49 protein-coding genes, 1 tRNA gene and 1 pseudogene (1 of these 51 cut by a window edge) are annotated in these 56,092 nt (G+C 73.7%); 19 read left to right on the forward strand and 32 right to left on the reverse strand.

Annotated elements, in window-relative coordinates:
* Positions 1-37 precede the first annotated feature (37 nt).
* The 3 genes from PKC53_RS01935 to PKC53_RS01945 all read right to left on the reverse strand — a co-directional run bounded on the left by PKC53_RS01935 (position 38) and on the right by PKC53_RS01945 (position 4,565).
* On the reverse strand, positions 38-1,810 hold the full coding sequence (locus PKC53_RS01935) for a diguanylate cyclase (protein WP_324425743.1): 1,773 nt from the start codon (positions 1,808-1,810) through the stop codon (positions 38-40).
* Positions 1,811-1,923: 113 nt separating this feature from the next.
* Positions 1,924-4,173: an EAL domain-containing protein gene (locus PKC53_RS01940; protein WP_324425745.1), complete on the reverse strand. Its 2,250-nt coding sequence runs from the start codon at positions 4,171-4,173 to the stop codon at positions 1,924-1,926.
* Positions 4,170-4,565, reverse strand: a complete 396-nt coding sequence (locus tag PKC53_RS01945) for an Hpt domain-containing protein (protein WP_324425747.1) — start codon at positions 4,563-4,565, stop codon at positions 4,170-4,172. Before PKC53_RS01945 ends, PKC53_RS01940 begins: the two co-directional genes overlap by 4 nt.
* Positions 4,566-4,981: 416 nt before the next feature.
* On the opposite strand from PKC53_RS01945, the gene PKC53_RS01950 reads away from it, so the two are divergent.
* Positions 4,982-6,481: an ATP-binding protein gene (locus tag PKC53_RS01950; protein ID WP_324425749.1), complete on the forward strand. Its 1,500-nt coding sequence runs from the start codon at positions 4,982-4,984 to the stop codon at positions 6,479-6,481.
* A gap of 128 nt (positions 6,482-6,609) precedes the next feature.
* On the opposite strand, the gene PKC53_RS01955 is transcribed toward PKC53_RS01950, so the two are convergent.
* The 9 genes from PKC53_RS01955 to flgG all read right to left on the reverse strand — a co-directional run bounded on the left by PKC53_RS01955 (position 6,610) and on the right by flgG (position 17,785).
* Positions 6,610-7,212: a response regulator gene (locus PKC53_RS01955; RefSeq protein ID WP_324425751.1), complete on the reverse strand. Its 603-nt coding sequence runs from the start codon at positions 7,210-7,212 to the stop codon at positions 6,610-6,612.
* Positions 7,213-7,225: 13 nt separating this feature from the next.
* The gene (locus PKC53_RS01960) at positions 7,226-9,670 is read right to left on the reverse strand and encodes a PAS domain-containing protein (protein WP_324425753.1); all 2,445 of its coding nucleotides are present in this window, start codon (positions 9,668-9,670) and stop codon (positions 7,226-7,228) included.
* Positions 9,671-9,822: 152 nt separating this feature from the next.
* On the reverse strand, positions 9,823-11,028 hold the full coding sequence (locus PKC53_RS01965; RefSeq protein WP_324425755.1) for an HDOD domain-containing protein: 1,206 nt from the start codon (positions 11,026-11,028) through the stop codon (positions 9,823-9,825).
* 11 nt (positions 11,029-11,039) lie between these two features.
* Positions 11,040-12,236: a flagellar hook-associated protein FlgL gene (gene flgL / locus PKC53_RS01970; RefSeq protein WP_324425757.1), complete on the reverse strand. Its 1,197-nt coding sequence runs from the start codon at positions 12,234-12,236 to the stop codon at positions 11,040-11,042.
* Between the two features lie 15 nt (positions 12,237-12,251).
* Entirely contained in the window at positions 12,252-14,210 is a 1,959-nt protein-coding gene (gene flgK / locus PKC53_RS01975; RefSeq protein ID WP_324425759.1) for a flagellar hook-associated protein FlgK, read from the reverse strand.
* A 13-nt stretch (positions 14,211-14,223) separates the two neighbouring features.
* Positions 14,224-15,138, reverse strand: coding sequence for a flagellar assembly peptidoglycan hydrolase FlgJ (flgJ, locus tag PKC53_RS01980; RefSeq protein ID WP_324425761.1), 915 nt, complete (start codon positions 15,136-15,138; stop codon positions 14,224-14,226).
* A gap of 3 nt (positions 15,139-15,141) precedes the next feature.
* Entirely contained in the window at positions 15,142-16,296 is a 1,155-nt protein-coding gene (locus PKC53_RS01985; RefSeq protein ID WP_324425763.1) for a flagellar basal body P-ring protein FlgI, read from the reverse strand.
* 23 nt (positions 16,297-16,319) lie between these two features.
* Positions 16,320-16,997 carry a flagellar basal body L-ring protein FlgH gene (locus tag PKC53_RS01990; protein WP_324425765.1) on the reverse strand — a complete coding sequence of 226 codons (678 nt, stop codon included), beginning with the start codon at positions 16,995-16,997 and terminating at the stop codon, positions 16,320-16,322.
* A gap of 5 nt (positions 16,998-17,002) precedes the next feature.
* A complete protein-coding gene (gene flgG, locus PKC53_RS01995) occupies positions 17,003-17,785 on the reverse strand; it encodes a flagellar basal-body rod protein FlgG (protein ID WP_324425767.1) in 783 nt (260 codons plus the stop codon).
* A 220-nt stretch (positions 17,786-18,005) separates the two neighbouring features.
* Here flgG and PKC53_RS02000 point away from each other — a divergent pair, with 220 nt between their 5' ends.
* Complete coding sequence (locus PKC53_RS02000) at positions 18,006-18,662, forward strand: class I SAM-dependent methyltransferase (RefSeq protein ID WP_324425769.1); 657 nt, start codon at positions 18,006-18,008, stop codon at positions 18,660-18,662.
* A gap of 49 nt (positions 18,663-18,711) precedes the next feature.
* Positions 18,712-19,338 carry a GrpB family protein gene (locus tag PKC53_RS02005; protein ID WP_324425771.1) on the forward strand — a complete coding sequence of 209 codons (627 nt, stop codon included), beginning with the start codon at positions 18,712-18,714 and terminating at the stop codon, positions 19,336-19,338.
* Position 19,339: 1 nt separating this feature from the next.
* On the opposite strand, the gene PKC53_RS02010 is transcribed toward PKC53_RS02005, so the two are convergent.
* The 6 genes from PKC53_RS02010 to dcd form a co-directional block, all read right to left on the reverse strand.
* A complete protein-coding gene (locus tag PKC53_RS02010) occupies positions 19,340-19,987 on the reverse strand; it encodes an HAD family hydrolase (protein WP_324425774.1) in 648 nt (215 codons plus the stop codon).
* Between the two features lie 179 nt (positions 19,988-20,166).
* Positions 20,167-20,754, reverse strand: a complete 588-nt coding sequence (locus PKC53_RS02015; protein WP_324425776.1) for a hypothetical protein — start codon at positions 20,752-20,754, stop codon at positions 20,167-20,169.
* Between the two features lie 24 nt (positions 20,755-20,778).
* Positions 20,779-20,967, reverse strand: a complete 189-nt coding sequence (locus tag PKC53_RS02020; RefSeq protein WP_324425778.1) for a hypothetical protein — start codon at positions 20,965-20,967, stop codon at positions 20,779-20,781.
* A gap of 124 nt (positions 20,968-21,091) precedes the next feature.
* Complete coding sequence (locus PKC53_RS02025) at positions 21,092-21,484, reverse strand: DUF1801 domain-containing protein (RefSeq protein ID WP_324425780.1); 393 nt, start codon at positions 21,482-21,484, stop codon at positions 21,092-21,094.
* A gap of 37 nt (positions 21,485-21,521) precedes the next feature.
* The gene (locus tag PKC53_RS02030; protein ID WP_324425782.1) at positions 21,522-22,394 is read right to left on the reverse strand and encodes a neutral zinc metallopeptidase; all 873 of its coding nucleotides are present in this window, start codon (positions 22,392-22,394) and stop codon (positions 21,522-21,524) included.
* Positions 22,395-22,521: 127 nt separating this feature from the next.
* Positions 22,522-23,091: a dCTP deaminase gene (gene dcd, locus PKC53_RS02035; protein WP_324425784.1), complete on the reverse strand. Its 570-nt coding sequence runs from the start codon at positions 23,089-23,091 to the stop codon at positions 22,522-22,524.
* A 103-nt stretch (positions 23,092-23,194) separates the two neighbouring features.
* Here dcd and PKC53_RS02040 point away from each other — a divergent pair, with 103 nt between their 5' ends.
* Positions 23,195-23,740: an Mpo1-like protein gene (locus PKC53_RS02040; RefSeq protein ID WP_324425786.1), complete on the forward strand. Its 546-nt coding sequence runs from the start codon at positions 23,195-23,197 to the stop codon at positions 23,738-23,740.
* A gap of 54 nt (positions 23,741-23,794) precedes the next feature.
* Here the strand turns inward: PKC53_RS02040 and PKC53_RS02045 are convergent, their stop codons facing one another.
* Genes PKC53_RS02045 through PKC53_RS02075 form a run of 7 tightly spaced genes read right to left on the reverse strand, consistent with a single transcriptional unit; the run spans position 23,795 to position 30,265 of the window.
* Entirely contained in the window at positions 23,795-24,688 is an 894-nt protein-coding gene (locus tag PKC53_RS02045; RefSeq protein WP_324425788.1) for a formate dehydrogenase accessory sulfurtransferase FdhD, read from the reverse strand.
* Between the two features lie 6 nt (positions 24,689-24,694).
* Positions 24,695-24,988 (reverse strand): hypothetical protein, encoded by a 294-nt coding sequence (locus PKC53_RS02050; RefSeq protein WP_324425790.1) that lies wholly within the window; start codon positions 24,986-24,988, stop codon positions 24,695-24,697.
* Between the two features lie 25 nt (positions 24,989-25,013).
* Positions 25,014-26,141 carry a formate dehydrogenase subunit gamma gene (locus PKC53_RS02055; protein WP_324425792.1) on the reverse strand — a complete coding sequence of 376 codons (1,128 nt, stop codon included), beginning with the start codon at positions 26,139-26,141 and terminating at the stop codon, positions 25,014-25,016.
* 23 nt (positions 26,142-26,164) lie between these two features.
* Positions 26,165-26,404 (reverse strand): hypothetical protein, encoded by a 240-nt coding sequence (locus PKC53_RS02060; protein ID WP_324425794.1) that lies wholly within the window; start codon positions 26,402-26,404, stop codon positions 26,165-26,167.
* Positions 26,401-27,024: a formate dehydrogenase FDH3 subunit beta gene (gene fdh3B, locus PKC53_RS02065; protein WP_324425796.1), complete on the reverse strand. Its 624-nt coding sequence runs from the start codon at positions 27,022-27,024 to the stop codon at positions 26,401-26,403. The genes PKC53_RS02060 and fdh3B overlap by 4 nt, the downstream gene beginning before the upstream one ends.
* Positions 27,025-27,036: 12 nt before the next feature.
* The gene (locus PKC53_RS02070) at positions 27,037-30,000 is read right to left on the reverse strand and encodes a formate dehydrogenase subunit alpha (RefSeq protein ID WP_324425798.1); all 2,964 of its coding nucleotides are present in this window, start codon (positions 29,998-30,000) and stop codon (positions 27,037-27,039) included.
* A 58-nt stretch (positions 30,001-30,058) separates the two neighbouring features.
* Positions 30,059-30,265 (reverse strand): formate dehydrogenase, encoded by a 207-nt coding sequence (locus tag PKC53_RS02075; protein WP_324425800.1) that lies wholly within the window; start codon positions 30,263-30,265, stop codon positions 30,059-30,061.
* Positions 30,266-30,462: 197 nt separating this feature from the next.
* Here PKC53_RS02075 and selB point away from each other — a divergent pair, with 197 nt between their 5' ends.
* The 3 genes from selB (at position 30,463) to selA (ending at position 33,912) form a co-directional block, all read left to right on the forward strand.
* Positions 30,463-32,385, forward strand: coding sequence for a selenocysteine-specific translation elongation factor (selB, locus tag PKC53_RS02080; protein WP_324425802.1), 1,923 nt, complete (start codon positions 30,463-30,465; stop codon positions 32,383-32,385).
* Between the two features lie 8 nt (positions 32,386-32,393).
* A tRNA-OTHER gene (locus PKC53_RS02085) sits at positions 32,394-32,490 on the forward strand.
* Positions 32,491-32,505: 15 nt separating this feature from the next.
* Complete coding sequence (selA, locus tag PKC53_RS02090) at positions 32,506-33,912, forward strand: L-seryl-tRNA(Sec) selenium transferase (protein ID WP_324425804.1); 1,407 nt, start codon at positions 32,506-32,508, stop codon at positions 33,910-33,912.
* On the opposite strand, the gene PKC53_RS02095 is transcribed toward selA, so the two are convergent.
* On the reverse strand, positions 33,883-34,677 hold the full coding sequence (locus tag PKC53_RS02095) for a DUF3305 domain-containing protein (protein ID WP_324425806.1): 795 nt from the start codon (positions 34,675-34,677) through the stop codon (positions 33,883-33,885). The two genes, selA and PKC53_RS02095, sit on opposite strands and share 30 nt — an antisense overlap.
* Before the next feature lie 281 nt (positions 34,678-34,958).
* On the opposite strand from PKC53_RS02095, the gene PKC53_RS02100 reads away from it, so the two are divergent.
* The 6 genes from PKC53_RS02100 to PKC53_RS02125 all read left to right on the forward strand — a co-directional run bounded on the left by PKC53_RS02100 (position 34,959) and on the right by PKC53_RS02125 (position 42,613).
* Entirely contained in the window at positions 34,959-35,594 is a 636-nt protein-coding gene (locus tag PKC53_RS02100) for a DUF3306 domain-containing protein (protein WP_324425808.1), read from the forward strand.
* A complete protein-coding gene (locus PKC53_RS02105) occupies positions 35,491-37,725 on the forward strand; it encodes a 4Fe-4S dicluster domain-containing protein (protein ID WP_324425810.1) in 2,235 nt (744 codons plus the stop codon). The genes PKC53_RS02100 and PKC53_RS02105 overlap by 104 nt, the downstream gene beginning before the upstream one ends.
* Positions 37,726-37,770: 45 nt before the next feature.
* Complete coding sequence (locus tag PKC53_RS02110) at positions 37,771-38,409, forward strand: molecular chaperone TorD family protein (protein ID WP_324425812.1); 639 nt, start codon at positions 37,771-37,773, stop codon at positions 38,407-38,409.
* Positions 38,406-39,017 carry a molybdenum cofactor guanylyltransferase MobA gene (mobA, locus tag PKC53_RS02115; RefSeq protein WP_324425814.1) on the forward strand — a complete coding sequence of 204 codons (612 nt, stop codon included), beginning with the start codon at positions 38,406-38,408 and terminating at the stop codon, positions 39,015-39,017. Before PKC53_RS02110 ends, mobA begins: the two co-directional genes overlap by 4 nt.
* Before the next feature lie 34 nt (positions 39,018-39,051).
* On the forward strand, positions 39,052-40,407 hold the full coding sequence (locus tag PKC53_RS02120) for a sigma-54 dependent transcriptional regulator (RefSeq protein WP_324425816.1): 1,356 nt from the start codon (positions 39,052-39,054) through the stop codon (positions 40,405-40,407).
* Between the two features lie 187 nt (positions 40,408-40,594).
* The gene (locus PKC53_RS02125) at positions 40,595-42,613 is read left to right on the forward strand and encodes a cache domain-containing protein (protein ID WP_324425818.1); all 2,019 of its coding nucleotides are present in this window, start codon (positions 40,595-40,597) and stop codon (positions 42,611-42,613) included.
* A 13-nt stretch (positions 42,614-42,626) separates the two neighbouring features.
* On the opposite strand, the gene apbC is transcribed toward PKC53_RS02125, so the two are convergent.
* Positions 42,627-43,721, reverse strand: coding sequence for an iron-sulfur cluster carrier protein ApbC (apbC, locus tag PKC53_RS02130; protein ID WP_324425820.1), 1,095 nt, complete (start codon positions 43,719-43,721; stop codon positions 42,627-42,629).
* Positions 43,722-43,878: 157 nt separating this feature from the next.
* Here apbC and metG point away from each other — a divergent pair, with 157 nt between their 5' ends.
* Together metG and PKC53_RS02140 are read left to right on the forward strand one after the other, a co-directional pair.
* Positions 43,879-45,939 carry a methionine--tRNA ligase gene (gene metG, locus PKC53_RS02135; protein ID WP_324425822.1) on the forward strand — a complete coding sequence of 687 codons (2,061 nt, stop codon included), beginning with the start codon at positions 43,879-43,881 and terminating at the stop codon, positions 45,937-45,939.
* A 126-nt stretch (positions 45,940-46,065) separates the two neighbouring features.
* Entirely contained in the window at positions 46,066-47,817 is a 1,752-nt protein-coding gene (locus PKC53_RS02140; RefSeq protein WP_324425823.1) for a SulP family inorganic anion transporter, read from the forward strand.
* On the opposite strand, the gene PKC53_RS02145 is transcribed toward PKC53_RS02140, so the two are convergent.
* Both PKC53_RS02145 and bamE read right to left on the reverse strand, forming a co-directional pair.
* Positions 47,818-49,314, reverse strand: coding sequence for a CYTH and CHAD domain-containing protein (locus PKC53_RS02145; protein WP_324425825.1), 1,497 nt, complete (start codon positions 49,312-49,314; stop codon positions 47,818-47,820).
* A 37-nt stretch (positions 49,315-49,351) separates the two neighbouring features.
* On the reverse strand, positions 49,352-49,867 hold the full coding sequence (bamE, locus tag PKC53_RS02150) for an outer membrane protein assembly factor BamE (protein ID WP_324425827.1): 516 nt from the start codon (positions 49,865-49,867) through the stop codon (positions 49,352-49,354).
* A 53-nt stretch (positions 49,868-49,920) separates the two neighbouring features.
* Here bamE and PKC53_RS02155 point away from each other — a divergent pair, with 53 nt between their 5' ends.
* Both PKC53_RS02155 and PKC53_RS02160 read left to right on the forward strand, forming a co-directional pair.
* Positions 49,921-50,124, forward strand: a complete 204-nt coding sequence (locus PKC53_RS02155; protein ID WP_324425829.1) for a DUF3460 family protein — start codon at positions 49,921-49,923, stop codon at positions 50,122-50,124.
* Positions 50,121-50,981 carry a ScpA family protein gene (locus PKC53_RS02160; protein ID WP_324425831.1) on the forward strand — a complete coding sequence of 287 codons (861 nt, stop codon included), beginning with the start codon at positions 50,121-50,123 and terminating at the stop codon, positions 50,979-50,981. Before PKC53_RS02155 ends, PKC53_RS02160 begins: the two co-directional genes overlap by 4 nt.
* A 17-nt stretch (positions 50,982-50,998) precedes the next feature.
* Here PKC53_RS02160 and PKC53_RS02165 read toward each other — a convergent pair.
* Positions 50,999-51,798 (reverse strand): annotated as a pseudogene (locus PKC53_RS02165) (GNAT family N-acyltransferase).
* A 103-nt stretch (positions 51,799-51,901) separates the two neighbouring features.
* Entirely contained in the window at positions 51,902-52,342 is a 441-nt protein-coding gene (locus PKC53_RS02170; protein WP_324425834.1) for a hypothetical protein, read from the reverse strand.
* Positions 52,343-52,651: 309 nt separating this feature from the next.
* On the opposite strand from PKC53_RS02170, the gene chrA reads away from it, so the two are divergent.
* Positions 52,652-53,881 carry a chromate efflux transporter gene (gene chrA / locus PKC53_RS02175; protein WP_324425836.1) on the forward strand — a complete coding sequence of 410 codons (1,230 nt, stop codon included), beginning with the start codon at positions 52,652-52,654 and terminating at the stop codon, positions 53,879-53,881.
* Positions 53,882-53,972: 91 nt separating this feature from the next.
* Positions 53,973-54,839, forward strand: a complete 867-nt coding sequence (locus tag PKC53_RS02180) for an energy transducer TonB (RefSeq protein ID WP_324425838.1) — start codon at positions 53,973-53,975, stop codon at positions 54,837-54,839.
* An 89-nt stretch (positions 54,840-54,928) separates the two neighbouring features.
* On the opposite strand, the gene PKC53_RS02185 is transcribed toward PKC53_RS02180, so the two are convergent.
* Positions 54,929-56,092 carry the 3' portion of a hybrid sensor histidine kinase/response regulator gene (locus tag PKC53_RS02185; protein ID WP_324425840.1) on the reverse strand. The gene runs 660 nt beyond the window's last position, so only the last 1,164 of its 1,824 coding nucleotides appear in the window; its start codon lies beyond the right edge, outside the window; the stop codon is at positions 54,929-54,931.

Raw genomic sequence — 56,092 nt, forward strand, 5'->3', positions numbered from 1 at the left:
CATCCAGGCCGGCGCGCCGGGCCGGGGCGCCGCGGGGTCAGGCCGTGCAAGTGCGGTTCTTGCCGGTGCGCTTGGCCTCGTAGAGCGCCTCGTCGGCGCGCTCGAGCGCCGCGTCGATCGGCTCGCCCGGCACCCAGGCGGTGACGCCGGCCGAGAAGGTCACGAACACCTCGCGACCTTCGTGCAGGAACAGGCTGGCCGTGAGCGCGCGCTGCAGCCGCGTCAGCACCTGCTGTGCCTCGCCGACGGCGGTCCCCGGCAGCAGCACGACGAACTCCTCGCCACCCCAGCGCCCGAGCGTGTCGGCCGGGCGCAGCGCGTCGCGCACGCGCGCGGCCAGCGACTTCAGCGCCACGTCGCCGGCCGCGTGCCCCAGCGTGTCGTTGAGCTTCTTGAAGTTGTCGATGTCCAGCAACCCGATCGCCAGCGGCGCGGGCGCACCGTCGGCGTCGGCGCGCTGCGCGCGCGAGCGCTCGACGTCGAAGGCGCGCAGCAGCCCGCGGCGGTTCGCCACCTCGGTCAGCGCGTCGGTCGACACTTCGTCGGACAGGCGGCGCAGCTCGTCTTCGAGGGCGCGCACGCGCTGCTCGAGCTCGAGCGCGCGTGCGTGCTCGCCGGCCAGCCGCTCGCGCGCCGCGTGCACGCCGTCGCGCACCTCGCGGTTGTCGGCCAGCATCTGCTGCACCAGGCCGGCGAGCTGGTCGATCGAGTCGGCCTCGCGGATGCGCGCCTCGTACTGCCCGAGCCGTTCGCCGTAGCCGCCGGTGCGCGCGTCGACGTCGCCGAGCTGCGCGAGCAGGCTGGCGACCAGCGCGCGCAGCGCGTCGCGCGCGCGGTCGCGCTCGGCGCGCAGCTGCTGCTGGCGCGCCCGCGTGTGCGCCAGCAGCTCGGCGGCGGCCTTGACGCCGCGCACCGACACGCCCGCGTCCAGCCGCGCCTCGAGCGCACGCACCTGCCCCTGCGCCCAGCTCGCGTCCTCGGCCAGGTCGGCCAGCCCGGCGGTCAGCTCGCGGCACAGCGCGGCGAGCTGGTCGACCAGATGGTGCCGGTGGCCCAGCCAGCGTCGCGCGCGCTCGCAGGCGTCGCCGATGCGTGCGACCAGCCCCGGATCGGCACCGTCGCGCGCCACCGCGTCGGCCAGCTGCGCCAGTTCGTCGGCCAGTGCCAAGGCGCGGGTATCGTCGCCGGGCAGCGCCGCGCGCAGCGTGCGCCCGAGGTGGTCGGCCAGCGCCGGCCACGCGGCGGCCGGCGTCGCGTCGGCCGCCGCCGCGGTCGTGCCCGTCGACGGCGCGCCACCCGGCTCGGCAACGGCGGGCGGCGCATCGGCGGGCGCGTCGAGCCCGGTGTCGACGAAGTCGGCCGCCGCGTCGTGCTCCCACTGCGCGAGCAGCTGCTGCAGCCGCTGCTGCAGTCGCTGCGCGTCGCTGCGGCTGCCGTCGAGCACGCGCTGCAGGCTGTCCTTGCGCCGCGCCTGAGTCCAGTGACGCCCGCCGCGCTCGACGCCGCGCGCGACGCGCGCGATCAGCGCCGCCCACGCGGGACCCGGGTCGTCGAGCGCGTCGAGCTGGCGCTGCGCGTCGTCCCAGCGCGCGGCGAGCAGGCTGGCCAGCAACTCGCTTCGGCGTGCGGGGTCGTCGACGGCGCGCTGCAGCAGCGTCTCGAACACGCCGCGCGCCCGCGGCGGCAGCGCCGTGCCGGCACCGCCCTCGTCGGCCCAGGCGCGCGCGAAGTTCTCGGGGGTCGGCTCGAGATGCTGCTGCGCCAGCCTGCGCAGCGCGGCCTTGGCGATCTGCGCCGGCGTGTCGGCCATCGGCGCCGGTCAGCGCGGCCGTGCGGGCGGCGTCCCGGGGCAGCGCCGGCCCGCCCCGAGTGGCCGCGGCGCCCACGAGCGGCGCGCTGGGCCCAGCCCGGCCCCGGGGCCGCTCACAGGAAGCGCCCGCCGGCGGCGCGTGCAGCGTCGGCGGCGTCGATCTCGAGCGCGCTGCCCAGCTGCGGCACGCGGCGCGGCAGCACGGCGGAGCGCAGCCACTGTTCGAGCTCGGCCGCCGGCACCGGGCGGCTGAACTGGTAGCCCTGCATCAGCGCGCAGCCCAGGCGGTGCAGCTCGTCGAGCTGGCGCAGCGACTCGACGCCCTCGGCGATCACGCGCAGCCCCAGCGCGCGCGCCAGCGCGATGATCGCCGCGACCACCGCCGCGCCCTTCGGCGCGACGCCGAGCTCGCGCACGAAGGCCTTGTCGATCTTCACTTCCGAGATCGGCAGCGTGCCCAGGTAGGCCAGCGACGAGTAGCCGGTGCCGAAGTCGTCGACCGAGACCTCGATGCCGACCTCGGTGAGGCGGTGCAGCGACGGGATCACGTCCTGCAGGTTCTTCATCAGGCTGTTCTCGGTGATCTCGAGCAGCAGCGACGATGGCGCGATGCCGTAGTGGCCGAGCGCGTCGTGGATGCGCTCGACGAGGTCGCTGCGTTCGAAGATGCGCGCCGGCATGTTCACCGCGATCGACAGCGTGTGGCCCAGGCCCAGCTCCCAGGCCTTGACCTGGCGCGCCGCCTCGCGCAGCAGCCACTCGGACATCGGCACGATCAGCCCGGTCTCCTCGGCCAGCGGGATGAAGTCGGCCGGCGGCACCAGCGCGTTGCCGCGCTGCCAGCGCATCAGCGCCTCGACGCCGACGACGCGCGCAGCGCGCACGTCGACCTTGGGCTGGTAGTGCAGCACCAGTTCGTCGCGCTCGATGGCCTTGTGCAGCGCGCTCTCGAGTTCGAGGCGCTCGCGCCCGCGGCCCATCAGCAGCGGGCTGTACACCGCGGCCGCGTTCTTGCCCTGGTCCTTCACCGCGTACATCGCGACGTCGGAGTTGCGCATCAGGTCGGCGACGTCGAAGCCGTCGCGCGGGTACATCGCGATGCCGATGCTCGCGGTGACCACCCACTCGCCGCCACCGACGAAGATCGGCTCGCGCATCACGTCGAGCATGCGCTGCGCGACGCGCTCGGCGTCGCGCTGGTCGCCGACCTCGGGCAGCAGCGCGACGAACTCGTCGCCGCCGAGCCGGCCCACCGCCTCGAGCTTGCGGTGCCACGCCGGGCCGACCGCCTCGACCGCGCCTTCCATCACCTGGTCGCTGTGGCGCACGCAGCCGCGCAGGCGGCGCGCGACCTCGATGAGCAGCTCGTCGCCGGCGGTGTGGCCGAGCGTGTCGTTGATGTTCTTGAAGCGGTCGAGGTCGATCAGCAGCAGCGCCACCTGGTGGCCCATGCGGCGCGCATGCTGCAGCGCGCGCTCGGTGCGCCAGATCAGCTGGTGGCGGTTGGGCAGGCCGGTGAGCGGGTCGAAGTTGGCGAGCCGTCGGATGTGGTCCTCGGCAGCGCGGCGGTCGGTGACGTCCTGCACGATGCCGGTGTAGCCGATGCCCTGGCCGTGCTCGTTGTACTCGGGTTCGGCCTCGGCGTGGATGATGCGCTGGCGCCCGTCGGGCAGCGTCACCGCGACGTCGGTGGCGAGCACCGAGCTGTGCGCCAGCACGCCGCGCAACAGCCGCACCAGGCTGCGGCGCTCGTCGCCGGGCACCATGCGCAGCAGCGCGTGCAGCCCCAGCCGCTCGCCCGGCCCGAAGCCGAACACGCGCAGGCCCTCGGGCGACATCACCAGCGTGCCGCCGGGGCCGTCGGGCAGGCGCCGCCAGTCGAAGCTGCCCATGCGCGCCAGGTCCTGCGCGCGCCCCAGCCTGGCCTTGCTGCGCTCGAGCTCGAGGCGCAGCCGCGACGCGCGCAGCAGGTAACGCAGCCGCCCGGCGAGCAGGCTCCACTGCGTGCTCTTGACGAAGAAGTCGGTCGCACCGGCGCTGTACGCGCGGTTGATCGAGGCCTCATCGTCGAGCCCGGTGAGCATCAGCACCGGGATGTTCTCGAAGGCCGGCAGCGAGCGCAGCGTCTCGCAGGTGGCGAAGCCGTCCATGCCCGGCATCAGCGCGTCGAGCACGATGACGTCCGGGGCCAGCCCCGGCAGCATGCGCATCGCCCGCTCGCCGCTGGCAGCCTCGGTGATCTGGAACCCGTGGTCGCGCAGCGCGGCCGCGGTGAGCATCAGGTTGACCTCGTCGTCGTCGACGAGCAGCACCCTCGGTGGCTCGGGCGCGTCGTCGTCGAGGAGCGGGCTGAGGGTCGTCATGAAGGGTCGCCGCCGACGTGCCCGGCCAGGGCGAGCAGGTGGCGCATCTGCGCAACCATAGCATCCAGCGGTGGGTCGATCGGACGCGGGTCGCCGTCGCGCACCCAGCGCTCGACCTCCTCGCAGTGCTGCGCCAGTTCGAGCGCCCCGACGCTGCGCGACGACGACTTCAGCTTGTGCGCGACGCCGCGCAGCGCGGCACGGTCGGCGTCGACGCGCGCGCGCTCGACCTGCCCGAGCTCCTGACGCAGCGACGCGACGAAGGTGTCGAGCACGCGCTGCAGCAGGCCATGGCGGCCGTCGGGGTCGAGCTCGCGCAGCCGCCGCACGCTGTCGGCATCGAGCGCATCGAGCAACGCGGACGGTTCGGGGGCGGGTCGCGGAGGGTTCATGCGGTGCGAAGGCCCCGGCACGGCGGGGCAGAGGACACGGTGGCGCGGCGCCCCCCGGGCCCGGCCGGCGGACTGCCGGGCGCGGGGCGGCAAGCATGCGGCGTGCCGCGGCGGCCGTCAAGGCGCGCCGCACCGGCGGTCGCAGCCGGTGCATGCCAGGTCGGCGTCGGATCGGTCATCGGTTCAGGTCGGCTTGCGACAGGCCATTGCGGCTCTTCGGCCGAAGCGTCGCGCACTTGAGGCACGGCGGGCGCGCACCGGAGGTGCCGGAGCGAGCGCTGCATACAATGCCCCGCATGCAACCGGGCGGCGACACAGGCGGCGCAGCGATCCCGCGCCCCGCGCGCCGCGAGCCCCCCCGCCGGCCGATGCTCGACGGCGCGAGGCCGCCCGCGGGGGTCGCCGGCGCCGCCCTCGTGTGCGCCTTCCCACCTGCGGCGCAGGCCGCGACGCCCCCCCCCACCGGCGCCGCCGCCCTCGCCGCGCTGCTGTTGGTCGCCGTGCTCGCCGCGGCCGCCGGCGCGCTGTGGATGCGCCAGCGCACCTGGAGCGCGCTGTACGCGGCGCGCCGCGACGCGCAGGCCTTGTCGGCGCTGGTCGACGCGTGCCGCTGGACCAGCGACGCGCACCACCGGGTGCAGGCCTGGCAGGCTGGCGCAGGCGTCGCCGTGCCGGCCTGGGCCGAGGCCTGGTGCGGCCAGCCGCTGTGGGACGGTCTGGAGAGCGCCGACGCGCAGGTCGACCTGCGCACCGCGCTCGAGTCGCGCGGTGCGATCGCCGCGCTGCCGGTGCGTCCGCGCGGCGGCGACCCGGCGCTGCAGTGGACGCTGCGCGCCTGGCCACAGCTCGACGCCGACGGTCGCTTCGCCGGCCACCTGGGCACGCTGGCCCCGCGCGCCGCGACGGTGCCGGCGGCGGTCGGCGACGATGCGGCGCTCGACGCGCTGCTGCAGGCCTGCCCCGGCCCGGTGTGGCTCGCGATGCACGACCCGGCGCTGCCGGGTCTGCGCGTGCGCCACTGCAACGACGCCGCGCTGCGCCTGGCCGGCGGCCAGGCCACGCCGACATGGGCCGAGCTGGTCGCCGCGCTGCCCGGCGAGCTGCCGGCGGCGCTCGAACGCGCGCAGGCCGATGCGCAGGGCAGCGCCACGCAGGGCCGCTGGCGCGTGCGGCTGCAGCGGTTCGCCTCCGACGGCCGCGACGGCCGGCTGCTCGCGCTGTGGCCGGCCGCCGACGACGACGCCGCGGTGAACGAGCGCGAGACCTTCAGCTACGCGGTGTCGCACGACCTGCGCGCGCCGATCCGCGTCGTCGAGGGCTTCACGCGCATCCTCAAGGAAGACTACGGACACCAGCTCGACCGCATCGGCAACGACCACCTCGACCGCGTGCTCGGCGCCGCGGCGCGCATGAACCACATGATCGACACGCTGCTGGCGCTGGCGCGCATCGCCAGCCAGCCGCTGTCGCGCCAGCCGGTGAACCTGTCGCAGCTCGCCGGCTTCGTCGTCGACGACCTGCGGCGCAACTTCCCGACCCCCCCGGCCGACGTGACGATCGAGCCGGGCATGGTCGTGCAGGGCGACCCGACGCTGCTGCGCATGGCGCTCGAGAACCTGCTGGGCAACGCGTGGAAGTACAGCGCGCGCCGGGCGAGGCGCGTGATCGCCTTCGAGCGCGCGCGGCACGAAGGCGCCGACGCCTTCGTCGTGCGCGACAACGGCGCCGGCTTCGACATGCGCTTCGCCGACCGCCTGTTCGGCGTGTTCCAGCGCCTGCACAGCGCCTCGGAGTTCCCCGGCACCGGCATCGGGCTGGCCTCGGTCAAGCGCATCGTGCTGCGCCACGGCGGGCGCATCTGGGCCGACGGCGAGGTCGACCGCGGCGCGAGCTTCCACTTCACGCTCGACGGCTGACCCTGCTCTCGCGGGAACGCCGCGCCGCCCCATCGTGCGTCGACGCTGGCGAGGCGCAGGCCGTGGGTAGCGCGCGCCCCGTCGTGCACGCCGGGAAGGGGCCGGGGGCCTCCCGGCCCGGGCAGCGCTCAGGACGCGCGCCCCGGCGCCGCGAGCAGTTCGACCGCCTCGACGATGCGCTCGGCCTGCGCCGCCAGCGGACGCTGCTCGGCCTCGGCCTGCGCGCGCAGCCGCGCCAGCGCGTCGGCACGCGGCAGCGAGAAGCGGTGCATCAGCACGCCCACGGCGATCCACACCGCGTCGGGCGGCGCCTCGGCCGCGGCGGGCGGCGGCGCGGACTCGGCGGCCGGCCGCAGGCGCGCGAACGCCGCCTCGACGGTGGGAACGATCTGCCCGATGTCCAGCGGCTTGACCAGGTACGCCACCGCGCCCAGCGCCTTGACCTGCGCCACCGTGGCGTCGTCGGAGAACGCCGACAGGAACATGAACGGCACCTTGCGCTCGCGCAGGTAGGCCGCGACGTCGAAGCCGCTCTTGCCTTCCATGCGGATGTCCAGCAGCGCCATGTCGGGGCGGTGTTCGCGCGCCAGCAGGATCGCGTCGTCGCCGTTGTCGGCGTCGATCACGTCGTAACCGGCCTTCGCCAGGCCGTGCGTCACGGTGGCCAGCACCAGCCGGTCGTCGTCGACGACCAGGATCTTGCCTTTGGGCGGGGCCGGCGACGCGGGCATGCGCGGCATTCTGCTACAAGGGCTCGAGCCGCCGCACCACCGGCGGCGCCAGCGTCACGCACGCGTGCACCTCGTCGCCGACGGCCTCGATCGCCAGCGACGCGTGCCGCCGCGGCAGCAGCGCGCGCACCAGCGCCAGTCCCGAGACGCCGCCGCGCACGCGCATCAGGTCGAATCCCGGCGCCAGCGTGCCGCGGTTGGCGATGCGGATCTCCACGCCGGCCTCGCCGCCGCGCAGCGTGCAGCGCACCGCGTCGGCCGCGCCGTGCTTGGCGGCGTTGGTCAGCAGTTCGTTGACCGTCAGCGCGATCGGGATCGACTCGGCCTCGGGCAGCGCCCAGCGGTGCAGCGCATCGCCGTGCACCTCGACGCCGATCGGGTGGCCGAACATGCGTTGCACCGACGCCGCGATCGCCTCGAGCACGCTGTGCACGCGCAGCGGCCCGCTGGCGCCGACCTGCAGCCCGTAGACCTGCGCGATCGCCTGCACCTGGCCCACCGCCTCCTTGATCACCGCAGCCACCTCGGGGCGGCGCTCGGCGATCTGCTGCATCAGCCCGGCGACGCCCTGCAGGTTGTTCTTGATGCGGTGGTGCACCTCGCGCACCAGCATGTCGCGCTGCGCCGCCTCGGCGACGCGCTGCTCGGTGACGTCGCTGGCCACCAGCAGCAGCTGCCCCGCGTCGCCGTCGCCGCCGGCGGGCAGCGGCACGTAGCGCGCGTCCCAGATGCGCTGCGGGGCGCCGTCGTCGCCCGGGCGGCGGTACTCGCGCTGCGTCACCTCGTGCGTGCCCAGCGCCTGCTGCAGGTCGGCGCGCAGCTGCGCGGCGTCGTCGTCGCCGCCGAACAGCCGGTCGATGCGCTGGTGCGGCGCGGCGTCGAGCGCGCAGCCGATGAACGTGGCGGCGCGCTGGTTGAGCTGCAGGACGCGCAGCGACGGCGCGTCGACGAGCGCGATGGCCATCGGCGCGGTCTCGATGATGCGCTCGAGCGAGGCCTGGGCCTGCGCGATGCGCAGCTCGGCCTGGCGGCGGCGCTCGATGTCGAGCAGCGCGAAGGTCAGCTCGCGCCCGGTGGCCACGACGTTGCCGACGACCCAGAAGGTGCGCCCGTCGCGCGCCTGCAGCCGGCACTCGAAGGTCTCCGACTGCCCTTCGGCGAGGACGGCCATCCAGTCGTCGCGGCGCAGCGGGTGATCGGCCTCGGGCGTCGCCACGGTGGCGATCGGCACGCCGATGAAGTCGGCCAGCTCGGCGCCGAACATGCGCCGCGCCGACCGGTTCATCCAGTCGATGCCGCCGTTGCGCACGGTGACGATGCCCACCAGCACCGAATCGAGGATCGCGCGCGTGCGTTCGGCCTGGCGGCGCAGCCGCTGCGCCGCCTGCTCCTGCTCGGTGACGTCGAGCGTGACCAGCGACAGCGTGCGCCGCCCGCTGGCCAGCCGGCCGGGCTCGACGCGCGTGAGCAGCCAGCGCAGCCCGAGCTCGGGGTGGCGCACCGCGTAGCGCACCTGCGCGCGTTCGCCCGACTTCAGCGCGCGCTGCAGCCGGTCGTACTCGGGCAGCGACTCGGGGTCGACGAGCTCGCGCGAGATCGCCTGCACGCCGGCGGTCGCCGACGGCGCCGATGCCGTCGCGCCGCCGGCCAGCCGCGGCGCGGCGCTGCGCAGCCAGCCGCGCGACTCCTCGAACGTGGCCACGCCGATGCCGGCGGCGTCCATCAGCGCGCCGACCTCGAGCTGCGCGAGGTCGCGGTCGTCCTCGGCGCTGCGATCCTCGACCACCGCGAGCACGCGCCGACGTCCGGGCTGCGGCTCGATCGCGCGCAGCCGGGCGACGAGGCGCCGGCGGCTGCCGTCGGGCAGCGCCAGCGTCGCATGGCGTTCGACGATGCCCGCCCCAACCGCGGCGCCGCCGTCCCAGCCGAGCAGTTCGCGCAGCGGCGCGTCGGCGTCGGCCATCGTCACCGGCACGCGGCCGACGAGGGCCTCGAACGCCGGGTTGCAACGCACCAGCAGCCCTTCGTCGTCGACCATCACCATGCCCACCGGGCTCAGGTCGAACCACTGCAGCAGCTCGTCGACCGCGTGGCCGCCGGGTGCGCCCGCCGCGGCGTCGGCCAGCGGCCGCGCGAGCAGCGACCACAGTCCGCCCGGCAGGCGCGCCAGCTCGAGGGTGACGACGCGCGCGTCGGCCAGCCGCGCGATCTGCGTGACCGGTTGCGGCGGCGCGGTGCCTCGCAGGCGGTGCAACCAGGCCAGCGTGTCGGCGCCGATCGCCGCGCCGAGGTCGTCGAGCGCGCGCGCGTCGCGCACGCCGAACAGCCGTCGCGCGGCGCGGTTCGCGTGGTGGACCTGGCCGCGACTGTCGAACACCAGCACCGCGTCGGCGACGGCATCGAGCAGCGCGACCAGGCTGGCGGCGTTGAGGCGTGACGGAACGGCGGCGAGGTTCATCGGGTCGGCGGGGCGCGGCCAGTGTACGCAGGTGCACGCCGCGGCCAAGGCCACGCGCGACGCCGGTGGTGACCAGGTGTTGCGCCCCGGGACGGCCCGGCCCGCACGGGGGTCGGGCCGGGCTCAGCCCCGGCCCCGGCCCCGGGGGGTGGTCAGCCGAGCGTGCGCGCGTTCGCCAGCGCGCGCAGCAGCGCGGCGTTGACCTCGCCGACGCTCATCATCAGCCGCTCGGCGATCTCGCGCAGGTCGAACATCGAGGCGCTCTCGACGGCCTGCACCAGCTCCAGGTACGGCTGGTACGGGCCTTCGGAGTCGACCAGCGCCTGCGACACCGCCGCCGGCACCGGGATCGACTTCAGCAGCTCGGCAAAGGGCTGGCGCATCATCTTGTCGAGCAGCGAGAACACGCCGCAGATGAAGGCCTCGTCGCGCAGCTGCGGGTCGGACTGGCCGTTGCCGCTGGCGCGCACGAGCTCCTCCATCAGCAGCCCGCGGCGCAGCGCGGCGAACATCACCGGCTTCATGTTCGCCTCCTTGCTCGCCTGCGCCAGCAGCAGCGCGAGCCAGCGCTTCAGGCGCTGGTAGCCGAGCATCATGATGGCGTGGCGGAACGAAGCGATCTCGACGCGCAGCCCGAACGCCGGCGAGTTGATGTAGCGCAGCAGCTTGAAGCCCAGCGTCGGGTCGAGCTTGATCACCGCGTCGAGACGGTCGACCGGCTCCTCCTTGTCGACGCGGCGGATCAGCTCGACGACGGTCTGCAGGTCCGAGCGCGCGCCGGCCTTCGGGTCGGCGGCCGGCAGCGGGTCGTCGAGCGGCCAGCCGAGCACCGCCTGCGCGCCGCGCTGGAACGCCGCCTCGACCTCGGCGGCGCTGCGGATGCCCGACTGCACGAAGCCGATCGAGCGCGTCACGCCCGGCGGCGGCGTCGCGTCGGTGCGGCGCTCCTCGGCGACGTCGACGATCGCCGCGCTGAAGCACGGCAGCACCTCGCGCGGCAGCTCGGCGCGCGGGCGGCCCTGCAGCATGAGCGTGTTGCCATGCCGGTGCAGTGCGACGATGGCCTCGGTGTGCGCCGGGTCGACGGCCATGAACGCCGGCACCTCGACCATCACGTTGGCCGCCGGCTGCGCGAGCATCAGGTCGTGCAGCAGCGTCTCGCTGGCCACGTTCAGCGCCAGCGCGCCGGCGTCGGCGGGCCAGGCCTCGGCCAGCGCCTCGAGCAGCGGCGCCGGCGGCACCTTGGCGTCGGCGCGCGCCGGGAACACCGTCAGCCTCGTCGCGGTGACGTCGCGCTGGCGGTCGATCATCGGCGCGTAACCCAGCGCCACCTGACCCAGGATCGAAGCTTCGTTCATCGTCGCGGCCTTCAGCCGTTCAGGTACTGGAACAGCGACAGCCGCTGCACCGTCGCATAGGTCTTCAGCGCCGCCTCGTAGCCGGTCTGCTGGTTCTGGAAGTCGGCGATCGCCTGCACCATGTCGAGGTCCTCGGCGTGGCTGCGTTCGGTCTGCCCGTGCAGCCGGCTCGCCGCGACGCGGTCCTCGGCGGCGTCGGCGCGGTTGAGCACCTCGCCGACCGCGGCGCGCAGGCGCTGCAGCGCCCCCATCGACGCGTCGAGGTCGCGCAAGCCGCGCTGCACGGTCTGCATCACCTGCGCGTTGGAGCGCAGCGGCGTGTCGAGCTCGGCGATCGCGCGGTCGAGCAGGTCGAACACGTTGAGCTCGGGTGCCGAGGCGCGCACGGTGAACGCGTCGCCCGCCGCCGGCGTGCCGGCGATCTTGAGTGCCATGCCGTCGACCTCGATCGCCTGCGCGCCGGGGTACGGCACGTCGACGTGACCGGCCAGCGGCGCGCCGTCGCGCCACACGGTGTAGGTCGCACCGCCGGCGCCGAACACGATCTCGTAGTCGGCGCCGGTCAGCGCCGACGGATCGGTGACGCTGCCGGCGTCGATCCACGCGGTGGCGCTCGCCGGTTCGCCGACGCCGGTGACGAAGCTGCCGTTGCCGCTGCGCGCGCGTGTCCACGCGTTCTCGCCGTCGACGCTCAGCGGCAGCGGTTCGGCGGCCGCGGTCGCGGTGCCGCCGCCGCTGCCGCGGTAGGTCACGCCGCCGGGGGCGTCGACGAACGGCGCCTGGGCCGCCCCCTGTCCGGCGAACAGGAAGCCGTGCGAGCCGTCGTCGCGGTTGGCCACCACCAGCAGCTGCGCGCGCAGGCTCTCGAGCTTGCGCGCCAGCCCGGCGCGCTCGCCGTCGGAGTAGCTGGCGTTGCCCGCCGCGACCAGCGTCTCGCGCGCCTGCTGCAGCAGCTCGGCGGCGTCGCCGAGCGCCGACTCGGTCAGCGTCATCGCGTTGCGGCTGGCCTCGAGCGCGCGCTGGTCGGCGTCGGCACGCGCGACCTGTGCCAGCGCGCGTTCGGCGCGCGCCGCGGCGCCGGGGTCGTCGCTGGCGCGCTGCACGCGCTTGCCGCTGGTCAGCCGCAGCTGCGCCTCGGCGAGGTCCTGCTGGCGACGCTGCAGCTGCTCGACGCCGGCGTTGAAGGTGTAGGCGGTGGTCACGCGCATCGGTCAGTCTCCGGTTCAGCGCGCCGCGGTCGACAGCAGCGTGTCGAACACCTGCTGCGCGACTTGCAGCACCTTGGCCGCGGCCTGGTAGCTCTGCTGGAACTGGATCAGCCGCGCGGCCTCCTCGTCGAGGTTGACGCCCGACCGCGACGCACGCAGTTCCTCGGCCGCGGCTTTCACGCCGGCCGAGATCTCGGCCGCGGTGCGCGCGCCCTGCACGCGCACGCCGACGCCGGCCATGACGCCGGCGTAGGCGTCGGTGATCGTCTCGCCGCCGCTGCCGTCGGCGCGGCGGCCGACGAGCGTCTCGTCGCGCAGCGCCGCCAGCGCCAGCGCGTTGCCGTTGTGTGTCGCCGGGAACGCGGTCGGCGCCACGTCGAACACGTCACCCGCTGCCGGCACACCGTTGAGCTGGAGCGCGAACTCGCCGATCGCCAGCGGCTGGCCAGGCGTCCAGGTGCCGCTGCCGCTGGTGGCGCCGCGTGTCCAGGTGTAGGCGACGCCGTCGACGGTGGCCGGCGGTGCGGCCGGCACGACGGCGCCGAACGTGATCTGCACCGCGTCGGCCGAGGCCAGCGGCGCGGTCATCGTCAGCGCGCCGACGCTGGCGGTGCCACCGTTGGCGGCACCGGCGACCGCCGTCAGTGGCGACGCCGCGGCGATGCCGCGCGGGTCGTCGAGCGCACGCCGCATGCCGAGCGCGGCACGCGCCACCGGCTGCAGCAGGAAGCGGTCGCCCGCGGCTGCGACGCCGCTGCGCTGCAGCGTGATGCCCAGCGCGTCGATCGCGACGCCGGCGGCGAGGTCCGCGTCGCTGAAGCCGTAGGGCCCGCCCGGCGGCGTGCCGCCGTCGGTGCGCGTGAGCTGCCACGCGGCGCCGTCGTAGCGCAGCTCGTACTCCTCGGCGCGCACCTGCGCCGCGCGGTGCACCTGGACGCCGACCGTCGCGTTGCCGCCGTTGGTCGACGCGGCGAGCGCGCGCGGGTCGCCGACGGCGAACAGCGCCGCGCCGGCCGCGCCGTTCAGGTCCAGCCCGAGCGCGTTCTGCGCGTTGACACGCGACGCCAGCGCCGTGGCCATCTGACCCAGCGCGTTGCGCGCCGCCACCAGGTCGTCGTTCTGGAAACGCAGCAGCCCGGCGATCGAGCCGCCGGTGAGCAGGTCGGCCGACAGCGGCAGCACGCCGCCGGCCTCGACCATGCCGATCGCCGCGCGCGACGGGTCCATCGCGTGGGGCGTGACGGTCAGCGACTGAGCCTGGTTGCCGAGCACCAGCCGCTGGCCGCCGGCGATGAACACGCCCAGCGTGCCGTCGTCGGCCGGGATCGTGCTCACGGTGATGAACTCGCCGAGCTCGCGCACCAGCCGGTCGCGCTGGTCGAGCAGGTCGTTCGGCGCGTGCCCCAGGCCCTGCACCTTGGCGATCTGCTGGTTCACGTCGGCGATGCGCTGCGCCAGGTCGTTGACACCGGCCACCGCGTGTTTCAGGTCCTGCGTGACGCCGGCCTGCAGGCTGTCGAGCTGGCCGCCGGCCAGCGCGAAGCGCGACGCCAGCTCCTGCGCGCGCGCCAGCACGACCTCGCGCGCCGGCAGGTCCTGCGGCCGGCTCGCCAGGTCGGCGATCGTGTTGAGGAACTGGCCGGCGGCGTAGCCGATGCCGCGCTCGCCGGTGGGGAAGACCTGCTCGAGGCGCACCAGCTGGTCGTGGCGCGCGCGGTCCATCGCCGCCAGCGAGGTCGCGGCGGCGGCCTCGCGCGTGAGGAACTCGTCGTGCGCGCGCCGCACCGTGGCCACGTCGACGCCCTTGCCGAAGAACCCGGCGCCGGTGAACTGGCCCGCCGCGGTGGCCAGCTCGGCGCTTTGCCGCGAGTAGCCGTCGACGCTGGCGTTGGCGATGTTCTGGCCGGTGACCTGCAGCTGCGCGAACGCGGCGAACATCGCACGCGTGCCCAGCGTCATCAGGGCGGAGGTCATGGCGGCGTTCTCCTCAGGCGGTGCGCGCGCGCTGCAGGCGCAGCGTGGTGTCGATGACACGCGCGAGCTTGTCGGCGTAGGCCGGGTCGGTCGCGTAGCCGGCGCGCTGCAGCCCCTGCGCGAACCCCTGCGCCGTCTTCGACTGCTCGAGCACCTTCGCGTAACGCGGGCTCGAGGTCATCAGCCGCGCGTAGTCGGCGAAGGCCGCGTCGGCGCTGGCGTAGGCGCGGAACTTCGCCTTGACCTTGCGCGCGACGCCGCCGATGACCTCGGTCGTCGTGACCTCGGTCACCGGCCCCTTCCAGTTCGCCGTGGCCTTGATGCCGAACAGGTTGTGCGACGGCGTGCCGTCGGCCAGGCGGATGTCGCGCCGGCCCCAGCCGGTCTCCAGCGCGGCCTGCGCCAGCATGAAGCTCGCGGGGATGCCGGTGGCCGCCTCGGCGGCCTTCGCGGCGCGTTCGTGCGTCGCGACGAAGTCCTTCGCGCCGCCGCCGTGCGCGATGCGCGGCCAGCCGCGGTGCGGCGCGGCGGCCGGCGCGGGCTCGCCCGCCGGGGTGCGCGCCGCGGCCGCTGGCGCCGCGCCCCCCGTCGGCTGCGACGTTGCCGCCTTCGCGTCGACGGCCGGCAGGCCCATCTGGCGCGACAGCTGGCGCGCGATGGCGTCGGCCAGCCCGCCGCGCTGCCCGCTCATCTGCTGCGCGTACTGCGCGTCGAGCATCTCGGTGCCCAGTTCGCTGGCTTCGTTGTCGAGCAGCCCCGACGCCGCGGTGGCCTGGCGCATGCTCTTCAGCAGCTCCTGCATGAACAGCGACTCGAACTGCCGCGCCACCGCGTTCACGGCCGCCTGCGGGTCGCGCGCGGCGAGCGTGCGCAGTGCGTCGACCGAGCGCGTGTCGGCGGCGAGTCCGGGCAGCGGGGCGACGGCCATCGTTCAGATCACCTCGATCTCGGCGTTCAGCGCGCCGGCGGCCTGCATCGCCTGCAGGATCGCCAGCAGATCCTGCGGCGTCGCGCCGAGCAGGTTCAGCGCCTTGACCACGTCGGCCAGCCGGGTGCCCGCGGGCATCTGCACCAGCGCACCGCCCTGCTGGCTGATCGCGATGTCGGACTTCTGCGCGACCACCGTGTCGCCGCGGCCGAACGGCGCCGGCTGGCTGACCACCGGCGTCGAGCTGATCGTCACCGACAGGCTGCCGTGCGCCACCGCGCAGGCGCCCAGCGTCACCGACTCGTTCATCACCACCGACCCGGTGCGCGCGTTGAGCACCACCTTGGCCGCCGGGCGCGCCAGCTCGAGCGGCAGGTTCTCGACGTCGGCGAGGAAGGCCACGCGTGCACCGGGGTCGGCCGGCGCGCGCACGCGCACCACGCGCCCGTCGAGCGCGGTCGCGGTGCCATCGCCCTTGGCGCGGTTGATCGCGTCGGCCACCGCGCGCGCGGTGGCGAAGTCGGCGGCGTTGAGGTCCAGCTGCAGCGTGTCGCCGGCGCCCAGCGGCGTGGGCACGCTGCGCTCGACGGTGGCGCCCTGCGGGATGCGCCCGGCGCTGAGGTGGTTGATCTGCACCTTCGAGCCGCCGGCGGCGGCGCCGGCGCCGCCGACCACCAGGCTGCCCTGCGCCAGCGCGTAGATCTGGCCGTCGGCGCCCTTGAGCGGCGTGGCCACGAGCATGCCGCCGCGCAGGCTCTTCGCGTTGCCCAGCGACGAGACGGTGACGTCGATCGGCTGGCCCGGCTGCGCGAACGGCGGCAGGCTGGCGGTGACCATCACCGCGGCGACGTTCTTCGGCTGCAGCGCCATGCCCGGCGGCACCGCCACGCCCATCTGCTGCAGCATCGCCGCCAGGCTCTGCGCGGTGTACGGGGTCTGCGTGGCCTGGTCGCCGGTGCCGTCGAGGCCGACCACCAGCCCGTAGCCGACCAGCTGGTTCGCGCGCACGCCCTGCACCGCGGCGAGGTCCTTGATGCGCGCCGCGTGCGACGGCGCGGGCCACCACAGCGCGGCGCTGGCGGCGAGCGCGGCGAACACCACCGCGGCGCGCAGCAGCCGCTCGACGGCGCGTTGGCGAAGGCGGGGCGACAGCGGCATCGGCGACTCCATCGGCGCGTCCATCAGATGGGCAGCACGCTGAGGAAAAAGCGTGCCAGCCAGCCGATGACCTGCGCGTCGGCCTGCTGGCCGCGGCTCTTCTGTTCGAGGCGCACGTTGGCCACCTGCGTGCTCGGCACCGTGTTGCCGGGGCGGATCGCGCGCGGGTCGACCTGGCCCGAGAAGCGCAGCACGTCGACGTTGGCGTTGACGCCGATCTGCTTCTCGCCGGCGATCAGCAGGTGGCCGTTGGGCAGCACGCCGGTGACCACCGCGGTGATCGTGCCGCTGAAGTTGTTGCTGCTCTGCGTCTCGCCCTTGCCGGCGAAGCTGTTGCTGCTGCTGCCCTCGGCCGACGCGCGGCGCAGCACTTTGCCGGCGTTGACGCCGGGCAGCGCGGTGATGCCGGCCTCGATGCTGCCGCTCTTGTCGACCGAGCTGGTCGAGCTGGCGCTGGCGCTGATGCGCTCGACGATGACCACGTTGAGCGAGTCGCCGGGCACGCGGGCGCGGTGGTCCTCGAACAGCGGCCGGTACGCGGCGCTCTGGTAGATCGCACCCGGCGTGGCCGCCGGCGCCGCCGGCGCGGGCGCGACGGCGACCGGCGGCGGGACCGGCGCGACGTCGACCTGCGGCTGCAGCCACGCGCAGCCGGCCAGCGACGCCGCCAGCACGAGCGCGGACAGGCGGCGCGTGCGCATCGCCGTCACAGCTGCGCCAGACGCTGCAGCATCTGGTCGGAGGTCTGGATCGCCTTCGAGTTCAGCTCGTAGGCGCGCTGCGTCTGGATCATCGCGACGAGCTCCTCGACGACGTTGACGTTGCTCGTCTCGACGAAACCCTGCTGCAGCTGGCCCAGCCCGTCGGCGCCGGGCTCGCCGGCGTTGGGCGCACCCGACGCGGCGGTCTCGCCGAACAGGTTGCCGCCCAGCGGATCGAGGCCGGCCGGGTTGACGAAGCTCGCCAGCTGCAACTGGCCGAGCACCTGCGGCTGCGCCTGCCCGGGCACCGACGCGCTGACCGTGCCGTCGGCGGCGATGGTCAGCGACTGCGCGTTCGGCGGCACCGTGATGCCGGGCTGCACCAGCTCGCCGTTGTTCGTGACCAGCTGGCCGTTGGCGTCGACCTGGAACGCGCCGTCGCGCGTGTACGCGGTGCTGCCGTCGGCGCGCTGCACCTGGAAGAAGCCCTGGCCCTTGATCGCCAGATCCAGGTTGTTGCCGGTCTGCTGCAGGTTGCCCTGCGTGAAGGTGCGCGACGTGGCCACCGGGCGCACGCCCAGCCCCACCTGCAGCCCGGTGGGCAGCATCCCCTGCTCGCCGCTGGCCGCGCCGGCCTGGCGCAGGTTCTGGTAGATCAGGTCCTCGAACACCACGTGGCCCTTCTTGAAGCCGTTGGTGCCGACGTTGGCGAGGTTGTGCGAGATCGTGTCCAGCTGCGTCTGCTGGGCCTCCATGCCGGTCTTCGAAATCCACAACGAACGGATCATGCGCACGCTCCCGAGGGTGTGCGGCGATGATCCGCGCAAGCCGCCCCGGCCTTTAGCCGGAATTGCGGCGGGTTTCGGGGGTGGTTCGGGCGTTGCGGCGCACCGGCGGGTCGCGGGCGGGCGCTGCCGCTCGCGCGGCGCCGACTTCCTGCGCCGCCGCCGCCGCGGGTGCAGCGGCGCGAACTCCCCTGCGCGCACCGGGCACCGGGACAATCGGCGCATGAACGGACCGCCGAACACGACGCCACCGTCGGCCGCGCCCGCCGGCTGGTACGAACGGCATCTGCTGCCGTGGCTGGTCGACCTGGCCTGCGGCGTCGCGCCGGTGCGCCGCCAGCGGATGCGGGTCGTGCCGCGCGCGCGGGGCCGCGTGCTCGAGGTGGGCATCGGCACCGGGTTGAACGTGCCGCTGTACGACCGCTCGCGCGTCGAGTCGGTCACCGGCGTCGACCCGGCGCTGCGCATGCACCGGCTGGCGCGTCGGCGCATCGAGGCCAGCGGGCTCGAGGTGCACCTGATCGGCGTATCGGCCGAGACGCTGCCGGTCGAAGCGGCCAGCTTCGACACCGTCGTCTGCACCTTCACGCTGTGCACCATCGCCGACCCGCTGGCCGCACTGCGCGAGATGCGCCGCGTGCTGCGGCCCGGCGGGCGGCTGCTGTTCGCCGAGCATGGGCTGGCGCCCGGTGCCGGCGTGGCCGCGTGGCAGCGGCGGCTGAACCCGCTGTGGAGCCCGCTGGCCGGTGGCTGCCGGCTCGATCGCGACATCCCGGCGCTGCTGCGCGCCGCGGGCTGGCGCGCCGAGGTGCAATCGCAATACCTGCCCGGCCCACGCGTCGTTTCATACCACTACTGGGGCGAGGCGATCGCCGACTGACCGTGGCGCGCCCACGCCGCCTGCCGCCCCGCCGCACCGCCCACGCCCGATGATCACGCTCGTGCCCCACGACCCGGCCTGGGCGGCGGTGTTCGCCGCCGAGGCCGCGGCGCTGCGCGGCGCGTTCGGCGCCCTCGCGCTGCGCGTCGAACACGTCGGTTCGACGGCGGTGCCCGGGCTCGAAGCCAAGCCGGTGATCGACATCCAGGTGTCGGTGCGCTCGCTGGCGCCGCGCGACGCGCTCGACGCCGCGCTGGCGCGCCTGGGCTACCGGCACACGAGCCTCGGCGACTTCGACCGCGTCTACCCGTTCTTCCACAAGCCGGCGGCGTGGCCCAGCACACACCACGTGCACCTGTGCGAGGCCGGCGGCGAGCAGGAGTGGCGGCACCTGGCGTTTCGCGACGCGCTGCGCGACAGCCCGCAGGCCGCGGCCGAGTACGCCTCGCTCAAGCGGCGCCTGGCCGCGCTGCACGGCGGTCACACGCCGGCGTCGCGCGAGGCGTACTCGCTGGCCAAGAGCGGCTTCGTTGCCGCCGTGCTCGCGCGCGTTGCGCCGACGCTGTTCGACACGCCGCGCTTCTCGGCGCGCGGGCGCGTCGACGCAGCGCCGAACGCGGCCTGTGACCGATGCGCATGCGGCGGGCGCGCGTGCGACCCGGCCGCGCCACCGTGACTCAGCCGCCGGGCGCATCGAGTAGCGCGTCGACCTCGTCGAGCGTGGACACGAAGTGGTCGGGCGCGGCCGTGGCGAAGGCCGCCTCGTCGCACTCGCCGCCGCGCACGATCGCCACGCGCAGCCCGGCGGCGCGCGCCGCCGCGACGTCGGCCAGGCTGTCGCCGACGAACAGCGCGCGCGCCGGCGCGCAGCCGCGCAGCGCCAGCACCGCGCGCACGCCCTCGGGGTGCGGCTTGAGGTGCACGACGTCGTCGCGCGACAGCACCGGGGCCAGCGCCCGCTGCAGCGCGCACCGTTCGAGCCCGGCGGCCAGCGCGCTGCGCCCGATGTTGCTGACCATCGCCGCGGCCACGCCGCGTGCGGCCAGGCGCTGCAGCAGCGCCGCGGCGCCGGGACGCGGCGACCAGCGCGTCAGCGCGTCGGCGTCCCAGCGGTCGTACACCGGCCCCAGCGCGGCGCGCAGCGCGTGCAGCCGGCCCGCGGCAACGGCCTGGTCGGCGGCGGCGTTCCACATCTGCGCGTAGTTGCCGCTCACCGCGTGGCCCTGGGCCGCAAAGGCCTCGCGCAGTTCGGCCTGCGCCGGCGCGAGCTGCCACTGGAAGTCGACCAGCGTGCCCTCGAAGTCGAATACGACGGTGCGGATCATCGTTGGCTTCTCGTGGCGCCCCGGCGGCGCCTGGGCCGTGATCATCGCCGCGGCCCGCACCCGCGCCCTTGCGCCAGGCCATGCCGGGACGCCACGGTCACAAGCACGCGTGGCGCCGCCAGCCCGATCGCACCGGCTCGCTCGCGCCGGTTCAGTCGCGCCGGTTGAGTCGCGCAGGTTCAGTCGCGCAGCTGCGCCCTCGCCTCGTCGGCCGTGTCGCAGAGGTGCGGCGCCACCCCGCGTGCGGCCAGCGCCGGGCCCAGGCTGGCGCGCACGAACCCTGTTGTGCGGTAGCGCGTGGCGCGGTGGTCGTGGCGTGCGAAGTCGATGAACGGCGTGCGGCTCGCCGCGTCGTGGGCGACGCGCCCGGCCAGCGGGCGGCGCAGCAGCCGCTCGCGCAGCCCCATCGCGCCGTCGGCGACGATCGCGGCGTCCTTCGGCGCCGGGTCGCGCTCGATCAGCGAGCGAAAGCGCATCGGCGCCGGCACGTCGCGCTCGACGTCGAGCTCCGGGCCGACTTCGATCAACTCGCGCCCGCGCTCGTGCAGCGCGAACACCGCACGCTCGGTGGCGTACTGCACCGGCTGCCCACGCCTGAGCGCATCGCGGCCGCTGAACGTGCGTTGCTCGACCTGCGGCACGAACTTCGGGTGCGTGTGCCCGCCCTGCCCGGCGAGGAAGCTGCCGACGAAGACCAGTTGCTTGGCGTTCTGGCTGATGTTGATGAAGCTGCCAGCGCCGCCCAGGCGCGAGCCGAAGCGGCTCACGTTGACGTTGCCCTCGGCGTCGGCCTACGCCGGCTCGAGGAACGCGACGTCCAGCCCGCCACCGACGTAGAAGTCGAACTGGTACGGCTGGTCGATGATCGCCTGGGTGTTCACCGCGGCGCCGAAGTTCAGCCCGCCGGCCGGCACGCCGCCGATCACGCCGGGCTCGGCGGTCAGCGTGATCGGGTTGACGACGTTCTCCTCGGCGGCCACCGCGGAGACGCCCTCCGGCGAAGCCGAGGCAGACGAATCAGCCGGTGGCGACGGTGCTCGGGCCGGCGAGCCGCTCGGCGGCACGGGCAGCAGGCGGATGCATGCGCGTGGGGCCGCGGCGGGTTCAGGCGCCGTCGCCTTGCGGGTCGCGCGGCGACGCGTCCAGCGCCACCGCCGCGCGCACCAGTTCGCGCAGCAGGTCGCGGTCGACCGGATCGTCGTAGCCGATGCGCAGCCAGCGCGCCGTCGGCGACGGGCCTTCGAGCTCGGGGAAGCGTGCCGCCAGCGTGGCGCCCTGCGCCAGGTGCAGGCGCAGGTGCCCGCGCTGCGGTGCCAGCGTCATCAGCGCCGCGTCGGTGCCCAGGTAGGCCAGCGTGCCCCAGCGCACGGCGGGCACCAGCTGCGGCGCGGCGTCGAGCACCAGCCCGTGCAGCAGCCGCGCGAGCGGTTGCTGCGCGGCCGGCAGCAGGTCGAACCAGGCGTCGACCAGCGGTGCGGCGCGCTTCGGGCGGCGCATGGTCGGCGTTCGCTTGCTGACGCGCAAGGCGGCGCGCCTACAGCGCCTGCGCCTCGAACGTGTTGCACTGCGCCATGCTGCCGCCGTCGAAGCCGCGACGGAACCAGCGCTGGCGCTGTGCGCTGGTGCCGTGGGTGAAGCTCTCGGGCACGACGTAGCCCTGGCTGCGGTGCTGCAGCGCGTCGTCGCCGATGCGCGCCGCGGCGTTCATCGCCTCCTCGAGATCGCCCTGCTCGAGCCAGCGCTTGCCGCGCTGCGAGTGGTGCGCCCAGACGCCGGCCAGGCAGTCGGCCTGCAGCTCGACGCGCACCGACAGCGCGTTCATCTGCGCCTCGCCGACGCGGCCGCGCATCGCGTCGACCCGGTCGGTGATGCCGATCAGGTTCTGCACATGGTGGCCGACCTCGTGCGCAATCACGTACGCCTGCGCGAAGTCGCCCGGCGCGCCCAGCCGCTGGTGCAGCGTGTCGAAGAAGCCGAGGTCGATGTAGACCTTCTCGTCGGCCGGGCAGTAGAAGGGCCCCATCGCCGCCTGCCCGACGCCGCAGGCCGAGCGCGTCGCGCCGCGGAACAGCACCAGCGTCGGTTCGCGGTAAGCCGCGCCGTTGGCGCGCAGCTGCGCGTTCCACACGTCTTCGGTGTCGGCGAGCACGGTGGCGACGAAGGCCGCCTGCCCGTCGTCGGCCGGTGGCGCGGTGGCCGGCGCCTGCGCCCCGGGCACCGCGACGTCGCCGCCCCCGAGGATGCCCAGCAGCGTCAGCGGGTTGATGCCGAACAGCCAGCCGGCGAGCAGCGCGATGACGATGGTGCCGAGCCCGATACCGCGGCCGCCACCGAGGCGCATCCCGCCCCCGCCGCCGGCGCGCCGGTCCTCGACGTTGTCGCTGCGCCTGTGCCCTTCCCACTTCATGATCCGGCCCTCCGGGGGCGGTGGCGCACCGGCGGCGCACCCTGCGTACCCACCCATTGGCTTTGTACCGCAGTCGGGCGCCGGCCGGGCGCCGGCCGGAAGCCGCCGGCGCGTGCAGCCCGTCGGCTCAGGCGCGCGGCAGCGTGACGCCGCGCTGGCCCTGGTACTTGCCGCCGCGGTCCTTGTAACTGGTCTCGCAGACCTCGTCGCTCTCGAAGAACAGCACCTGCGCGCAGCCCTCGCCGGCGTAGATCTTGGCCGGCAGCGGCGTGGTGTTGCTGAATTCCAGCGTCACGTAGCCCTCCCACTCGGGCTCGAACGGCGTGACGTTGACGATGATGCCGCAGCGCGCGTAGGTGCTCTTGCCCAGGCAGATCGTCAGCACGTTGCGCGGGATGCGGAAGTACTCGACCGTGCGCGCCAGCGCGAAGCTGTTCGGCGGGATGATGCACACGTCGGCCTCGATGTCGACGAAGCTGCGCTCGTCGAAGTTCTTCGGGTCGACGACCGTGCTGTAGATGTTGGTGAAGACCTTGAACTCGGGCGCGCAGCGGATGTCGTAGCCGTAGCTGCTGGTGCCGTAGCTGACGATGCGGTGACCGTCGGGCGCGAAGCGCACCTGGCCGGGCTCGAACGGCTCGATCATGCCGTGCTCCTGCGCCATGCGGCGGATCCACCTGTCACTCTTGATGCTCATTGCACGTCCCCGGAGATGGCGCATTCTAGGGACGCACCAGGGGTCGGCCGACGGGTGCACACTACGCGCTGTCGGGGCACCGTGGCCCCGGGAGCGTTCTTCGATGGCCTCGCTGTTCCGTCCCGGCACCGAACTGATGGTGCAGTACGCCGGCTACCACCGCGACCGGCGCAACATCGCCACCCACTGCGTCGGCATCCCGCTGATCGTGTTCGCGCTCGGCGTGCTGCTGGCCCGCCCGGCCGTGGCGCTCGGTGGCGTCGCGCTGACGCCGGCGTGGGCGCTGTGGGGACTGGCGACGCTGTGGTACCTGTCGCGCGGGCATCTGCTGATCGGCGTCGCGGTCAGCGCGGCCAGCGCGGTGCTGTTTGCGCTGGCGCAGCCGCTGGGCGCGGCGTCGACCGCTGCCTGGCTGGCCTGGGGCGTGGGCTGCTTCGTCGTCGGCTGGATCGTGCAGTTCGTCGGCCACTACTACGAGGGCCGCAAGCCGGCCTTCACCGACGACCTGGTGGGCCTGCTCGTCGGCCCGATGTTCGTCGTCGCCGAGGCGTTGTTCGCGCTGGGCTGGTGCCGCGCGCTGTTCACCGAGATCGAGCGCCGCGTCGGCCCCACGGTGCTGCGCGACCTGCACGTGCCGGCGATGCGCTGACGGCGCGGCCCACGGCGCCCGCGGTGCTGCCAGTGCCGCCGGCGCCGGCTGCCGTCAGCCGGCGACCACGCGCACCGGCGAGCGCAGCGGCTCGGGCTCGGAGTCGAAGCGCTCGAACCCGGTGTAGCAGATGAAGTGCCGGTTGGCGGCGCGGCCGAACAGCGTCATGCCCAGCCGGCTGGCGAAGGCGTGTCCCATCTGCGTGACGCCGTTGCGCGAAACGACGATCGGCACGCCCATCTGGGCCGCCTTCATGACCATCTCGCTGGTCAGCCGGCCGGTGGTGTAGAAGGTCTTGTCGCCGCCGTCGACGCCGTGCACCCACATCCAGCCGGCGATCGTGTCGAGCGCGTTGTGGCGGCCGACGTCCTCGACGAAGATCAGCAGGTCGGTGCCGCGGAACAGCGCGCAGCCGTGCACCGAGCCGGCCTTGCGGTGGATGCTGTCCTGCTGGCGCATCACCTCGAGCATGCCGTGCAGCGTCGACTGGCGGATGCGGGCGGCCTGCGGCGACGGCAGCCGGATCGCGTCGACCTGCGCCTGCAGGTCGCCGAACACCGTGCCCTGGCCGCAGCCGGTGGTGACCACGCGGCGCGCGGTCTTCGCCTCGAAGCCATCGATGCCGCCGCGCGTGCGCACCGCCGCGGCGTTCACGTCCCAGTCGACGCTGATCGAGTCGACCTGCTGCGGCGCGTCGACCAGTCGCTGGTTGCGCAGGTAGCCGAGCACGAGCAGCTCGGGCGCGGCGCCCAGCGTCATCAGCGTCACCAGCTCGCGCCGGTCGACGAACACCGTCAGCGGCCGCTCGTCGGGGATGTGGATGCGCCGGCGCTGGCCGTACTCGTCGAGCACCTCGACCTCGCGCGTCAGTGGCAGCGCGGCGTCCGTCAGCCGGGGGCCGGGCCACGGGGGCTCGACGACCGGGGGCTGAGGCTCGGCGAGCGACATCGGGGCTCAGCTCTTGGGCGCCGGCGGCACGAACGGGCCGGGGTCGGCGCACGCCGGCGTCGCCGTCGGGGGCTTGACTTCCTTGCCCGCGGCCTGCTGGTCGGCACGGTACTTCGCCGCCACGCGTTCCATCGACAGGCACAGCTTGTAGTCGGCGACCTTGTTCGCCCAGGCGGTGCGTGCCGCCGCCTCGGCGGCCTTCGCCTTCGCCTCGTCGGACAACGGCGGCAACTTGGCCGCCGCGGGCCACGCCACCGCCGCCACGGCCAGGGTCAACAGGCAGGTCCGGATCACGTTCATCGTCTCGACTCCTCGGGTCGGGGCCTCAGCCGCGCGCCCCGGCCTGTGCCGCCACGTCGGCCGGCGGCGTCTCGGCCGAGCGCTGCGCCGGGATCTTGCCCGCCTTGATGTCGTCGTACCACAGTTCGTGGTGCTCCTTGGCCCAGCCTTCGTCGACGTAGCCGGTGCGCATCGCCCGGTACGCGCCGTTCATGCCGATGGTACCGATGTAGATGTGACCGAGGAACATCGCCATCATCAACGTCGCGGCCACCGCGTGCACCATGTGCGCGATCTGCATCTGGCCGCGCGTGTATTCGAGCAGCGTCGGGAAGACCTTGTCGAGGACCAGGCCGGAAACGACGACGACCATGCCCAGGACAAGCACGCCGACCCAGAACAGCAGCTTCTCGGCGGCGTTGAAGCGGTGCGACGGCACCTCGCGCTTGCCCAGCAGGTTGCCGAAGCGCAGCAGCCAGTTCAGGTCGCCGGCACGCGGCAGGTTGTCGCGCGCGAAGGTCAGGATCACGATCAGCAGCGACACCGCGAACACCGGCCCGGCGAAGTTGTGCGCGTTCTTCAGCGCGTAGGTCAGCCAGCCGAACAGCGTGCTGCCGATCACCGGCAGCAGGAAGTACTTGCCCCAGGCCATCACGATGCCCGACACCGCGAGGATCACGAAGGCGATCGCGTTGGCCCAGTGCGCCGCGCGCTCGAACGGCGTGAAGCGCTCGATCACGCGGCCGGTGTCACGCTCGTGGCCGCCCAGGGGGCCCTTGCCGACGTAGAACAGCCCGAGCGCCAGCACGACGATGCCCAGCAGCGCCCCGCCGTACGGGATGATCAGCCGATTGCGCACCTGGCGCCAGGCCTCGCCGGCGCTGGTGTACAGCGACCCCGGGTATTGCACCATCGGCTGGATCAGCACGCCCATCTCCGCGCCCGGCAGCGACACGTAGCCGCCGTCGGGGCCGGAGTCGCGCACCGCACGCCAGAACGGCGCGTTGTTGCCCGGCTGGGTCTTGGCGCGCTCGGCGTTGGTCTCGTCGGGCTTCGGCTCGGCCGGAGCGACGAAACCCGCCGGCGCCCCGCCGGCGGCCGGCGCCTGCGCGCCCGCGGCGGCCGCCAGGACGAGCCCGCAGGCGAGGATCAGGACTCTGGTCAAGGCTTGCATCGCTGCTCCTGCTGCGCGGCGGCTCAGCTGCCCGAGGCGCGGGCGTACTCGTTCTGGGCCTGCACGCGTGCGCGCATCTGCTGCTGCCAGCTCGCCTCGTCGCCGGCCTTCCAGCCTTCGGTCACGTAGGGGTTGTCGGCCCCGCGCCAGGCCGGCACGTCGCTCTTGCGTGCGGCGCTGTCGGTCGTGGCGGCGTCGCCGCAGGCCGCGAGCGCGGCCGCGGCGACGAGCAGCGCGAGCGCCGTCGGGGTTCGCCTCGTCATGACTTGGTCGCCTCCGTCTTCGCCGGCGCGCCGCTGGGCTTGCCGTAGGCCGTGCCCCAGCCCCACACCTCGCTGCCCTTGCCGCGCGTGAGCACGCGGGTGCGGAAGATGTCGGCGACCATGTCGCCGTCGCCGCCGAGCAGCGCCTTGGTCGAGCACATCTCGGCGCAGATCGGCAGCTTGCCCTCGGCAAGGCGGTTGCGGCCGTACTTCTCGTGCTCGGCCGCACTGCCGTTGGCTTCCGGCCCGCCGGCACAGAAGGTGCACTTGTCCATCTTGCCGCGCAGCCCGAACTGGCCGTTCGACGGGAACTGCGGCGCACCGAACGGGCAGGCGTAGCTGCAGTAGCCGCAGCCGATGCACACGTCCTTGTCGTGCAGCACGACGCCGTCGTCGGTGCGGTAGAAGCAGTCGACCGGGCACACCGCCATGCACGGCGCGTCGCTGCAGTGCATGCACGCCACCGAGATGCTCCTCTCGCCGGGCATGCCGTCGTTCATCGTCACCACGCGACGACGGTTGACGCCCCAGGGCACCTCGTGTTCGGCCTTGCAGGCGGTGACGCAGCCGTTGCACTCGATGCAGCGCTCGGCATCGCAGATGAACTTCATTCGTGCCATCGTGATGCCTCCTTACGCCGCACGCTCGATCTGGCAGACCGAGGTCTTGGTCTCCTGCATCATGGTCACCGAGTCGTAGCCGTAGGTCGTCGCCGTGTTGGCCGCCTCGCCGCGCACGATCGGCGCCGCCCCCTGCGGGTAGTGGCGCAGCAGGTCCTCGCCCTGCCAGCGACCGGCGAAGTGGTACGGCATGAAGGCCGTCTCGCGGTCGACCCGCTCGGTCACCAGCGCCTTGACCTTCAGCCGCGCGCCGCTCGGGGTGGTGACCCAGACGGTGTCGCCGTTGCGGATGCCGCGGTCGTTGGCGGCGACCGGGTTCAGCTCGATGAACATGTCCTGCTGCAGCTCGGCGAGGTAGCGGTTGGAGCGCGTCTCGTCGCCGCCACCCTCGTACTCGACCAGCCGCCCCGTCGTCAGGATGATCGGGAACTGCTTGCCCACGTCCCGGTTCTTCTCCTGCACGCTCTTGAACAGCGTGGGCAGGCGCCAGAAGGCCTTGCGGTCGTCGTGCGTCGGGTATTTGTCGACGAGTTCCGGGCGCGTCGAGTAGATCGGCTCGCGGTGCTTGGGGATCGGGTCGGGGAAGTTCCACACGACGGCCCGCGCCTTGGCGTTGCCGAACGGATGGCAGCCGTGGTTCTTCATCGCCACGCGGATGATCCCGCCGCTCGGGTCGGTCTTCCAGTTCTTGCCTTCGGCCTTGGCCTTCTCGTCGTCGGTGAGTTCGTCCCACCAGCCGAGCCTCTTCAGCAGCAGGTGGTCGAACTCGGGGTAGCCGGTGGTGATGTCGGCGCCCTTGGAGTGCGACCCGTCGCCGGCGAGCAGCGACTGGCCGTCGCGCTCGACGCCGAAATTGGCGCGGAAGTTGCCACCCCCGTCCATGACGTGCTGGGCGGTGTTGTACAGCACGTGCGTGCCCGGGTGCTTGAGCTCCGGCGTGCCGTAACACGGCCAGGGCAGCCCGAAGTAGTCGCCGTCGAGCTTGTAGCCGGTCTCCTTGTCGATGCCGCCCTTGGCGCGCAGCGTGGTCGGGTCGAACACGTGCATGTTGCGCATGTGGGCCTTCAGGCGCTCCGGGCTCTGGCCCGTGTAGCCGATGGTCCACACCGAGCGGTTGATCTCGCGCAGGATGTCCTCGGGCACGGGTTCGTCCATGCCCTTGACCTTCTGCATCTTGTAGTTCTTGACCAGCTGCTCGGCGAAGCCCAGCTTCTGCGCGAGCTGGTACATGATCATGTGGTCGCTGCGCGATTCGTACAGCGGCTCCATGACCTTCTCGCGCCACTGGAGCGACCGGTTCGACGCCGTCACCGACCCGCTGGTCTCGAACTGCGTGCATGCCGGCAGCAGGTACACGGCGCGCTTCGGGTTGACGTCCTCAGGCTTGCCGGGCATCGCCGCCATCGCCGCCGTGGCCGACGGGAACGGATCGACGACGACCAGCAGGTCGAGCTTGTCCATGCCCCGCTTCAGGTCCAGCCCGCGCGACTGCGAGTTGGGCGCGTGGCCCCAATAGAACATGCCGCGCAGGTTGCTTTCCTGGTCGATGTTCTCGTTCTTCTCGAGCACCGCGTCGTACCAGCGCGACACGGTGATGCCCGGCTTGGACATCATGCCCGGGGCGTACTGCTTCTTGATCCACTCGAAGTCCACGCCCCAGGCCGCGGCGAAGTGCTTGAATGCACCTTCGGCGATGCCGTAGTAGCCGGGCAGCGAGTCGGGGTTCGCGCCGATGTCGGTGATGCCCTGGACGTTGTCGTGGCCGCGGAAGATGTTGGTGCCACCGCCGGTGACGCCGACGTTGCCCAGCGCGAGCTGCAGCAGGCACGACGCGCGCACGATCGCGTTGCCGATGCTGTGCTGCGCCTGCCCCATGCACCACACCAGCGTGCCGGGCCGGTTCTCGGCCAGCGTCTTGGCGACCTGGAAGCAGGTCTCCTCGGAGACGCCGGAGACCTCCTCGACCTTCTCCGGCGTCCACTCCGCGAGCACCGTCTCGCGAACCTTGTCCATGCCGTAGACCCGGTCGTCGAGGTACTTCTTGTCCTCCCAGCCGTTCTTGAAGACGTGGTACATCACGCCGTACAGGAACGCGATGTCCGAGCCCGAACGCAGCCGGACGTACATGTCCGCCTTGGCCGCCGTGCGCGTGAACCGCGGGTCCACGACGATCATCTTGCAGCCCTTCTCCTTCGCATGCAGCATGTGCAGCAGCGACACCGGGTGCGCCTCCGCGGCATTGCTGCCGAGGTAGATCGCCGACTTCGCGTTGCGCATGTCGTTGTACGAATTCGTCATCGCACCGTAGCCCCACGTATTCGCCACACCGGCGACAGTCGTGGAGTGGCATATTCGTGCCTGGTGGTCGCAGTTGTTACTGCCCCAGAGCGTCATCCACTTGCGCAGCAGGTAGCCCTGTTCGTTGTTGCTCTTGCACGAGCCGACGATGAACACGCTGTCCGGGCCGCTCTCCTTGCGCAGCTCGAGCATCTTGGCGCTGATCTCGTCGAGCGCCTGGTCCCACGAGATGCGCTGGTACTTGCCGTCGACCAGCTTCATCGGGTACTTCAGACGGAACTCGCCGTGCGCGTTCTCGCGCAGCGCCCCGCCCTTGGCACAGTGCCCGCCCATGCTGATCGGCGAGTCGAACACCGGCTCCTGACGGACCCACACGCCGTTCTCGACCACCGCGTCGACGGCGCAGCCGACCGAGCAGTGCGTGCACACCGTGCGCCTGACCTCGACCCGCGCGCCCGCGCCCGCCTTGGGCGCCGCCGGGTCGGCGGCCTGCGCCTTGCGCACCAGCGTGAGCTGGGACGCGGCGATGCCGGCCCCCAGACCCAGACCCGACCGGCGCAGGAACCTGCGCCGGTCCATCGTGGGCACGGCGCGGGACATGCCCCGCACCAGGCCCTCGACGAGCGTGCGGGACGACGATGTCGCCCCGTCACCCGCCGACTTGCGTGTCAACAGCATGCTGCCTCCTGTTGGACGACCGGTGGAACGGAAATCGTTGACGGACCGCGGCGCGCGCTCAGGTGCGCGCCGTCGCGTAGTACTGCTTCACGTGCTCGGTGAGCCGGTAGCCGCCGCCCTGCTCGGGCGCGGACCCGGCCGACTTCGCCGGCACCGGGGCCGCGCCCCCCGGCAGCACGGTGGCGGCGGCCGCCAGCGCACCGACGGCGCCGGCGCCGGCGAACACGGTGCGGCGGTTCAGAACGGGAGTGGTCGGTTTGCTCATCGATGCAGCCTCCATGGAGCGCCCTATGCAAGGGCCGACATAACCGCCCGGATTTACCCTCAGGGTCAGCCCGGATTCAATCGGGTCGACCCTATCGCCACGCGACAAGTTGTCGCGTACGGCGCGGCCCGTCGCCGCGGACAGCACGCGGCCGTGCGCCGACAATCGCCGCCACCGCATCCCGCCCCCGCCACACCGTGATCATCGGAACCGCAGGACACATCGACCATGGCAAGACCTCGCTGGTCAAGGCGCTGACCGGCGTCGACGCCGACCGGCTCAAGGAGGAGAAGGAGCGCGGCATCACCGTCGACCTGGGCTTCGCGTACCGGGCGCTGCCCGACGGCGACGTGCTCGGCTTCGTCGACGTGCCGGGCCACGAGAAGCTGGTGCGCAACATGCTCGCCGGCGCGACCGGCATCGACCACGTGCTGCTGGTCGTCGCCGCCGACGACGGCCCGATGCCGCAGACGCGCGAGCACCTGGCCATCGTCGACCTGCTGGGCCTGCGCCACGGCGTGGTGGCACTGACCAAGTGCGACCTGGTCACCCCGTCACGGCTGGCGGCTGCCGAGGCCGAGGTGCGCGCGCTGCTGGCCGGCAGCGGCCTGGCCGACGCGCCGATCGTGGCGGTGTCCTCGGTCACCGGCCAGGGCATGGCCGAACTGCAGGCGCACCTCGAACGGGCCCGCGCCGTGCGGCCGGCCGCACGGCGCGCGGGTCAGTTCCGCATGGCGGTGGACCGCGCGTTCACGCTGGCGGGCATCGGCACCGTGGTCACCGGCACCGCGGTGTCGGGGCGCGTGGCGCCGGGCGACAAGCTGACGCTGTCGCCGCGCGGCCTGCCGGTGCGCGTGCGCGGCATCCACGCGCAGAACCGGCAGGCCGCCGAGGGCCGGGCCGGACAGCGGCTGGCGCTGGCGCTGTCCGGCGTCGAGCGCGCCGACGTGCGGCGCGGCGACTGGGTGCTGGCCGACGCGCTGCACGCGCCGACGCAGCGCCTCGACGTGCGACTGCAGGTGCTCGCCGGCGAGGCGCGGCCGCTCGCGCACTGGACGCCGGTGCACCTGCACCTGGGCGCCGAGGACGTCGGCGCGCGCGTCGTGCTGCTCGAAGGCGAGGCGATCACCCCGGGACGCCACGCGCGCGCGCAGCTGCAGCTGGAGCGTGCGATCGGCGCGCTGCGCGGCGACCGCTTCATCGTGCGCGACCAGTCGGCGCTGCGCACGCTGGGCGGCGGCTCGGTGATCGACGCGTTCCCGCCGCAGACGCGCCGCCGCCGCGACCAGCGCCTGGCGGCGCTCGCCGCGCTCGAGCGCGACACCCCGGCCGAGGCGCTGGCCGCGTCGCTGGCGCTCGATCCGCCCACCGGCATCGACGCGCGCCGCTTCGCGACGCTGTGGAACCTGGACGAGGCCGAGGCGCGCGCCGTGCTGGCCGCCGTGCCGCACCGAGTGATCGCCGACGGGGCGCGCGAGCTGCTGTTCTCGCCAGGGCAGATCGAACGTTACGGCGCCGCCGTCACCACGCACCTCGAGGCGCACCACCGACGCAAGCCCGACAGCCCCGGCCTGACGCAGGAACAGCTGCAGCGCGCGGTGCGCGACAAACCCGCCGGCGCCGTGTTCGCGCTGCTGCTCAAGCAGCTGCTGCGCGCCGGCGCGCTCAAGCGCAGCGGCCCGCACCTGTCGCTGGCCGGGCACGACGCGTCGCTGCAGGGCGCCGAGAGGCAGCTGTGGGAGCGCCTGAAGCCCTGGCTCGACGAGGGCGGCGTCCACCCGCCGCGGCTGAGCGAGATGCTGCTGCGCGACCGCAGCCTGCGGCGCGACCAGGTGCTGCGCGTGATGGAGCGCCTGCAGCGCATGGGCAACATCCACCCGGTGGGCGCCGAGTACTTCATCCAGACCACACACCTGGCGCAGCTGGCGACGCGGGCCTGGGAGCTGGCGCAGGCCGACCCGCACAAGCGACTGAACGTCAAGGAGTTGCGCGAGCGCACCGGCATCAGCCGGCACCTGTCGGTGCCGCTGGTAGAGTACTTCGACCAGATCGGCCTGACCCGGCGCGACGAGGTCGGGCGGCACTTCCGCCGCGACCCGCGCCAGGTCTTCGACGGCTGATCACCCTTGGAAGAGGATCGTCCCCCGGTGGGGCGTCCGGTCTGCAAAACCGGGTGGGGTTGCCCTGCAGTCCCAGGTGGGTTCGACTCCCACGCTCTTCCGCCACCGCTTCGCCCGCGCGTGACCGACGCCCTGCACCGACCGCCCTCGCTGGACAAGCTGCTCGACGGCGGCACGCTGCCCGACCTGATCGCACAGCACGGCCGCGCGCCGGTGCGCGCCGCGGCGCGCGCTGCGCTCGACGCCTGGCGCGCGCGTGGCACCGCACAGGCCTTCGACGTCGCGGCCTTCGAGGCCGTGTGCCGCGCGCGCCTCGACGCCGCCGCCCGGCCGGCGCTGCGCCCGGTGTTCAACCTCACCGGCACCGTGCTGCACACCAACCTGGGCCGCGCGGTGATGGCGCCCGAGGCGATCGACGCCGTCGTCGCCGTGATGCGCGGCGCGGCCAACCTCGAATACGACCTCGCCGCCGGCGCGCGCGGCGACCGCGACGACCACGTTGAGGGCTTGCTGCGCGAACTCACCGGCGCCGAGGCCGCCACCGCCGTCAACAACAACGCCGCCGCGGTGCTGCTGGTGCTGGCCGCGCTGGCCGACCGCAAGGAGGTGCCGGTCTCGCGCGGCGAGCTGGTCGAGATCGGCGGCGCCTTCCGCATCCCCGACATCATGCGGCGCGCCGGCGCGAGGCTGGTCGAGGTGGGCACGACCAACCGCACCCACCTGCGCGACTACGAAGCCGCGATCGGCCCGCGCACCGCGCTGGTGATGAAGGTGCACGCCAGCAACTACGCGATCCAGGGCTTCACGGCCAGCGTGCCGGCGGCGGAGCTGGCCGCGCTGTGCCGCTCGCGCGGCCTGCCCTTCGTCGAGGACCTCGGCAGCGGCACGCTGGTCGACCTGACGCGCTGGGGCCTGCCGGCCGAGCCGACGCCGCAGCAGTCGCTGGCCGCCGGCGTCGACCTCGTCACCTTCAGCGGCGACAAGCTGCTCGGCGGCCCGCAGGCCGGCCTGATCGTCGGCGACAAGGCACTGGTGCATAAGGTCAAGAAGCACCCGCTGAAGCGCTCGCTGCGCCTGGACAAGATGACGATCGCCGCGCTCGAGGCGACGCTGAAGCTCTACCGCGACCCCGACCGACTCGCCGAGCGCCTGCCCACGCTGCGCCTGCTCACGCGCAGCCAGGCCGAGCTGACGGCGCAGGCGGCGCGGCTGGCGAGCGTGATCGCGCGCGCGCTGGGCGAACGCGTGCGGGTGCAGGTGCTGCCGTGCCGCAGCCAGATCGGCAGCGGCTCGCTGCCGGTGGACCGCCTGCCCAGCGCGTGCATCGCGATCGGCGCGCCGGCCGGTGCCAGGCGCGCCGGGCGGCTGCCCGAACGTCTCGCCGAGGCGCTGCGCGCGCTGCCGATCCCGGTGATCGGCCGCATCGAGGACGGGCAGGTGCGGCTCGACCTGCGCTGCCTCGACGGCGCGGCCGCCGAGCAAGCCTTCGTCGCGCAGTTACCGCTGCTGGCCGCCGCCGGGCTCTGACGTCCCGGCGGCCGCCGGCGGGCCAGCTGCCGGCAGTTCCTGGTCGAGCAGTTCGTCGTCGAGCAGGCCGAGCGCGCGCGCGCGCTCGATCTTGCGCTGCCGGCCCGACGGCGAGCCTTCGATCTCGAACACCTCGTCGACGCCGACGTCGAGCCCGTCGGACTGGCGGAAGTGCGGGTCGGAGTGGAACATCGCGCGCAGCGCCGCGTTGCGTTCGCGCTCGCGCGCCTGCGCCTCGGTCTCGGGCGGCGGCGTTGCGGGCCCGGGCTCGATGCGCGCCATCTGGCGCTCGCGTTCCTCGGGGCTGAGAAACGACATCGCGCGCACCTTGCGCCGCACCTCGGGCCGGTAGTGGGCGTTGGTGAACAGGCGCAACCACTCGCACAGTTCGGGCTCGAGCGCCACCGTCTCGACGCGCTCCTCCGACGCCATGCGCCGGTCGGCCTCGACGTACGAGACGCTGACGCCGGTGAGCGTCGGCAGCGACGGGTCGGCGTCGACCACCCACGACACGAACCACGAGGGCCGGCCCGACGTGAGGTTCAGGTAATAGCCCTTGCACTCGTCGGGGAACAGTTCGACCGTGAAGCCGGGATAGAGCCAGCGCGAGACCTTGCCGTCGTCGACGAGTCGCCGCGGCGCGGCGCCGAACACGCCTTCGTCGGGCACCACGTCGACGACGCGGAACTGCCAGTCCTCCCAGTGGTTCGGCGCGGCGATGCGTTCCATCACCACGGCGACCTGGAGCGATTGTCGCGACGTCATCGTTGGGCGGCGGGGCGCAGCAGGCGGTAGCGGCAGATCAGTCTAGCCCAGGCCCCGCGCCGACGCGGCGGTCGACGACCCTGACGGCACGGCGGCCACGGCACGCCGCGGTCGCGCGCCACCGACCCCCCGCCTAGAATCCGCCGGCTTCCGCGCCAACCCCGCCTGCACGCCGCCCCTTCGCGCCGACCCCACCGGCACGCCATGGCCATCGAGACGCCCGCCCCCGCTGCCCCCGCGCCTCGCCCCGCAGGTCCGGCCGTGCGCCGGGCACACCGGCGATGAGCGCGGCCGACGAGCCGAGCTTCCTCGCGCGCTGGGCGCGGCGCAAGGCCGAGGCGCGGCGTGGCGTCGCGACGACGCCGGCCGTGCCGGCCGCGCCGGCGGCGGGCGCACCGCAGGTGCCGGCGCCCCAGCCGGACGCCGCCGACCTTGCCGGCACCGCACCGCCAGTCGCTGCGGCGACCGAGTCCGCCGCGCGACCCGCCCCCGCACCGCCGCCGCCGACGCTGGACGACGTCGCCCGGCTCACGCGCGAGTCCGACTTCTCGCGCTTCGTCGCCGGCGACGTCGAACCCGGCGTGCGCAACGCCGCGATGAAGAAGCTGTTCAGCGATCCGCATTTCAACGTGATGGACGGGCTGGACGTCTACATCGACGACTACGGCAAGCCCGACCCGATCCCGCCCGGCATGCTGCGCCGGCTGACGCAGTCCCGTTTCCTCGGCCTGTTCGACGACGAGGCCCAGGCCGAGCCCGCCCCGAGCCCCCTGAGCGCCACCGCGGTGCCCGACGCGCAACCCGCCCCCACCGATGAAGACCCTGATCTGCGACTGCAACCGGACGATGCCGCTGGACACGAAGGCGGCGAGCCGCATCGCGCAGGCCCTGGCGAAGACCCCGCAGGCCAGCGCTGACGGGCTGGACACCGTCCACAGCGTGCTGTGCCGGCGCGAAGCCGGCGCGTTCCAGCGCGCGGCGAAAGCCACCAGCGCCACCGGCGAGGAGCTGCTGGTCGCCTGCACGCAGGAGCAGCGGCTGTTCCTCGAGCTCAACGAGCAGACCGAGGGTGCGGCGAGCGTGCGCGAGCGGCCGATCCGCTTCGTCAACGTCCGCGAAACCGGCGGCTGGTCGCGCGACGCCCGCGACGCCGTGCCCAAGCTCGCCGCGTTGATCGCCGCGGCGCAGCAGCCCGCCCCCGAGGCGGTGCCCACCGTCACGTACCGCTCGGCGGGCCGCTGCCTGGTGATCGGCGGCGCCGACGCCGCCTCGCGGGCGGCGGGCATGCTGCGCGACCGGCTCGAGGTCACGCTGCTGATCGACCGCCCGGGCGGCGCGCTGGCGCAGGAACACGAGCTGCCGGTGCAGCACGGCCGGCTGCAGCAGCTCACCGGCTGGCTCGGTGCCTTCGACGCCCGGTGGGTCGAGGACCAGCCGATCGACCTCGACGTGTGCACGCGCTGCAACGCCTGCATCGCCGCCTGCCCCGAAGGCGCGATCGGGTTCGACTACCGCATCGACCTCTCGTTGTGCAGAAGCCACCGCGACTGCGTGCGTGTGTGCGAGGCCGCCGGCGCGATCGACTTCGCGCGCACACCCGAGGTCGTCGACGAGCGCTTCGACCTCGTGCTCGACCTGCGCGAGCAGCCCGCCTTCGCGATGCACCAGCTGCCGCAGGGTTACCGCCACGCGGGCGGCGACGAACGCGCGCTGGTCGACGCGGTGCTCGCGCTGCGCGAGCTCACCGGCGAGTTCGACAAGCCGCGCTTCTTCCGCTACGAGCAGCGGCTGTGCGCGCACAGCCGCAACGAGCGCATCGGCTGCAGCGCCTGCATCGACGTGTGCTCGGCGCGCGCGATCCGCAGCGACGCGTCGCGCAAGGGCAAGACCAGCGGCCAGCCGCTGCGGCGGCCGGTGCCCGGGCCGGGCGGGACCTCGGTGGCGGTCGACGCGGGCGGCGGGGTCGTCGTCGAGCCGTTCTTGTGCGTGGGCTGCGGCGCCTGCAGCACGGTGTGCCCGAGCGGCGCGATGGCCTTCGCCTACCCCGGCACGGTCGACCAGGGCCGGCGCCTGCGCACGATGCTCGCCGCCTACGCGCACGCCGGCGGCCGCGACGCGGCGCTGCTGCTGCACAGCGAAGGCGCGGGCGCGAAGCTGGTCAACGATCTGGGCCGTGCCGCGCGCACCGACGGCACGACGCACGGCGTGCCGGCGCGCGTGCTGCCGGTCGCGCTGTGGCACACCGCCAGCGTCGGGATCGACCTGTGGCTGGCGGCGATCGCGCACGGCGCCAGCCAGGTCTGGGTGCTGCTCACCGCCGAGGAGGCGCCCGAGTACCGCCAGGCGCTGGCCGAGCAGATGGCGGTGGCGCAGGCGATCCTGACCGGACTCGGCTTCACCGGCACGCACCTCGCACTGATCGAGGCGCGCGACGCGCGCGATCTCGCCGCCCTCGACGCCGCGCTGCAGTCGCCCCCGGCGCAGGGGGTGAGGACGCCCGCGAGCTTCGCGGTGCAGGCCGCCAAGCGCGACACGCTCGACCTGGCGCTGGAGCACCTGCTCGCGCAGGCACCCGCCGCGCCCGACGAGATCGCGCTGCCGGCCGCCGGCGCGCCGTTCGGCACGCTGGTGGTCGACACCGACAAGTGCACGCTGTGCCTGAGCTGCGTCGGCGCCTGCCCCGAGGGCGCGCTGGCCGACAACCCCGACAGGCCGCAGCTGCGCTTCGTCGAGAAGAACTGCGTGCAGTGCGGCCTGTGCGCCGGCACCTGCCCCGAGCAGGCGATCACGCTGCGCCCGCGGCTGTGGCTGGCCGACGCCGGCAAGGCGCGCAGGTCCGCGCGCGTGCTCGCCGAGACCGAGCCCTACAAGTGCATCCGCTGCGGCAAGCCCTTCGGCACGCTGCAGGCGATCGAGGCGATGATCGGCAAGCTCGGCGCCCATCCGGCGTTCCAGGGCCGCGCCGCCGAGCGCCTGAGGATGTGCGGCAACTGCCGCGTGATCGACATCCACACCGACGCGGGCGAAGTGCGCATCACCGACCTCTGAGCCTGTGCCAACGAACCCGCCCTGCGCGCCCACCGACACCCGACCATGAGCGACACCCTGACCTCCGCGCCCATCGGCATCGCCGCGCCCGGCGACGCCGAGGAGACGGCGCGCGCCGAGCTCTACGGCCTGCTCGCGCGGCTGTGGCTCGCGCCGCCGGACGACGAGCTGCTGGCGCAGTTCCGCGTCGCCGTCACGCAGGCCAGCGAGCCCGGCGGCCACCTCGAGGGCCCCTGGCAGGACCTCGTCGCGGCGATGCGCGCGACCACCGCCGCCGAAGCGGCGGACGAGTTCGACGCGCTGTTCCAGGGCGTGGGCAAGCCCGAGATCCTGGCCTACGCGTCGTTCCACCTCAGCGGCTCGCTCAACGACCGCCCGCTGGCGCAGCTGCGCACCGACCTCGCGGCGCTGGGCCTCACGCGCGACGAGGCGCGCATGGAGACCGAGGACCACGTCGCCTACGTGTTCGAGGTCATGCGCTACCTGATCGCCGGCGACGACGCCGGCACCTGCAACCTCGAGCAGCAGCGGCGCTTCTTCCGCGCCCACGTGCAGACCTGGGTCGGGCGCCTGTGCGACGCCGTGCAGGGCCACCCGCGTGCGCGCACCTGGGCCGCGGTCGCCGCCTTCACGCGCGCCTTCGTCGAGGTCGAGACCCAGGGTTTCGACCTGCTCGAAGCATGAAGCCGATCGCGCGCGACGAGATCACCGGCCTGATCCTCGCCGGCGGCCGCGCGACCCGCATGGGCGGCGTCGACAAGGGCCTGCAGAACCACCGGGGCATGCCGCTGGCGCTGCACACGCTGCTGCGGCTGCAGCCGCAGGTGGGCACGGTGATGATCAACGCCAACCGCAACCTCGCGGCCTACGAGGCGATGGGCGCGCCGGTGTGGCCCGACGCGCTGCCCGACTACCCCGGCCCGCTGGCGGGCATGCTCGCCGGGCTCGAGCACTGCCACACGCCGTGGCTGCTGAGCGTGCCCTGCGACACGCCCGACTTCCCCGACGACCTCGCCGAGCGGCTGGCGCGCGCGGCGGCCGAGCACGACGCCGACATCGCGATGGCCGCGACACGCGAGGACGGCGTCGTGCGCACGCAGCCGGTGTTCTGCCTGCTGCGCTCGACGCTGATGGAGAGCCTGTTCGCCTTCCTGCAGGGGGGTCAGCGCAAGATCGACCGCTGGACCGCGCAGCACCGCTGCGCCACCGAGGTGTTCGACGACGCCCAGGCCTTCTTCAACGCCAACACGCTGGAGGAGCTCCAGCGCCTGCAGGCGCCGCGACGCGGCTGAGCCGCGCCGCGGCCCCGAGACCGGCCACGCTGCCGTGGACCCCACCGCGCCCCGCGACCGCTGGCCGCACGCCGCCGTGCTGGTCGTCGACGACGAGCCGGGCATGCGCCACTTCCTCGAGAAGACGCTCGCGCCACGCGTCGGCCAGGTGCTGGGCGCCGAGTCGGCCGAGGCCGCCGAGGAGCTGCTGCGCCGGCACCGCTTCGACCTCGTGATCCTCGACATCTCGCTGCCCGGCAAGAGCGGCATCGCGCTGCTGAAGGACCTGCGCGCGCAAGGCAACCTGTGCGAGGTGGTGCTGATCACCGCGTTCGCCGACCTCGACACCGCGATCGAGGCGCTGCGCGCCGGCGCCGGCGACTTCCTGCTCAAGCCGTTCCGCGTCACGCAGGTGCTCGGCGCCGTGCGCCAGGGGCTGGAGCGCGCCCGGCTCAAGCGCGAGAACTGGGTGCTGCGCCGCACGCTGTCGCAGCGCACGCCGGCCGCCGACGGGCTGGTCGGCCGCTCGATCGTCGTCAAGGGACTGCAAGCGGCGCTACAGCGTGTCGCCGCGGTCGATTCCACCGTGCTGCTGACCGGCGAGTCGGGCACCGGCAAGGAACTCGCGGCGCTCGAGCTGCACCGGCTGAGCGCACATGCCGACGGGCCCTTCGTCCCGGTGCGCTGCGCCACGGTCTCGCCGGGCCTGCTGGAGACCGAGCTGTTCGGCACCGGCGATCGGCGCGACGGGCTGTTCGTCTACGCGCAGGGCGGCACGCTGTTTCTCGACGAGGTCGGCGAACTGCCGCTGCCGCTGCAGGCCACGCTGCTGCGCGCGCTCGAGACGCGCCGCGTCCGGCCGGTGGGCACCGAGCGCGAGGTGCCGGTCGACGTGCGCATCGTCGCCGCGTCGAACCGTCCGCTGCGCGACGAGGTCGACGCCGGGCGCTTCCGCAAGGACCTGTACTACCGGCTGCAGGTGGTCGAGATCACGCTGCCGCCGCTGCGCGCGCACAAGGAGGACATCCCCGACCTGGTCGCGCACTTCCTCGCGACCCTCGCGCCGTCGATGGGCGTCGAGCCGTTCGAGGTCAGCGCCGACGAGATGCGCTACCTCCAGGAGTACGACTGGCCGGGCAACGTGCGCGAACTGCGCAACCTGCTCGAACGATCGCTGATCCTCGGGGCGCTCAACGTCTCGGCGCTGTACCAGGGCCTGGCGCGCACGCAGCCGGCGCCGAGGCCGGCCGCGCCCGCGCTGGAAGACCCGGTCGACCTGCAGACGCTGGAGAAGCGCCACATCCTGGCGGTGCTCGAGTCGGTGTCCGGCGACAAGACGCGCGCCGCACAGCTGCTGGGCGTGTCGCGCCGCACGCTGGAGCGCCGGGTCGCCGAATGGGGCGGGCAGTGAGCCCGCCCTCAGCGACGCGCCTTCGGCCACTCCCGCCTGGGGACACCGCCTGCGCACCGGCGAGGCCGGACCCGCGGCGATCGCCCGAACCGGCCGCGCATCCGACTGCAACTGCAGCGGGCCTGTGCCGGCGCCCGACCGCAAACCGGCCTCGACGCGACCGCGCGCGCGACCGCGCGAGCCCGTCGTGATCGGCGCCTTCCAGCGTCTGTCGATCCGCCACAAGCTGCTGGCGCTGGTGCTGCTGCCGCTGTGGGTGGTGCTGCCGCTGCTCGGGCTCGGGCTGATGGTGTGGGGCGACGGCGCGCTCGACCGCATGCTGGTGACCAAGGTGCGCAGCGACCTCGCGGTGGCCAACGGTTACTTCGAGCGTGTGCTCGGCGAGGTCGGCGCCGCCACCGCGGCGATCGCCGACTCGCACGCGCTGCACGCCGCGCTGGCCGCGCCGGCGGCGCAGCAAGGCGCCGCGCTGCCGGCGCTGCTGCGCCAGTTCAAGTCGCGCGAGCGGCTCGACTTCATCGGCCTGCGCGCGGCCGACGGCACGCTGCGCTTCACCGACGAGGGCAACGGCGGCGCCGCCGACGACGGTTCGCCGGCGTTCGCGGCGGCTGCCGCCGGCCGGGGCACGACCGGCGTCGAGGTGCTCGATGCGGCGCAGATGGCGCTGCTCGGCCCGGACCTGCGCGACCGCGTCCCCGTCGCGCTGGTGCCCACGCGCAACGCCGCGCCGACGGCGCGCACCCACGAGGACCGCGCGATGGTGCTGCTGGCCACGCGCGCGGTGCGCGCGCTCGACGGCACGCTGCTCGGACACGTGCAGGCCGGCCTGCTGCTCAACCGCAACCTGGCGTTCATCGACCACGTCAACGAGATCGTCTACCCGACCGGCTCGCTGCCGTTCGGCAGCCGGGGCACGGCCACGCTGTTCCTCGACGACGTGCGCATCAGCACCAACGTGCGCCTGTTCGGCAGCCTGCAGGACCAGCGCGCGATCGGCACACGCGTCTCGCAGCAGGTGCGCGACGCCGTGCTCGGCGACGGCCGCACCTGGCTCGACCGCGCCTTCGTCGTCGACGACTGGTACGTCTCGGCCTACCAGCCGCTGGTCGACGGCAACGGGCGGCGCGTGGGCATGCTCTACGTCGGCTTCACCGAGGCGCCGTTCCGCTGGCTGAAGATCGGCGTGCTGGCCACCATCGGCGCGCTGTTCTTCACGGTGATGGCCGGCGCGGCGCTGGTGTCGCTGCGCTGGGCACGCAGCATCTTCGCGCCGGTCGAGCGCATGGCGGCGACGATGCGCGAGGTCGAGCGCGGCGACCTGCGCGCGCGCGTGGGCGCGCTGCCATCGCGCGACGAGCTGGGTGCGCTGGCCGGCCACCTCGACCACCTGCTCGACACGATCGACCAGAACACGCGCGAGCTGCGACGCTGGAACGCCGAGCTCGACGCCAAGGTCGCCGAACGCACGCGCGACCTCGAGGCCGCCCAGGGCCAGCTGGTGCGCAGCGAGAAACTCGCAGCGATCGGCCAGCTCACCGCCGGCATCGCGCACGAGGTGAACAACCCGATCGCGGTGATCCAGGGCAACCTCGACCTGGCGCGCGAGCTGCTCGGCGACGACGCGCCGCGCGTCGGCCGCGAACTGAAGCTGGTCGACGAGCAGATCGAGCGCATGCGGCTGATCGTCACCCAGCTGCTGCAGTTCGCGCGGCCGAACGAGTTCGCCGGCTACGTCGTGCCGGTCGACGTGAACCGGCTGGTCGACGACTGCCTGCTGCTCGCCGGCCACCTGCTCGCCCGCACGCGCATCGAGGTGCGGCGCGCACTGCACGCGACGCGCCAGCCGGCGGCCAACCGGCAGGAACTGCAGCAGGTGCTGGTGAACCTGCTGGTCAACGCGATCCACGCGATGCCCGACGGCGGCGAGCTGAGCCTAGCCACGCGCGACCGCGACACCCCCGAAGGGCCGACGGTCGAGATCGACGTCACCGACACCGGCGCCGGGCTGGGGCCCGAGCTGCTGGCCGAGCTGTTCCAGCCCTTCGTCACGCGCAAGAAGGACGGCACGGGGCTGGGTCTGTGGATCAGCCGCAACATCGTCGAGCGCTACGGCGGCGACCTGCGCGCCGCCGACCGCGCCGACGGGCGCAGCGGCGCGGTGTTCACGATCGTGCTGCGCTGCGAGGCGGCCGGCGACGCCGCCTGAGCGCGCGCCGCCGTCAGGTCGACTTGGACACCGTGATCGTCGGGAACTTCGCGCTGAAGTCCTTGGCCTTCAGCGCCACCTTCACCGCGACCTGGCGCGCGACGGTCTTGTAGATGCCGGCGATCTCGCCGTCGGGCTCGCTGACCACCGTCGGGCGGCCGCTGTCGGCCTGTTCGCGGATCGACAGGTTCAGCGGCAGCGCGCCGAGGTAGTCGACGCCGTACTCGGCGGCCATCTTCTTGCCGCCCTCGGCGCCGAAGATGTGCTCGACGTGGCCGCAGTTCGGGCAGCAGTACACCGCCATGTTCTCGACGATGCCCAGGATCGGCACGCCGACCTTCTCGAACATCTTCAGCCCCTTGCGCGCATCCAGCAGCGCGATGTCCTGCGGCGTCGTGACGATCACCGCGCCGGTCAGCGGCACGCGCTGCGACAGCGTGAGCTGGATGTCGCCGGTGCCCGGCGGCATGTCGACGATCAGGTAGTCGAGCTCGCGCCAGTTCGTCTGGCGCAGCAGCTGCTCGAGCGCCTGCGTGGCCATCGGGCCGCGCCAGATCATCGGGTTGTCGGCATCGACGAGGAAGCCGATCGACATCACCTGCACGCCGTGGTTCTCGAGCGGCTCCATCGTCTGGCCGTCGATCGACTCGGGGCGACCGGCGATGCCCATCATCATCGGCTGGCTCGGGCCGTAGATGTCGGCGTCGAGGATGCCGACGCTGGCCCCCTCGGCAGCCAGCGCCAGCGCCAGGTTGACCGCCGTCGTGCTCTTGCCGACGCCGCCCTTGCCCGACGCGACCGCGACCACGTTCTTCACCTTCGGCAGCAGCTGCACGCCGCGCTGCACCGCGTGCGCGGTGATCTTCACCGTCAGGTTGGCGCTGACGTTGGCCACGCCGGGCACCTCGCGCGCGGCGGCGATCAGCGCGCGGCGCAGCCCGGCGATCTGGCTCCTGGCCGGGTAGCCGAGCTCGACGTCGAAGGCGACGTCGCCGCCGTCGACGCGCAGGTTCTTCAGCTGCTTCGTCGAGACGAAGTCGCGGCCGGTGTTGGGGTCGACGACGCCCTTCAGTGCGTCGAGCAGGGCCTGTTCGGTGGGTGCGGGCATGATGCGGGCAGGGGTAAGTGATCGGCCGGAGTCTAGCCCGCGCCGCGGATCACTTCGCCGGCAGGGTCGGCACGCGGTGCACCGCAGGTCTCGGGAAATACCCGGGGCCGCCGCGGCGCGCTCCTTAGAATGGCCGGCTCCGTCGACGCGAGCGCCCATGCCCCGCAAACTGTTCGTCACCACCGCGCTGCCCTACGCGAACGGCGCGTTCCACATCGGCCACATCATGGAGTACATCCAGGCCGACATCTGGGTGCGCCTGCAGCGCATGCGCGGGCACGAGGTGCACTTCGTCTGCGCCGACGACGCGCACGGCGCGCCGATCATGATCGCCGCCGAGAAGGCGGGCAAGACGCCGCAGGCATTCGTCGCCGAGATCGCCGCAGGCCGCAGGGCCTACCTCGACGGCTTCCACATCGGCTTCGACAACTGGCACTCGACCGACGGCCCCGAGAACCATGCGCTGGCGCAGGACATCTACCGCGCGCTGCGCCGCGAGGGGCTGATCGCGGTGCGCGAGATCGAGCAGTTCTACGACCCGGTCAAGGGTATGTTCCTGCCCGACCGCTACATCAAGGGCGGCTGCCCGAAGTGCGGCGCGCCCGACCAGTACGGCGACGCCTGCGAAGTCTGCGGCGCGGTCTACGGCCCCACCGAGCTGCACAACCCCTACTCGGCGCTGTCGGGGGCGACGCCGCTGCTGAAGAAGAGCGAACACCACTTCTTCCAGCTCAGCTCGCCGCGCTGCGTCGAGTTCCTGCAGGAGTGGACGGCCACGCCCGGGCGGCTGCAGCCCGAGGTGCTGAACAAGATCCGCGAGTGGTTCGCGCCCGACGACGAGGGCCGCGCGACGCTCGCCGACTGGGACATCAGCCGCGACGCGCCGTACTTCGGCATCGAGATCCCCGACGCGCCGGGCAAGTACTTCTACGTCTGGCTCGACGCCCCGGTGGGCTACCTCGCGTCGCTGAAGAACTGGTTCGACAGGAACGGCTGGGACTTCGACGCCTACGTCGCCGACCCGGCGGTCGAGCAGGTGCACTTCATCGGCAAGGACATCACCTACTTCCACACGCTGTTCTGGCCGGCGATGCTGCACTTCAGCGGCCGCAAGACGCCGAACCACGTGTTCGTGCACGGCTTCATCACCGTCAGCGGCGAGAAGATGAGCAAGAGCCGCGGCACCGGCATCAGCCCGCTGCGCTACCTCGAGCTCGGCTTGGACGCCGAGTGGCTGCGCTACTACATCGCGGCCAAGCTCAACGGCCGCGTCGAGGACGTCGACTTCAACCCCGACGACTTCGTCGCGCGCGTCAACGCCGACCTGGTGGGCAAGTACGTCAACATCGCCAGTCGCGCCGCCGGCTTCCTCGCCAAGCGCTTCGGCGGCCACCTGTCGGCCGACACCGGCGTCGAGGGCCGGGTGCTGCTCGACGCGCTGCGCGCGCACCGCGAGACGGTCGAGACGTTGTACGAGCAGCGCGAGTACGGCAAGGCGCTGCGCGAGGTGATGGCGCTGGCCGACCGCGTCAACGAGTACGTCGACCTGCACAAGCCGTGGGAGCTGGCCAAGCGCCCGGGCGCCGACGCGGTGCTGCACGACGTGTGCACCGTGTGCATCGAGGCCTTCCGCGTGCTCACGATCTACCTCAAGCCGGTGCTGCCGGCGCTCGCCGCGCGCGTCGAGGCGTTCCTGAAGGTGCCGCCGCTGGCCTTCGCCGACGCGCAGCGCGCGCTCGGCGCGCACCGCATCGGCGAGTACCAGCACCTGATGCAGCGCGTCGACCCGAAGCTGCTCGACGCGCTGTTCGAACCCCCGGCGCCGGCGGCCGTGCCGCCCGGCGGCGAGGCCGTCGCGCCCGAGATCAGGATCGACGACTTCGCGAAGGTCGACCTGCGCATCGCGAAGATCGTCGACGCCGCGCTGGTCGACGGCAGCGACCGGCTGCTGCGCCTGACGCTCGACGCCGGCGAGTCCGACGCGCAGGGGCGCCCCAGGCTGCGCACCGTGTTCAGCGGCATCCGCAGCGCCTACAAGCCCGAGGACCTGGTCGGCAGGCTCACGGTGCTGGTGGCCAACCTGGCGCCGCGCAAGATGAAGTTCGGCACCAGCGAAGGCATGGTGCTGGCGGCCAGCCACGCCGACGAGACGGCGCAGCCGGGGCTGTGGGTGCTCGAGCCGCACGCCGGCGCCCGACCCGGCATGCGGGTGCGCTGATGGCCGGCGGCGCGCGACGGCCGGCGCACGTGCTGTCGCGGCGACGGCGCTTCATCGCGCTGCGCCACCACTGCGGACCTCCGGGCGGACCCGACGCCGCCCGCCGCCCCCTGTCCCGGAGGATCCATGCCGCCCGTTCCCATCCAGCCCTTCCGCCCCCGCCTGCTCGATGCGCTGCGCGGCTATGACCGCGCGCAGCTGGTCGCCGACCTCGGCGCCGGCCTCACCGTCGGCATCGTCGCGCTGCCGCTGGCGATGGCCTTCGCGATCGCCTCGGGGCTCAAGCCCGAGCAGGGCATCTTCACGGCGATCATCGCCGGCTTCCTGATCTCGGCGCTCGGCGGCTCGAACGTGCAGATCGGCGGGCCCGCCGGCGCGTTCATCGTCATCGTCTACGGCATCGTCGAGCGCTACGGCCTGGCCAACCTGCTGATCTCGACCATGCTCGCCGGCGTGCTGCTGTTCGCGCTCGGCTTCCTGCGGCTGGGCGCGCTGGTGCGCTACATCCCGGTGAGCATCGTCATCGGGTTCACCAACGGCATCGCGGTGCTGATCGCGCTGTCTCAGGTCAAGGACCTGCTGGGCCTCGAGATCGACAAGCTGCCGGCCGACTTCTTCACCCAGATCGGCGTGCTGGCGCAGCATCTGCACACGGTCAACTGGGCCGCGCTGGCGATCGGCGCGGCGTGCCTGGCGCTGGTCGTCGCGTGGCCGAAGTCGTACACGATGCCCGCGGCGCCGACCACCGCGCCGCAGCGGTGGCGCCGCCACCTGGCCCAGGTACCCGGCACGGTGATCGCGCTGGCGGCGGCGACCGCGGTCACCGCGCTGTTCGCGCTGCCGGTGGAGACCATCGGCTCGCGCTTCGGCGGCATCCCGCAGTCGCTGCCGGGCCTCGAGCTGCCCGAGTTCAGCTGGGCCAGCGCCAAGCAGTTGCTGATCCCGACGCTGACCATCGCGCTGCTCGGCGCGATCGAGTCTCTGCTGTGCGCTCGCGTGGCCGACAACATGGCCGACATCCCGCGCCACGACCCGAACCAGGAACTGATGGCGCAGGGGGTGGCGAACTTCGTCACGCCGCTGTTCGGCGGCATGCCCGCCACCGGCACGATCGCACGCACCTCGACCAACGTGCGCGCGGGCGCGCGCACCCCGGTGGCCGGCATCGTGCACGCGGCCACGCTGCTCGTGATCGTGCTCGCCGCCGCGCCGCTGGCGCTGCACGTGCCGCTGGCCGCGCTGGCCGGCATCCTGCTGTTCGTCGCGTGGAACATGGGCGAGTGGCACGAGTTCGCGCGCCTGAAGCGCTTCGCGCTGACCTACCGCGTGACGCTGGTCGGCACGTTCTTGCTGACCGTGATCTTCGACCTCACGGTGGCCGTCGAGGTCGGCCTGGTGCTGGCCTGCGTGTTCTTCATCTGGCGCATGAGCCAGCTGTTCCGCGCCGAGCCGCTCGACGACGAGGCGCTGCGCCGCGAGACCGGGCTGGAGGCGCCGCGGCCCGAAGGCGTGCACGTGCTGCAGCTGTACGGGTCGCTGTTCTTCGGCGCGGTCGGCAAGATCGAGGGCATCCCCGAGGCGCTGCCGGCCGGCACGCGCGCGCTGGTGCTCGACCTGCACCGCCTGGTGCAGCTCGACACCACCGGCGTCGACGCGCTGACGCAGCTGCTGCGCGCGCTGCGCAAGCGCGGCGTGGTGCTGCTGCTGGCCGAGCTCAACGAGCAGCCGCGCTCGCTGCTGCACCGCTCGGGCTTCGACGTGCTGCTCGACGACGGCGCGATCGCGCCGACGCTGGCCGACGCGCTGCGCCGCGCGGCGGCGTCGGTCGCCGACACGCCGGCGGCCAGCGCCTCGGCGACCGGCGCCCCGACCGCCTGATCAGCGCCAGAACGGCTTCGCGCGCGCCAGCCGGTGCAGCGCGCGCGCGCTGCGCGCGAGCTGCGCGTCGCGCTGCGCCGCGAGCCAGCCGAGCGCGAACCATGCGCGCGAGTCGTCGGCCAGCCGCGCTTCGAACAGCGACTGCGCGACCAGCACGTCGTTGTAGTCGCCCAGCGCCTCCTGCGCCGGGCGCAGCCGCGCCAGGTAGCGCTCGACCGCCTTGCGCGGATACAGCGCGGCGGCGAACTCGACGCTGTAGCGCAGTCGCTTGATGCGCTTGCGCACGCGGTGCTGGTCGTCGATCGGCAGGGCCGCGAAGTCGTCGGCGCGCGACACCACGCTCTTGTGCGCGCGCTGCAGCCGCCGGCGCACCCAGCGGCGCAGGTCGTCGCCGCCTTCGGTGCCGACGGCCCACGACGGCTCGGCGGCCGGCGACGCGCCGGCAGGCTCGCGCGGCTGCACGAACCCGATGAGCCCCAGCAGCAGCTGCGTCCAGCCGGGTTCGCGCAGCACGGCGGCCGGATCCTCTGCAGCGGCGCCCGCACCGGGGTCGGCCAGCGGGGCGCCGGCCGCGGCCAGCGCCGGCAGCAGCGTGGCCGCCAGCGCGTCGCGGTCGCGTGCGGCGCCCAGGCGCGCGAACACCGCCGTCAGCGCCGGCTCCCACGCGGGGTCGGCGTCGGCACCGTCGGCATCGCCGAACACGCGCAGCGCGGTGCGCAGCCGCCTCACGCCCACGCGCAGCTGGTGCACGTGCTCGGCGTCGTGCGCGCCGGCGGCCACGGCGCTGGCGTTGGGCAGCACCTGCGCCAGGCACGAGTGCACCATCGCGCGCAGCGCGTCGGCCGGCGTGGCACCGCGGTCGAGCGCCGGTGCACCCGCGCGCGTCGCCGGCGACGCCGCCTGCGCGCGTGCCAGCAGGTCGCCGCGCTCGGCCTTGGTGCGCACGTCGAGCCACAGGCCGTGGCGCCGGGCCCAGCGCGCCGCCAGCGCGACCAGCGCACGCGGTGCACCCGAGATGAGTTCGAACTCGATCTCGGCCAGCGGCGCCTGCGCGTCGCCGGCGCGCAGCGCGCCCACGTCGAGCGCGACCTCGACCGTCGCGCCATCGGCACGCAGCCGCCGGTGCGTGCGCCGCACGTCGGTGGCGAACAGCGGCTGCAGCGCCGCCGCGTCGATGCTGGTGGCGCGCAGCGCGTCGCCGGCCGGCGTGCCGTCGTGGCGCGACAGGTCGAGCACCGGTGTGCCGCGGGCGCGCACCGGCGCGTTGTGCTCGACGCGCGCGATCAGCCCGTCGCCACGGCCCTTGAGCGTCTGCACCCAGCCGCCGCCCTCGCGGCGCAGCCGCAGCGCGAAACCGGCCGCCGCGAGCTCGCGCCCGGGCGTGTCGAAGTACATCGCCTGCAGCCGCGTCGTGCGCGCGCTCACGGTGGCCACGGACCGGCGCACCGCGTCGAGGCGCGGCGCCGGCACCTGGAACTTCAGCTCGACCTCGTGCATCGCGCCGCCCCCCGCGTCGGCGTCGGCGACCGCCGCGTCACTGCGTGCTCGGCCCGCCACGCTCGTAGCGCGGGTCGTTGCCGCTGGCGGTCGATCGCACGCGACCGTCGGCGTCGAAGCTCACGCTGAACATCAGCGCCTGTCCGCCGTCGGCGTAGCGCCACTCCCAGACCTCGTCGGGCTGCAGCGCGAAGGTGCGCGCCGCGGCCGGGCGGCCGAGCGTGCGGCGCACCTCGGCCTTGTCCATGCCCGGCACGATGCGCGCGAAGTGCACCGGCGTGAGCACCTGGCGGATCTCGCGCAGCCGCCCGTCGGGGCCCAGCGTGATGAACCAGTTCTCCTGGCCCTCGGGCTGGCGCGGGTACTCGAAGGTGCGCGCGCCGTCGGGCTCGTCGACGACCGACGCCGGCTCGCCGAACTCGCGCCGCACGTCGGCCTCGGTCGACACGCCGACCTGCAGCCTGGCCACGCGCGCCGCGTCGCAGCCGACTAGCGCGGCCAGCGCGATCGCCGCCCCGCCCAGCGCGGCCCCCCAGCGCGAAGGATTCGCCATGGCCCCCCCCCAGTAGAATCACTGCCCGGTCTGCATCCTAACCAACGCGCGCCATGCCTCTGTTCTGGAAGCCGTACAAGTCCGACGTCACGCGGTTCATCGACGAGCTGAAGGCGAGCAAGCCGACGCTCGAGGCCGAGCAGCGCGCCGGGCGCGCGCTGCTGTGGGACCGCGCGCTCGATCGCGACGCGCTGGCCGAGTGGCGCGAGGCGCGCGTGCCGCAGCAGCCGTACGTGTACCAGACGAAGACCCCGTGAGCGCGACCGCCGCCGCGCCGGCGGCCGACGCGCTGGCCACGCCCGCACACCAAGCGACCGTGCCCGACGTCGTCGACGGCATCGCGGTGGCACGCCTGTACGGCGAGCCGCTGTTCACGCTGCCCACCGACCTGTACATCCCGCCCGACGCGCTCGAGGTCTTCCTCGAGGCGTTCGAGGGCCCGCTGGACCTGCTGCTGTACCTGATCCGGCGGCAGAACTTCAACATCCTCGACATCCCGCTGGCCGACGTGACGCGCCAGTACCTGACCTACGTCGAGCAGATCCGCAGCCGCAACCTCGAGCTGGCCAGCGAGTACCTGCTGATGGCGGCGATGCTCATCGAGATCAAGAGCCGCATGCTGCTGCCGCCCCGCAGGCGCGACGACGGCAGCGAGCCCGAGGATCCGCGCGCCGAGTTGGTGCGCCGGCTGCTGGAGTACGAACAGATCAAGCTCGCCGCGTCGCGCCTGGAGGCGCTGCCGGTGCTCGGGCGCGACTTCCTGCGCGCGCAGGTGGCCGTCGAGCAGAGCCTGCAGCCGCGCCTGCCCGACGCCTCGCCCGACGACCTGCTCGCCGCGTGGCTCGACATCCTGCAGCGCGCCAGGCTCAACCAGCACCACCGCATCACGCGCGAGCAGCTGTCGGTGCGCGAGCACATGAGCCTGGTGCTGCGCACGCTGCAGGGGCGGCGCTTCGTCGAGTTCGCCGACCTGTTCGACACCCGCCGCGGCGTGCCGGTGGTCGTCGTCACCTTCATCGCGCTGCTCGAGCTGGCGCGCGAGCGGCTGGTCGACGTGACGCAGGCGGAGGCCTTCGCGCCGATCTACGTGCGGCTGGCGTACCAACCGGCCTGAGCGGGCGCCGCGCCGGTCTACGCATCAAGGAAGTGCCGCCGGTAGCGTGCCGGCAGCTCGGCCAGCCGCAGCATGAGCGGCAGGTCGGCGGTGCCGAAGTCGGGATCCCAGGCCGGGGCGCCGAGCAGCTGGGCACCGCAGCGCAGGTAGCCCTTGATCAGCGGTGGCGGCTCGACGCTGCGTCCGGTGACCAGCGCGTCGACCGGCAGCGGCAGCCGCGGCTGCACTCGGTGCTCGACCGGCGCCAGGCGCGTCGCGGCAATGTGCGCCCACAGGTCGGCCGCAAGGTGCCCGCCATCGTGCATGCCGACGCTGGCGCAGCCGATCATCGTCGTCAGCCGGCGGCGGGCCATGAAGTCGCCGAGCGCGGCCCACAGCATCAGCATGGTCGCACCGTCGCGCCAGTCCGGGTGCACGCACGAGCGGCCGAGCTCGGCCAGCTGCGCACGAAGGGGCGCAGCCGGGTCAGGTCGAACTCGGTTTCGCTGTAATAGCCGCCGGCGCGGCGCGCGGCGTCCGGCGTCAGCACGCGGTAGGTGCCGACGACCTCGGCCGCATCGCCCTGTCCGGCGACGACCAGCAGGTGTTCGCAGAAGGGGTCGAACGCGTCGGCGTCCAGCCCGGGCGGGGTGCCGTGCGGCGGCGTGATGCGCGCGCCCATCTCGCCCACGAAGACGCGGTGGCGCAGGGCCTGCGCACGCCGCACGTCGGCCTCGTCGCGGGCCCAGCGCGCCGCCAGTCCGGGGGGTGCCGCACCGGCGGCGGGGCGGCGCGCGGCGAGGGTCGGGCGCTCGTGCAGCGTGGCGGTGTCGTGCATCCCGGCAGCGTCGCGCCGTCGCGTGACCCCGCGTTGAAGCCGTGATGACGCGGGCGTGACAGCGCTGCGCGCGCCGTGCAGACGCGCCGGCGCGGGGCCGACCTCAGCGCGCGCCGGCCGGCGCCGCGGTGGCCGCCGCAGCCCCTTCCACCTGCGGCTGGCCCTGCCACAGCAACTCGTAGCCGAGCTCGCTGGTGTGCTCGCAGTGTGCGGCGAGCTGCCCGAACTTCTCGCGGAACACCGCGTCGGCGTGCGAGCGCTCGTGCTGCTCGAACGAGCGCCAGTAGGTCACGATCACCAGGTCGTGGTCGGCGACGCCCTGCGCCGAGATGCCACCGTCGATCGAACCCTGCTCGGAGACGAAGCCGGCGAAGCGCATCACCTGCCCGGCGACGAAACCGCCCTGGCCACCGTAGGTCTCCTTGACCACGTTGCACATCTCGGCCAGCGCCACCTCGACGTCGTCGATCGAGACGCCGGGCTTGAGCTTGACGGTGTTGAACAGCATGCGCACGCCGAACGGGATCGTGACCGGACCGAACATCGCAAACCCTCCCGAGAACCTTGCGGATGCGAAGAGTCTGCCGCGCACCGCGCGACATCGACCGCTGGCCGAGGGCTTGCCCACGCCGGGCGCGCGGGCATGGCGGCGCGTCACGGCACCGGCCGGCATCGGGCGCACGACGACGGGTGCCACAGACCAGCGCTAGCATCGCCCCCCGAGGAGCGATGCCCGCCACCGTTCGCAACCACCTGCCCGCCTTCGTCCGGGCCCACGCGCTGCCACCCGCCGCTTCGCGGCCGGCGTGCGCTGCCCGCGTGGCCGGCGAGGCGCTTGCCGAGGACGAGTCCCATGCCCCCGCCCGACCCCGGCACCGTCGTGTCGGCCGCTGAGCCGCCGGGCCGCGGCCCGGTGCTCGAGGTGCTGCTCGTCTTCCTCAGGCTGGGCCTGACCTCGTTCGGCGGTCCGGTCGCGCACCTCGGCTACTTCCGCACCGAGTTCGTCGAACGGCGGCGCTGGCTCGACGACAAGAGCTACGGCGATCTGGTCGCGCTGTGCCAGTTCCTGCCCGGGCCGGCGAGCAGCCAGGTCGGCATGGCGCTGGGCCTGAAGCGCGCCGGCTGGGCGGGCGCGCTGGCGGCCTGGCTGGGATTCACGCTGCCGTCGGCGATCGCGCTGATGCTGTTCGCCCACGGCGTGGCCGAGTGGAGCGCGCTGGCCTCATCGGGCGCGGTGCACGGGCTCAAGGTCGTCGCGGTGGCCGTGGTCGCGCAGGCCGTGTGGGGCATGGCCAAGGCGCTGTGCCCCGACCGGCTGCGTGCGGGCATCGCGATCGCCGCCGCGCTGGTGGTGATCGCCGCGCCGACGTCGGCCGGGCAGATCACCGCGATCGTGCTGGGCGGCCTGGTCGGGCGCTGGGCTCTGAGGCTCGCACACCTGTCACCCGCCACGCACCAGGACGACGGCGTCGGGCGACGTCGGGGCGCGCTGCTGCTGGCGCTGTTCGTGGCGCTGCTGATCGTGCTGCCGGCGCTCGCCGCCGCGCAGACCTCACCCTGGCTCGGTGCCGTCGCGGTGTTTTACCAGGCCGGCGCGCTGGTGTTCGGCGGCGGCCACGTCGTGCTGCCGCTGCTGCAGGCGGGCGTGGTGCCGCCCGGCTGGGTGAGCAACGATGCCTTCCTGGCCGGCTACGGGGCGGCACAGGCGGTGCCGGGGCCGCTGTTCACCTTCGCGGCCTACCTGGGGGCCGCCATGCCTGCCCCCCTCGGCGGCTGGGCGGGTGGGTTGGCGCTGCTGGTGGTCATCTTCGTCCCGGCCTTCCTGCTGGTGGCCGGTGCACTGCCGTTCTGGGAGGCGATGCGGCAGCGCGACGGCGTGCGGCGCGCGATGGGCGGCATCAACGCGGCCGTCGTCGGCGTGCTGGGCGCGGCACTGTACGACCCGGTGTGGACGAGCGCGATCCACTCGCGGGCCGATTTCGGGCTGGCGCTGGCCGCCTTCGGCCTGCTCGTGCACGCCCGCATGTCGCCGGTGCTGGTGGTCGCGATCGCGGCGGCGGCGGGGTGGCTCATGGCCCTGTAGGCATCGAAGGCCCGGGGCGCGTCGCGCCTGCACGCGCGGACTCACCCGCTGCGCGTGCCGGCACGACATCGGGCACGAGCCACGGCGACGCATGCGATACGACGCGGGCAACCATCTCGTCGCGATGCTCGTGGCCGTGGCTCTGCACGCCCTGGCGTTCGCGCTTGCCAGCGACGATGCGCTCAGGTTCACGATCCGGCCGGACCGGCCGCAAGCCGTGCAGCAGATCGTCGTCGTGGAGATCCTGCCGCCTGCGCCGGAGGCGAGCCAGCGCGAGCGCGGGCTCCCGGTCGCCGCGCCGGCACCCAGCCCGGCGGCGGTGCGTTCGATCCGGGCGCCTCGCAGCAGCCCCGCGGCGAGTCCGGCCACGCCACGTCGACCGGCTTCCATGGCAGCGCCGCCGGCCCCGACGGCCGCGGAGTGGGCCTTCGCCGCCACGTACCGGCTCAGGAACGGCAAGGGCTACCGCTACGCCTGGGGTCGGCAAGTCCGCAGCATGATGGGCACCGCCGTCGAGGGGCCCGACCAGGGCATGGTCAGGTTCCGGGTGGAGATCGCGCCCGACGGGACGCTGGCCCGCCTGGAAACGCTGTGGACCACGTCGGCCGTCGCCGAGCACCTGGCGCGCAGGGCCATCGAGCGCATGCCGCCTCTGCCGCCGACGCCCACCGGCAGGCCGCTGGTCTTCGACAGGACGATCTCGTTCACGCCTCATGCCGCGGACGGACCGCCGGTCTACCGCGACGACTGCCTGCCCGACCCGCCGTCGTTCCGCAATCCGTTTGCCTGGGACGGCAGATCACCACCGGCGCGTGCCGACCCGGGTCGCGTCGAAAGTCCCGATCCCCAGACGCTGCACGAATGCCTCGAGCAGCTGCCGCAGGACTCGGTCGAGGCGCACAGCGCTCACGACCGGCGACTGAGGGATCAGTGGGATTCCAGCGGTCTGAGGCGATGAGCCGAGTCGGCCCTCGTGCAGACGACCCGGGGCCGGGCACGCGCGCATGGTCCCGGCCGGGACCTCGCGCAGGCGAACGCGTGTTCGCATCAACCGCCGGACGCCGCCGGACGCACACCCAGCTTGAAGCCGATCATCGCGCGCAGCCTGTTCGGCAGCACCGGCTTGATCAGCACGTGGAAGTCGTGCGCCGCGGCTTCGTCCTCGTGACCGCCGAGGCTGCTGCCGGTCACCAGGATCGCGGGAATCGTCGGCGCGCCGAAACGCGCGCGCACCAGCGCCAGCGCGTCGATGCCGGTGCGCCCCTCGGGCAGCCGGTAGTCGACCAGCAGCAGGTCGGGGCGCGCGGAAGCGTCGCCGTCGACCCAGGCGCGCACGGCGTCGACGCCGTCGAACGCGAGCACCTGCGCGCCCCAGGCCTGCAGCAGCACGACCAGCCCGTCGCGCACCGCGATCTCGTCCTCGACGACGACGATCAGCCGGTCGTCGAGCGTCAGCCCGAGTGCCGCCTTGGACGGCGCCGCGTCGGCGCCGAGCGCGCGCGGCGCCTTGCCCAGCGGCACCGTCAGCGAGAACACCGTGCCGTGGTGCAGCCGCGAGCGCACCGTGATCGGCGCGCCCATCAGATCGGCCAGCCGCTTGACGATGGCCAGCCCCAGGCCCAGGCCCTTGCGCTGGTGCGGCTCGAGCGGTCGGTTCGCGTGCACCTGGTAGAACTCGTCGAAGATGCGCGGCAGGCTGGCCTCGGCGATGCCGATGCCGCTGTCCCAGACCTGCAGCAGCAGCGCGTTGCCGCGCCGGCGCGCGCTGACCAGCACGCCCCCGTCATCGGTGTAGCGGATCGCGTTGCTCACCAGGTTGCGCAGCACGCGCTCGAGCAGCACCGGGTCGGCGTGCGCGACGTGTCGCTCGCCGCGCAGGTGCAGCGCCAGCCCCTTCTCGAACGCCGCCGGCTCGAAGTGCAGGCGCAGCCGCGCGAACAGCTCGCGCAGCGGCACCGGCTGCGGGTGCACGTCGACGCCGCCGGTGTCGATGCGCGTGATGTCGAGCAGTTCGCCGAACAGCCCCTCCAGCGCGTCGACGCTCTCGTTGATGCTGTTGACCAGCGACGCCACCTCGGGGTCGCGGCTGCGTTGGCGCAGCGCCTCGGCGAACAGCCCCATCGCGTGCAGCGGCTGGCGCAGGTCGTGGCTGGCGGCGGCGAAGAACTGCGTCTTCGCGCGGTTCGCCGCCTCGGCCTGCCGTCGTGCCGC

This window comes from Azohydromonas sp. (assembly GCF_035325925.1).
Classification (GTDB): Bacteria; Pseudomonadota; Gammaproteobacteria; order Burkholderiales; family Burkholderiaceae_C; genus Calidifontimicrobium.

What these genes read in the sequence shown, in the direction of transcription:
- PKC53_RS01935 (WP_324425743.1), bottom strand. Translation starts at nt 1,810, where the DNA reads ATGGCCGACACGCCGGCGCAGATCGCCAAGGCCGCGCTGCGCAGGCTG.
- PKC53_RS01940 (WP_324425745.1), bottom strand. Translation starts at nt 4,173, where the DNA reads ATGACGACCCTCAGCCCGCTCCTCGACGACGACGCGCCCGAGCCACCG.
- PKC53_RS01945 (WP_324425747.1), bottom strand. Translation starts at nt 4,565, where the DNA reads ATGAACCCTCCGCGACCCGCCCCCGAACCGTCCGCGTTGCTCGATGCG.
- PKC53_RS01955 (WP_324425751.1), bottom strand. Translation starts at nt 7,212, where the DNA reads ATGCCCGCGTCGCCGGCCCCGCCCAAAGGCAAGATCCTGGTCGTCGAC.
- PKC53_RS01960 (WP_324425753.1), bottom strand. Translation starts at nt 9,670, where the DNA reads ATGAACCTCGCCGCCGTTCCGTCACGCCTCAACGCCGCCAGCCTGGTC.
- PKC53_RS01965 (WP_324425755.1), bottom strand. Translation starts at nt 11,028, where the DNA reads ATGAACGAAGCTTCGATCCTGGGTCAGGTGGCGCTGGGTTACGCGCCG.
- flgL (WP_324425757.1), bottom strand. Translation starts at nt 12,236, where the DNA reads ATGCGCGTGACCACCGCCTACACCTTCAACGCCGGCGTCGAGCAGCTG.
- flgK (WP_324425759.1), bottom strand. Translation starts at nt 14,210, where the DNA reads ATGACCTCCGCCCTGATGACGCTGGGCACGCGTGCGATGTTCGCCGCG.
- flgJ (WP_324425761.1), bottom strand. Translation starts at nt 15,138, where the DNA reads ATGGCCGTCGCCCCGCTGCCCGGACTCGCCGCCGACACGCGCTCGGTC.
- PKC53_RS01985 (WP_324425763.1), bottom strand. Translation starts at nt 16,296, where the DNA reads ATGCCGCTGTCGCCCCGCCTTCGCCAACGCGCCGTCGAGCGGCTGCTG.
- PKC53_RS01990 (WP_324425765.1), bottom strand. Translation starts at nt 16,997, where the DNA reads ATGCGCACGCGCCGCCTGTCCGCGCTCGTGCTGGCGGCGTCGCTGGCC.
- flgG (WP_324425767.1), bottom strand. Translation starts at nt 17,785, where the DNA reads ATGATCCGTTCGTTGTGGATTTCGAAGACCGGCATGGAGGCCCAGCAG.
- PKC53_RS02000 (WP_324425769.1), top strand. Translation starts at nt 18,006, where the DNA reads ATGAACGGACCGCCGAACACGACGCCACCGTCGGCCGCGCCCGCCGGC.
- PKC53_RS02005 (WP_324425771.1), top strand. Translation starts at nt 18,712, where the DNA reads ATGATCACGCTCGTGCCCCACGACCCGGCCTGGGCGGCGGTGTTCGCC.
- PKC53_RS02010 (WP_324425774.1), bottom strand. Translation starts at nt 19,987, where the DNA reads ATGATCCGCACCGTCGTATTCGACTTCGAGGGCACGCTGGTCGACTTC.
- PKC53_RS02025 (WP_324425780.1), bottom strand. Translation starts at nt 21,484, where the DNA reads ATGCGCCGCCCGAAGCGCGCCGCACCGCTGGTCGACGCCTGGTTCGAC.
- PKC53_RS02030 (WP_324425782.1), bottom strand. Translation starts at nt 22,394, where the DNA reads ATGAAGTGGGAAGGGCACAGGCGCAGCGACAACGTCGAGGACCGGCGC.
- dcd (WP_324425784.1), bottom strand. Translation starts at nt 23,091, where the DNA reads ATGAGCATCAAGAGTGACAGGTGGATCCGCCGCATGGCGCAGGAGCAC.
- PKC53_RS02040 (WP_324425786.1), top strand. Translation starts at nt 23,195, where the DNA reads ATGGCCTCGCTGTTCCGTCCCGGCACCGAACTGATGGTGCAGTACGCC.
- PKC53_RS02045 (WP_324425788.1), bottom strand. Translation starts at nt 24,688, where the DNA reads ATGTCGCTCGCCGAGCCTCAGCCCCCGGTCGTCGAGCCCCCGTGGCCC.
- PKC53_RS02050 (WP_324425790.1), bottom strand. Translation starts at nt 24,988, where the DNA reads ATGAACGTGATCCGGACCTGCCTGTTGACCCTGGCCGTGGCGGCGGTG.
- PKC53_RS02055 (WP_324425792.1), bottom strand. Translation starts at nt 26,141, where the DNA reads ATGCAAGCCTTGACCAGAGTCCTGATCCTCGCCTGCGGGCTCGTCCTG.
- PKC53_RS02060 (WP_324425794.1), bottom strand. Translation starts at nt 26,404, where the DNA reads ATGACGAGGCGAACCCCGACGGCGCTCGCGCTGCTCGTCGCCGCGGCC.
- fdh3B (WP_324425796.1), bottom strand. Translation starts at nt 27,024, where the DNA reads ATGGCACGAATGAAGTTCATCTGCGATGCCGAGCGCTGCATCGAGTGC.
- PKC53_RS02070 (WP_324425798.1), bottom strand. Translation starts at nt 30,000, where the DNA reads ATGCTGTTGACACGCAAGTCGGCGGGTGACGGGGCGACATCGTCGTCC.
- PKC53_RS02075 (WP_324425800.1), bottom strand. Translation starts at nt 30,265, where the DNA reads ATGAGCAAACCGACCACTCCCGTTCTGAACCGCCGCACCGTGTTCGCC.
- PKC53_RS02095 (WP_324425806.1), bottom strand. Translation starts at nt 34,677, where the DNA reads ATGACGTCGCGACAATCGCTCCAGGTCGCCGTGGTGATGGAACGCATC.
- PKC53_RS02100 (WP_324425808.1), top strand. Translation starts at nt 34,959, where the DNA reads ATGAGCGCGGCCGACGAGCCGAGCTTCCTCGCGCGCTGGGCGCGGCGC.
- PKC53_RS02105 (WP_324425810.1), top strand. Translation starts at nt 35,491, where the DNA reads ATGAAGACCCTGATCTGCGACTGCAACCGGACGATGCCGCTGGACACG.
- PKC53_RS02110 (WP_324425812.1), top strand. Translation starts at nt 37,771, where the DNA reads ATGAGCGACACCCTGACCTCCGCGCCCATCGGCATCGCCGCGCCCGGC.
- mobA (WP_324425814.1), top strand. Translation starts at nt 38,406, where the DNA reads ATGAAGCCGATCGCGCGCGACGAGATCACCGGCCTGATCCTCGCCGGC.
- apbC (WP_324425820.1), bottom strand. Translation starts at nt 43,721, where the DNA reads ATGCCCGCACCCACCGAACAGGCCCTGCTCGACGCACTGAAGGGCGTC.
- metG (WP_324425822.1), top strand. Translation starts at nt 43,879, where the DNA reads ATGCCCCGCAAACTGTTCGTCACCACCGCGCTGCCCTACGCGAACGGC.
- PKC53_RS02140 (WP_324425823.1), top strand. Translation starts at nt 46,066, where the DNA reads ATGCCGCCCGTTCCCATCCAGCCCTTCCGCCCCCGCCTGCTCGATGCG.
- PKC53_RS02145 (WP_324425825.1), bottom strand. Translation starts at nt 49,314, where the DNA reads ATGCACGAGGTCGAGCTGAAGTTCCAGGTGCCGGCGCCGCGCCTCGAC.
- bamE (WP_324425827.1), bottom strand. Translation starts at nt 49,867, where the DNA reads ATGGCGAATCCTTCGCGCTGGGGGGCCGCGCTGGGCGGGGCGGCGATC.
- PKC53_RS02155 (WP_324425829.1), top strand. Translation starts at nt 49,921, where the DNA reads ATGCCTCTGTTCTGGAAGCCGTACAAGTCCGACGTCACGCGGTTCATC.
- PKC53_RS02170 (WP_324425834.1), bottom strand. Translation starts at nt 52,342, where the DNA reads ATGTTCGGTCCGGTCACGATCCCGTTCGGCGTGCGCATGCTGTTCAAC.
- chrA (WP_324425836.1), top strand. Translation starts at nt 52,652, where the DNA reads ATGCCCCCGCCCGACCCCGGCACCGTCGTGTCGGCCGCTGAGCCGCCG.
- PKC53_RS02180 (WP_324425838.1), top strand. Translation starts at nt 53,973, where the DNA reads ATGCGATACGACGCGGGCAACCATCTCGTCGCGATGCTCGTGGCCGTG.